The organism is Parabacteroides sp. D25 (assembly GCF_000307475.1).
GTDB classification, from domain to species: domain Bacteria; phylum Bacteroidota; class Bacteroidia; order Bacteroidales; family Tannerellaceae; genus Parabacteroides; species Parabacteroides distasonis.
The window spans coordinates 582,571-640,241 of record NZ_JH976500.1 but is presented as its reverse complement, the minus strand read 5'-3'; the positions used below and the strand labels follow the sequence as shown (position 1 = coordinate 640,241).

Annotated in this window: 44 protein-coding genes (1 of these 44 running past the window's edge); 15 read left to right on the top strand and 29 right to left on the bottom strand. The window is 49.0% G+C overall.

All coding sequences use genetic code 11. The features are described 5' to 3' along the window. Positions 1-184 precede the first annotated feature (184 nt). Positions 185-1,411: a phosphatase PAP2 family protein gene (locus HMPREF0999_RS02495; protein ID WP_010183270.1), complete on the top strand. Its 1,227-nt coding sequence runs from the start codon at positions 185-187 to the stop codon at positions 1,409-1,411. A gap of 9 nt (positions 1,412-1,420) precedes the next feature. Here the strand turns inward: HMPREF0999_RS02495 and panB are convergent, their stop codons facing one another. Beyond that, a complete protein-coding gene (gene panB, locus HMPREF0999_RS02490) occupies positions 1,421-2,242 on the bottom strand; it encodes a 3-methyl-2-oxobutanoate hydroxymethyltransferase (protein ID WP_005857401.1) in 822 nt (273 codons plus the stop codon). Between the two features lie 43 nt (positions 2,243-2,285). Beyond that, entirely contained in the window at positions 2,286-2,732 is a 447-nt protein-coding gene (locus tag HMPREF0999_RS02485) for a cold-shock protein (RefSeq protein WP_005857403.1), read from the bottom strand. Positions 2,733-2,977: 245 nt separating this feature from the next. Here HMPREF0999_RS02485 and HMPREF0999_RS02480 point away from each other — a divergent pair, with 245 nt between their 5' ends. The 5 genes from HMPREF0999_RS02480 (at position 2,978) to HMPREF0999_RS02460 (ending at position 9,428) form a co-directional block, all read left to right on the top strand. Beyond that, positions 2,978-3,556, top strand: coding sequence for a 3'-5' exonuclease (locus tag HMPREF0999_RS02480; RefSeq protein WP_009275095.1), 579 nt, complete (start codon positions 2,978-2,980; stop codon positions 3,554-3,556). A 77-nt stretch (positions 3,557-3,633) separates the two neighbouring features. Next, positions 3,634-4,626 carry an N-acetylmuramoyl-L-alanine amidase gene (locus HMPREF0999_RS02475; protein ID WP_009275094.1) on the top strand — a complete coding sequence of 331 codons (993 nt, stop codon included), beginning with the start codon at positions 3,634-3,636 and terminating at the stop codon, positions 4,624-4,626. 180 nt (positions 4,627-4,806) lie between these two features. Beyond that, positions 4,807-5,493, top strand: a complete 687-nt coding sequence (locus HMPREF0999_RS02470; RefSeq protein ID WP_005857410.1) for a response regulator transcription factor — start codon at positions 4,807-4,809, stop codon at positions 5,491-5,493. 15 nt (positions 5,494-5,508) lie between these two features. Beyond that, positions 5,509-7,278 (top strand): ATP-binding protein, encoded by a 1,770-nt coding sequence (locus tag HMPREF0999_RS02465; RefSeq protein WP_008772333.1) that lies wholly within the window; start codon positions 5,509-5,511, stop codon positions 7,276-7,278. 80 nt (positions 7,279-7,358) lie between these two features. Beyond that, the gene (locus tag HMPREF0999_RS02460; RefSeq protein ID WP_029257194.1) at positions 7,359-9,428 is read left to right on the top strand and encodes a sensor histidine kinase; all 2,070 of its coding nucleotides are present in this window, start codon (positions 7,359-7,361) and stop codon (positions 9,426-9,428) included. Here HMPREF0999_RS02460 and HMPREF0999_RS02455 read toward each other — a convergent pair. From HMPREF0999_RS02455 to HMPREF0999_RS02375, 17 genes are all read right to left on the bottom strand, one after another. Then, positions 9,423-10,187 (bottom strand): LytR/AlgR family response regulator transcription factor, encoded by a 765-nt coding sequence (locus HMPREF0999_RS02455; RefSeq protein WP_005857414.1) that lies wholly within the window; start codon positions 10,185-10,187, stop codon positions 9,423-9,425. The two genes, HMPREF0999_RS02460 and HMPREF0999_RS02455, sit on opposite strands and share 6 nt — an antisense overlap. Continuing rightward, positions 10,184-11,245, bottom strand: coding sequence for a sensor histidine kinase (locus tag HMPREF0999_RS02450; RefSeq protein ID WP_005857415.1), 1,062 nt, complete (start codon positions 11,243-11,245; stop codon positions 10,184-10,186). The genes HMPREF0999_RS02455 and HMPREF0999_RS02450 overlap by 4 nt, the downstream gene beginning before the upstream one ends. Next, on the bottom strand, positions 11,242-12,168 hold the full coding sequence (locus tag HMPREF0999_RS02445; protein WP_008779764.1) for an efflux RND transporter periplasmic adaptor subunit: 927 nt from the start codon (positions 12,166-12,168) through the stop codon (positions 11,242-11,244). The genes HMPREF0999_RS02450 and HMPREF0999_RS02445 overlap by 4 nt, the downstream gene beginning before the upstream one ends. An 18-nt stretch (positions 12,169-12,186) precedes the next feature. Next, positions 12,187-16,497 (bottom strand): CusA/CzcA family heavy metal efflux RND transporter, encoded by a 4,311-nt coding sequence (locus HMPREF0999_RS02440; RefSeq protein ID WP_009275092.1) that lies wholly within the window; start codon positions 16,495-16,497, stop codon positions 12,187-12,189. Between the two features lie 214 nt (positions 16,498-16,711). Further along, positions 16,712-17,605 (bottom strand): 4-hydroxy-tetrahydrodipicolinate synthase, encoded by an 894-nt coding sequence (gene dapA, locus HMPREF0999_RS02435; protein ID WP_005857419.1) that lies wholly within the window; start codon positions 17,603-17,605, stop codon positions 16,712-16,714. Positions 17,606-17,657: 52 nt separating this feature from the next. Continuing rightward, positions 17,658-18,179 (bottom strand): DUF6913 domain-containing protein, encoded by a 522-nt coding sequence (locus HMPREF0999_RS02430; RefSeq protein ID WP_005857421.1) that lies wholly within the window; start codon positions 18,177-18,179, stop codon positions 17,658-17,660. Beyond that, a complete protein-coding gene (gene ligA, locus HMPREF0999_RS02425) occupies positions 18,180-20,174 on the bottom strand; it encodes an NAD-dependent DNA ligase LigA (RefSeq protein ID WP_005862787.1) in 1,995 nt (664 codons plus the stop codon). It abuts the gene before it with no gap. A 1-nt stretch (position 20,175) separates the two neighbouring features. Next, the gene (locus HMPREF0999_RS02420) at positions 20,176-21,159 is read right to left on the bottom strand and encodes a PCMD domain-containing protein (protein WP_008772341.1); all 984 of its coding nucleotides are present in this window, start codon (positions 21,157-21,159) and stop codon (positions 20,176-20,178) included. Positions 21,160-21,194: 35 nt separating this feature from the next. Further along, positions 21,195-22,298 (bottom strand): sulfotransferase family protein, encoded by a 1,104-nt coding sequence (locus tag HMPREF0999_RS02415; RefSeq protein WP_009275091.1) that lies wholly within the window; start codon positions 22,296-22,298, stop codon positions 21,195-21,197. A gap of 3 nt (positions 22,299-22,301) precedes the next feature. After that, positions 22,302-23,744: a sulfate adenylyltransferase subunit CysN gene (cysN, locus tag HMPREF0999_RS02410; protein ID WP_008772343.1), complete on the bottom strand. Its 1,443-nt coding sequence runs from the start codon at positions 23,742-23,744 to the stop codon at positions 22,302-22,304. A gap of 12 nt (positions 23,745-23,756) precedes the next feature. Beyond that, complete coding sequence (gene cysD / locus HMPREF0999_RS02405) at positions 23,757-24,665, bottom strand: sulfate adenylyltransferase subunit CysD (RefSeq protein WP_005857432.1); 909 nt, start codon at positions 24,663-24,665, stop codon at positions 23,757-23,759. An 8-nt stretch (positions 24,666-24,673) separates the two neighbouring features. Continuing rightward, on the bottom strand, positions 24,674-25,285 hold the full coding sequence (gene cysC, locus HMPREF0999_RS02400; protein WP_005857434.1) for an adenylyl-sulfate kinase: 612 nt from the start codon (positions 25,283-25,285) through the stop codon (positions 24,674-24,676). After that, on the bottom strand, positions 25,273-26,826 hold the full coding sequence (locus tag HMPREF0999_RS02395; protein ID WP_008772345.1) for an SLC13 family permease: 1,554 nt from the start codon (positions 26,824-26,826) through the stop codon (positions 25,273-25,275). Before HMPREF0999_RS02395 ends, cysC begins: the two co-directional genes overlap by 13 nt. 246 nt (positions 26,827-27,072) lie before the next feature. Next, complete coding sequence (cysQ, locus tag HMPREF0999_RS02390; RefSeq protein ID WP_005862794.1) at positions 27,073-27,882, bottom strand: 3'(2'),5'-bisphosphate nucleotidase CysQ; 810 nt, start codon at positions 27,880-27,882, stop codon at positions 27,073-27,075. A 53-nt stretch (positions 27,883-27,935) separates the two neighbouring features. Further along, the gene (locus HMPREF0999_RS02385; RefSeq protein ID WP_005857439.1) at positions 27,936-29,231 is read right to left on the bottom strand and encodes a TolC family protein; all 1,296 of its coding nucleotides are present in this window, start codon (positions 29,229-29,231) and stop codon (positions 27,936-27,938) included. A 42-nt stretch (positions 29,232-29,273) separates the two neighbouring features. Then, positions 29,274-32,354 carry an efflux RND transporter permease subunit gene (locus tag HMPREF0999_RS02380; RefSeq protein WP_009275090.1) on the bottom strand — a complete coding sequence of 1,027 codons (3,081 nt, stop codon included), beginning with the start codon at positions 32,352-32,354 and terminating at the stop codon, positions 29,274-29,276. Continuing rightward, positions 32,351-33,382, bottom strand: coding sequence for an efflux RND transporter periplasmic adaptor subunit (locus HMPREF0999_RS02375; protein ID WP_005862797.1), 1,032 nt, complete (start codon positions 33,380-33,382; stop codon positions 32,351-32,353). The genes HMPREF0999_RS02380 and HMPREF0999_RS02375 overlap by 4 nt, the downstream gene beginning before the upstream one ends. Before the next feature lie 145 nt (positions 33,383-33,527). On the opposite strand from HMPREF0999_RS02375, the gene HMPREF0999_RS02370 reads away from it, so the two are divergent. Further along, positions 33,528-34,406: a helix-turn-helix domain-containing protein gene (locus HMPREF0999_RS02370; RefSeq protein WP_005857445.1), complete on the top strand. Its 879-nt coding sequence runs from the start codon at positions 33,528-33,530 to the stop codon at positions 34,404-34,406. A 33-nt stretch (positions 34,407-34,439) separates the two neighbouring features. On the opposite strand, the gene HMPREF0999_RS02365 is transcribed toward HMPREF0999_RS02370, so the two are convergent. Both HMPREF0999_RS02365 and hypD read right to left on the bottom strand, forming a co-directional pair. Beyond that, positions 34,440-35,345 (bottom strand): glycyl-radical enzyme activating protein, encoded by a 906-nt coding sequence (locus tag HMPREF0999_RS02365; protein ID WP_009275089.1) that lies wholly within the window; start codon positions 35,343-35,345, stop codon positions 34,440-34,442. A gap of 3 nt (positions 35,346-35,348) precedes the next feature. Then, a complete protein-coding gene (hypD, locus tag HMPREF0999_RS02360; protein ID WP_009275088.1) occupies positions 35,349-37,781 on the bottom strand; it encodes a trans-4-hydroxy-L-proline dehydratase in 2,433 nt (810 codons plus the stop codon). A 345-nt stretch (positions 37,782-38,126) separates the two neighbouring features. On the opposite strand from hypD, the gene HMPREF0999_RS02355 reads away from it, so the two are divergent. Next, positions 38,127-40,574, top strand: coding sequence for an ABC transporter permease (locus HMPREF0999_RS02355; protein ID WP_009275087.1), 2,448 nt, complete (start codon positions 38,127-38,129; stop codon positions 40,572-40,574). Positions 40,575-40,648: 74 nt separating this feature from the next. Here HMPREF0999_RS02355 and xylE read toward each other — a convergent pair whose 3' ends face one another. From xylE to HMPREF0999_RS02335, 4 genes are all read right to left on the bottom strand, one after another. Then, positions 40,649-42,196, bottom strand: coding sequence for a D-xylose transporter XylE (gene xylE, locus HMPREF0999_RS02350; RefSeq protein WP_009275086.1), 1,548 nt, complete (start codon positions 42,194-42,196; stop codon positions 40,649-40,651). A 96-nt stretch (positions 42,197-42,292) separates the two neighbouring features. Next, positions 42,293-43,621: a xylose isomerase gene (gene xylA / locus HMPREF0999_RS02345; protein WP_009275085.1), complete on the bottom strand. Its 1,329-nt coding sequence runs from the start codon at positions 43,619-43,621 to the stop codon at positions 42,293-42,295. Between the two features lie 35 nt (positions 43,622-43,656). Further along, entirely contained in the window at positions 43,657-45,141 is a 1,485-nt protein-coding gene (locus tag HMPREF0999_RS02340; protein WP_009275084.1) for a xylulokinase, read from the bottom strand. A 12-nt stretch (positions 45,142-45,153) separates the two neighbouring features. After that, positions 45,154-45,894 carry an NUDIX hydrolase gene (locus HMPREF0999_RS02335; RefSeq protein ID WP_005862814.1) on the bottom strand — a complete coding sequence of 247 codons (741 nt, stop codon included), beginning with the start codon at positions 45,892-45,894 and terminating at the stop codon, positions 45,154-45,156. A gap of 240 nt (positions 45,895-46,134) precedes the next feature. Here HMPREF0999_RS02335 and HMPREF0999_RS02330 point away from each other — a divergent pair, with 240 nt between their 5' ends. After that, positions 46,135-47,955, top strand: coding sequence for a TrkH family potassium uptake protein (locus HMPREF0999_RS02330; protein WP_009275083.1), 1,821 nt, complete (start codon positions 46,135-46,137; stop codon positions 47,953-47,955). Between the two features lie 12 nt (positions 47,956-47,967). Next, a complete protein-coding gene (locus tag HMPREF0999_RS02325; RefSeq protein WP_009275082.1) occupies positions 47,968-48,654 on the top strand; it encodes a potassium channel family protein in 687 nt (228 codons plus the stop codon). 69 nt (positions 48,655-48,723) lie between these two features. On the opposite strand, the gene HMPREF0999_RS02320 is transcribed toward HMPREF0999_RS02325, so the two are convergent. After that, a complete protein-coding gene (locus HMPREF0999_RS02320) occupies positions 48,724-49,605 on the bottom strand; it encodes an aldose 1-epimerase family protein (RefSeq protein ID WP_005857465.1) in 882 nt (293 codons plus the stop codon). A 3-nt stretch (positions 49,606-49,608) separates the two neighbouring features. After that, a complete protein-coding gene (locus tag HMPREF0999_RS02315; protein ID WP_009275081.1) occupies positions 49,609-50,388 on the bottom strand; it encodes a hypothetical protein in 780 nt (259 codons plus the stop codon). Between the two features lie 236 nt (positions 50,389-50,624). On the opposite strand from HMPREF0999_RS02315, the gene HMPREF0999_RS02310 reads away from it, so the two are divergent. From HMPREF0999_RS02310 to HMPREF0999_RS02295, 4 genes are read left to right on the top strand one after another with little or no spacing between them, the layout of a single operon-like run. Next, entirely contained in the window at positions 50,625-51,557 is a 933-nt protein-coding gene (locus HMPREF0999_RS02310) for a DUF362 domain-containing protein (RefSeq protein ID WP_005857469.1), read from the top strand. A gap of 6 nt (positions 51,558-51,563) precedes the next feature. Beyond that, positions 51,564-53,162 carry a 4Fe-4S dicluster domain-containing protein gene (locus HMPREF0999_RS02305; protein WP_009275080.1) on the top strand — a complete coding sequence of 533 codons (1,599 nt, stop codon included), beginning with the start codon at positions 51,564-51,566 and terminating at the stop codon, positions 53,160-53,162. Positions 53,163-53,198: 36 nt separating this feature from the next. Next, positions 53,199-54,329, top strand: a complete 1,131-nt coding sequence (tgt, locus tag HMPREF0999_RS02300; protein ID WP_005857473.1) for a tRNA guanosine(34) transglycosylase Tgt — start codon at positions 53,199-53,201, stop codon at positions 54,327-54,329. Positions 54,330-54,341: 12 nt separating this feature from the next. Further along, complete coding sequence (locus HMPREF0999_RS02295; protein ID WP_009275079.1) at positions 54,342-55,427, top strand: LptF/LptG family permease; 1,086 nt, start codon at positions 54,342-54,344, stop codon at positions 55,425-55,427. 91 nt (positions 55,428-55,518) lie between these two features. On the opposite strand, the gene HMPREF0999_RS02290 is transcribed toward HMPREF0999_RS02295, so the two are convergent. Continuing rightward, the gene (locus tag HMPREF0999_RS02290) at positions 55,519-56,523 is read right to left on the bottom strand and encodes a DUF4925 domain-containing protein (protein ID WP_009275078.1); all 1,005 of its coding nucleotides are present in this window, start codon (positions 56,521-56,523) and stop codon (positions 55,519-55,521) included. A gap of 163 nt (positions 56,524-56,686) precedes the next feature. Between HMPREF0999_RS02290 and HMPREF0999_RS02285 the strand changes: the two genes are divergently transcribed. Next, a complete protein-coding gene (locus HMPREF0999_RS02285; RefSeq protein WP_009275077.1) occupies positions 56,687-57,076 on the top strand; it encodes a putative quinol monooxygenase in 390 nt (129 codons plus the stop codon). A 73-nt stretch (positions 57,077-57,149) separates the two neighbouring features. On the opposite strand, the gene HMPREF0999_RS02280 is transcribed toward HMPREF0999_RS02285, so the two are convergent. Continuing rightward, positions 57,150-57,671: the 3' end of a PhoH family protein gene (locus tag HMPREF0999_RS02280; protein ID WP_009275076.1), read on the bottom strand. It continues 804 nt past the right edge of the window; the window shows 522 of its 1,326 coding nt (coding positions 805-1,326); its start codon lies beyond the right edge, outside the window; its stop codon occupies positions 57,150-57,152.

The window sequence follows — 57,671 nt, the reverse complement described above, 5'->3', positions numbered from 1 at the left end:
GTTAGTGAAAACAAGATTAACCATATTATATAGTATTTGTTGCATATCAATGTTTCAGGGCACGACTTTTTCCCAAACAAGCACTTTTACCCACCGGAACGACAGTTCCAATCTAGCGCCTTTATCTACTTGGGGAAGAATCCAAAGACAAACCGACAAGATAATTACCAGCAATGTTTTCCAAATGACCTATATCGGGGTACCGTTGATCGTTAGCGGTTTGATTATCAAGAATGAGGACGATCATTTTCAGAGTTTGCGCAATACATATATTCCAAATTTCCGATACCATTACGACGATTACCTGCAATATCTACCTGCCGTAGCGATGCTTGGCTTAAAAATAGGCGGTGTACAAGGAAGAAGCTCTTGGTCCCGAATGCTCGTATCCGAAGCCATCACCGCCAGTATCATGGGAGCGACCATCAATACGGTGAAACATACGGCAAATGTCACCCGTCCGGATGGTTCGAACAATCATTCTTTCCCTTCCGGGCACACGGCCATGGCATTTATGGCCGCCACCATGTTGCATAAAGAATACGGGACGACCCGTAGTCCTTGGTATAGTATAGGAGGCTATACGGTAGCGACCGCCACGGCCGTATCCCGTATGCTCAATAACAAGCACTGGCTATCGGATGTAATGGTTGGTGCCGGAATCGGGATCTTATCGACCGAGGTCGGATATTTTCTAACGGATCTGATCTTCAAGGACAAAGGTATCACCCATAGCTATCTGGGATTCGAGACATTCAATTACCAGCGAAATCCCTCTTTTTTCGGAATCTATATGGGGTTTAGCTTGATGCCGACAAAGTTTAATCTGGCTCCGGATGTGCGATTAAAAGCATCGCCGGGAAGTACGGCCGGATTTGAAGGCGCTTGGTTCATGAATCGTTATATAGGCTTCGGCGGACGCATCTCGGCGACAAGCATGCCTTTATCCCTTACGAAACCCTTAGCGAATCCGACAGTTCCCGGTACGACCTATCAAGTGAACGCCCTAAAATCCGATCCTCTCGACATGATCGGCGGATACATCGGCTCCTACCTATCGTATCCGGTGACCAATCGATTTCTCTTGGGCACGAAACTGCTAATCGGATGTAATTACAGCCCAGCCTCCCGAATATCAGCATTGGGCGTGGAGGAAGGCAAACCGGAAACGATTGAGAAAGAGATCGTAAACACGAATAAAGCGTTTAATATAGGATATAGCACAAACGCCTCTTTCTCATACATATTGCATCCTAATCTAAATGTGCGGGTATTTCTCGATTATACTTTTATCCCCTCACGATTCGTATCATACATAGCCAACCCCAAAAAAGAAACCGATCGCTTCGAGCATCATAAGACCTTACAGGCCTTGACGCTCGGAGCATCGGTAAATATCATGCTTTGGTAGATTTAAAAATCAATATTGCTCCTTCTCGTTCGGGAAGTCTTGAGATTTCACGTCCTCGATGTACGCTTGTACGGCACGGGTAATCTCCTCCCCTAAATTAGCGTAGCGACGTAAGAAACGGGGAGAAAAGCCTTGATTGATACCGAGCATATCATGCATAACCAACACTTGACCATCTACGCCTCCACCGGCGCCAATGCCGATAACCGGGATCGTAAGCTCCGAAGCGACACGAGCTGCCAACTCCGCCGGGATCTTCTCCAGCACCAAGGCGAAACAACCTATCTCCTCTAGCAAATGGGCATCCTCGATCAGTTTATTAGCCTCGGCCTCTTCACGGGCACGTACCGTATACGTACCGAATTTATTGATCGATTGCGGCGTCAATCCTAAATGTCCCATAATTGGAATACCGGCACACAAGATACGTTCGATAGATTCCCGAACCTCAGCCCCGCCTTCCAACTTGATACAATCGGCATGCGTCTCTTTCATCACCCGGATAGCGGAGGCCAAGGCTTCTTTAGAGTTTCCTTGGTACGTACCGAAAGGCAGGTCTACCACCACCAGCGCACGATTCACCGCTTTCATGACCGATTTACCATGGTAAATCATCTGGTCGAGCGTAATCGGCAAAGTGGTCACGTTTCCAGCCATTACGTTAGAAGCGGAGTCTCCCACCAAGATCACATCCATTCCTGCTTGATCGATCAATTTCGCCATCGAATAATCATAGGCGGTAAGCATGGATATTTTCTCGCCACGCTGCTTCATCTCTATCAAGCGATGTGTGGTCACCTTTCTATTATCATCTACTTTTGCGACAGACATATTATATTTTTATTAATTGTTTCGGCCGCAAAGGTAAGTATTATTATTTATTTTCAAGACAAACATTCACGGCACTTAAGCCTCTGTCGCCACGTTCAAGGTCGAACGTCACGATATCGTTCACGGAGATATCATCCACAACATTGTTCACGTGAAAGAAATACTTTTCCGTCCCCGACAAGTCACGGATAAACCCGAACCCTTTTGCCTCATTAAAATAGTCTACCCTGCCCCTTAAGATAACGGGAGCCACATCCTCTTTCTTAGGAGTCGAGATCAAGATATCTTCCTGATTTATCTCTTCTTTTTGACGAAGTTCGGGAGGGACAGAGGTGATCATCCCATTTTCATCCACATAAGCGATCATATCCTCAAAGCTAGTCGCCTTACCGGATGATTTTCTTTCCTCTTTCCTGTTCTGTTTCTCTACTCGGCGGGCTTGTTTCTTTTTCTCGTTTTCACGTTTACCAAATGATGCGTATTTTGCCATACAGTCGATTTTAATTTATACTAGGGCCTCACGTTCCGTGAAGCGTTGTTTATACTAACTTAGCGTGAGAATTGATGATTAAAGGAGAGATCCGCTTAATAATAATATAAAAAGAAGAACTATGTCGATAATGATTCTAGACTCAAACTTTCGCAAAGATAATAAAATAAACGGAGAAAACCTTATAGATCCTCTCATTTAAGAATAAAAAAACTTACTTTTGCATCCTATACCAAAAAGCATTTATGAAACTACTTTTTTTTGATTTAGAGACTACCGGCATAAAATACTGGAGAAATGGCGTCCACCAAATAAGTGGGGAGATCGTAATTGATGGGGTTACGAAGGAATCTTTTAATTTCAATGTCTGCCCACATTCCCAATGTGAGATAGAGGAAGAAGCGCTTCGCATTTGCAACGTGTCCAAGGAACAGATACAAGCTTATCCTCCCATGCGAGAGGTGTACGTTAAATTCGTGAACATGCTGTCCAAATACGTGGACAAGTTTGATAAAAAAGACAAGTTCTTTCTCGTAGGATACAACAACGCCTCTTTCGATAATCACTTCTTGAAAGCCTTCTTCGTACAGAACGGAGATCATTATTTCTACTCATGGTTCTGGGTGAACTCGATCGACGTAATGGTATTGTCTACCCAGCATTTGATGCGCAAACGGCATGAGATGACAGATTTCAAGCAGGAAACAGTGGCAAGGGCTTTAGGCATACAAATAGATTCCGCTAAATTGCATGACGCATCCTATGATATTCAATTAACCAAAGAAATTTATAATAGGATATCCTCCCTCTCATTTATGGGTTGATTGATTCTTTTTATAAATTATCATTTTTGACTATAGGTTGATTTAATTATCTTTACGGCGTAGAATCAATTTTTAAGATGTCTGTGAAACATAGTATCCGTATTTTCTTCATCTTTATTATCGCTCTCGTATATACAGGTTCCTTGACTGCCCAAGAAAAGGCGTATCCGAAAAACGGAGAGGGCATCACTCTTTTTCTCAAACGCTTCAACCGTACCGGCGGGACGTATCAGAAAGAGTTTATCGAGCTTAATAAAGGGAAGTTGGGTAAAAATAACAGTCTGCGCATGGGCGTAAAATATACCTTGCCTCCGCTCGCCTCCGCCCCTCAGAAGAAGAATTATCAGCCCCTATTCGGCAAGTCGCTAGCCAGTTACAAAATAACCTCTTCCGATTTAAAGGGAGCTTGCTTTTATCTGGTCAGCGGTCATGGCGGTCCGGACCCCGGAGCGATCGGTAAAATGGGCTCCCATGAATTGCATGAGGATGAATACGCTTACGACATCATGCTACGTCTGGCACGCAATCTTTTAACGCGAGGCGCAAAGGTACATATTATCATCCAAGACGCAAAGGACGGAATACGTGACCAGCAATTCCTCAATAACAGCAAACGGGAAACTTGTATGGGTAGTCCGATCCCCCTCAGCCAAGTAAGCCGTCTGGATCAGCGTTGCGCCAAGATAAACAGCTTGAGCCGGAAAGATAAAGAAACTTATAAGAGAGCGATATTCATCCATGTGGACAGCCGGAGCCGGCATCAAAGGACCGATGTCTTTTTCTATCATAAGCCCAAGGATCAAGCGAGCAAGCGCTTGGCTAAAACGATGAAATCCACTTTCTCGCGCAAATACAACCGCCACCAGCCGGGCCGGGGATTCTCGGGCACGGTAGACGATCGTAACTTATATGTATTACGTCACACGACCCCGACCTCCGTATTCGTCGAATTGGGCAACATACAAAACCAATACGACCAACAACGGATCATCCTCAGCAACAATCGGCAAGCCTTGGCCAACTGGCTTTGCGAGGGTTTTGTCACGGATTATAATTATTATAGGAAGTAGCATCCCTAATGATCTATTATACTAACACATATCCTGCGGCAGAAATGTTATATGAGCGATCTTAACAGCAATGTAACATATATTTCATTTCTCCGAAATAAGAATATCCGTTCTTTGCCAAAAATAATTATATTTGTATATGGAGAGCCGTAAGGCACTCTTTTAAAAACAGAACAGCTTATGGCAACAACTCGTATTCTTGTAGTGGATGATGAAGAGGATTTGTGTGAGATCCTTAAATTCAACTTAGAAATAGAAGGTTATGAAGTAGATACCGCCTATAGTGCGGAAGAGGCATTAAAAAAGGATCTGACCGTTTACAATTTATTATTGTTGGATGTCATGATGGGAGAAATCTCCGGTTTCAAGATGGCACGTATCCTGCGACAAGATGAGAAGACGGCCAATACCCCTATCATCTTCCTCACGGCCAAAGATACGGAGAACGATATGCTCACAGGGTTCAATCTCGGGGCGGACGACTATATCTCCAAGCCTTTCTCCATCCGCCAAGTGATAGCGCGTGTTAAGGCCGTACTAAGAAGAACTTCCGAGAAATCAAAAGAAAAAGAGATTGAGAAACTTGAGTATGAGACATTAGCTCTTGATACGAAACGCATCAAGGCTACGGTAGACGGGGTGGAAGTTCCATTGACCAAAAAAGAGTTTGAGATACTAAAACTTCTATTGGAAAATAAAGGGAACGTCTTCTCCAGAGAGGAAATACTGTCTCGCATCTGGAAAGACGAGGTATATGTTCTAGACCGTACCATCGATGTCAACATCACCCGGTTACGTAAGAAAATAGGTCCTTATGGAAAGAACATCGTAACTCGCTTAGGTTTCGGTTATTGTTTTGAATGCTAATATTGTCGCTGAATCATGGTAAAGATAGATGGTGAGAAAAGACACCGGATACCGTTTAGCCAACGGCTTTTCTGGTCGGTCTTTTTTATGTTCTTGGGCTTTACGGTCTGTTTCCTGCTATTCCAATATCAGCGGGAAAGGGAGTTCGCGCAAGAAAAGTTGAACAATGTGTTGAGTAACTATAATTACCAATTATTCCGCAAATGCCAACAAAGTACGGACATCAACCAGACCGTAATAAGTTTCATGGACGACATCCCTCAAAAGGATTTGCGGGTAACCATTATAGATCCGTCCGGCGACGTATTGTTTGATAATAGCGGGACGGATGAGTTCAATAATCATAACGATCGAAGCGAGGTACGCAAAGCCCGATTATATAATGAAGGGTTCGCTATCCGTTCCTCAGAATCTACGGGAAAAAGGTATTTCTATTCGGCATCGAATATAGGAGGTTATATTTACCGCTCAGCCCTGCCCTATGATCCATATGTAAGAGGGATATTGACGGTAAACAAGGACTTCATTTATTTCATGGCATTGATGACCTTGATTTTCTTCTTTGTCCTTTCCCGTTTTACTTTCAGCATAGGTAAAACGATATCCAAACTAAGGGATTTCGCCTTAAACGTAGAGAAAGATCGAATGCCTGCGGTCGATTATGTTTTCCCGAATGATGAGCTAGGTGACATCTCACAGAATATCGTAACCTTATACCATCGGCAGCAGAAAGCGAAAAACGAGTTATCCATGGAGCGGGAAAAGCTTATCAAACATTTCCAATATTCCAAGGAAGGCTTCGCCATGTTTACAAGTGAAGGGCGGGAGATTCTTTCTAACATCCTATTCATTCAATTCATAAATGTCATATCCGACACCCAGATCCACCAAGTGGAAGACGTTACTGATATAGCCGAATTAGAACCAATCCGTACCTTCTTGAATAAGAATATCCGGAATCTGAATCGGAAAAAGAAAGTATTAAGAGAGTCCGTGACTATTGACAAGAACGGTAAAATATTCTTGATCGAATGTATTTTATTCCTCGATAATAGTTATGAGATCTCTATTAATGATATATCCCGTCAAGAAGAAGAAAGCCGGATGAAACGACAGCTTACGCAGAACGTCTCTCACGAGCTGAAAACACCGGTCAGCAGCATTCAAGGGTATTTGGAAACAATCCTATCCAACCCAGATTTGAGTCCGGACAAACGTCAATTTTTCTTGGAACGTTGTTATTCCCAAAGTACCCGCCTTACAGGATTATTACGAGATATTTCCGTATTAAACAGACTTGACGAGGCATCCGAGATGTTCGACCTCACGGAAGTAAATATCACGAAGCTTATCGCCGAGATACAAAAAGAATGCTCCCAAGATATGGAAGAAAAACACATCACGTCGGAAATTATCCTCCCGGGAGATCCGACCGTGTTCGGGAATAACTCCCTACTCTATTCCATATTCCGGAATCTATATGACAACGCGATCGCTTATGCGGGAGAAAACATAAAGATTACCGTCAACTGCTATAAAGAAGATCCTAAATATTATTACTTTAGCTTCTCCGATAATGGAGTGGGTATCCCGGAAGAACATATCAATCGCATATTCGAGCGCTTCTACCGGGTAGACAAGGGACGCAGTCGTAAGATCGGAGGAACCGGATTAGGATTATCTATCGTTAAAAACGGGGTTAATTTTCATAAAGGACAAATATCGGCGAAGAGCAGTCCGGGAAAAGGGGTTACTTTTTTCTTCACTTTGAAAAAGAAACTATAAGGCAGACCTCGAAAATTCCATAACATACGCTTGATATTTAATATTAAAATGTATTTTTGTATTGAACATCATACAATATCATGAGAAATACCTATTTAGTATTATTTATCTATTTAATGATCCCAATGTTTTCTTTAGCGGAAAACACCTATACTACCCAACAAAGGGAAGATAGTCTTTTATCCCTATTAAAGTCCTCGCCAACCGTAGATGAACAGATCGAGTTATATAAAGATTTAGCGACAATGTACAGGCAAACGCCCAAGGAGATTGTTTACCTAAACAAAATGGCGGATGTGGCAAGCTCCACTTTGAAAGGTCATGCTTCTTTATATTACGCATGGGCCAACTTATCCCGCCATTATTACAATATACAAAACAGGGATAGCCTGATTTACTGGTCGCATAAGATAGATTCATTGGCCGCGGCCAAGAATGAGGTTCCAGACGCATTATTCGATGCACGAGGATTCATTTGCCAAATGGATCTATGGGACGGCAATTATGAGTTAGCAATGAACGGGGCGATCAGCCTATACAACTATGCCCGTGATACAAAAAGTGAATATGGATTGATTTGTTGCAATGAGAACCTAGGTTTAATCTATCAAGAGATACATCGGGATAGTGATGCGATAGTAGCTTATCGGGAAGGTCTCGATTTATTACAGAAACGAGGTGACAATCCGAAATTCGAGATGCAATACATGGGAAACCTCATCGAATCTTATCTTCGAACCGATCATTTCACCGAGGCCGAGGAATTATTAACCCGTTACGATGAAATGATCCAAGATAGGGAAAGAGAGAATGAAGAACAAGGCACCGCATTCCCCGTGGATCGTTGCCGTGCGCTAATGTATGTTTTTTATGCGGATATGTATGTCCTTCAAGACAAGCCCAAGGAGACATTGGACGCCTTGTTGAAAGCGACACCGATCGTAGAGAAAACCGGAGATGATTATACGGAATTCTGCTACAACTTCGTTTTCGCCAAGTATTACTATTTAATAGGTATGTATGAAAGGGCGCTGAATATCATAGATAAAAATAAATTAACAGAAGAAGATATACGAACCTCGGAGCTGAAAGTCGAGATACTCGAAGCATTGGGACGTTATAAAGAAGCGCTCGCATTTAGTAGAGAAGTTGTAGAACATACCAAGATGTTGCATGACGAGGCCTTCAACCGGCAGATCAATCAGCTCCGGACATTACATGATCTAAACAATCAAGAGATGCAGGCATATGAACTACAGCTACGTGAACAACAACTGCATACCCAAAGGTTGTTAATGATTATTCTACTCGTAGTATCGATCGTGCTTTTAGTGATGCTATACATCGTATACAAGTCCTATCGCTCCGCACGCCGCTACCAACGAGAACTTATGAAAGACAAGGAAGCCTTAGTAGAGTCCGAGCGTCAACTTCGTACAGCCAAAGAGATAGCGGAACACGCCAACCAGATGAAAAGCACGTTTATCGCCAATATCAGCCATGAGATCCGTACGCCACTTAACGCGATTGTCGGCTTTTCGGAATTAATATCCGATGAATCTATTTCCGCTGGCGAAAAGAAAGAGTTTTTCTCCATTATCAACAATAACTCTTATTTATTACTTAATCTGATAAATGACATTCTTGACCTTTCTCGCCTAGAATCCGGGAATATGAAGTTCATTATAGAGAAGACAAGCTTATCGGATTGTTGCCGGAACGCTTTGGCAAGTGTAGAGCACCGGGTCTTTCCGGGTGTTCAATTGACCTATACACCTTCTGAAGACCCCTTACATATCCAGACAGATTCGATACGTCTCCAACAATTATTGATAAACTTATTGACCAATGCCTGCAAGTTCACGAAAGAAGGAGAGATCAACCTATCTTATCAAATAGATGAGGACAAGCAGCATGTACGTATCACCGTAACCGATACCGGATGTGGAATACCGGAGGATAAGCAGAAAGTCATATTTGAGCGTTTCGAAAAGGTAGATGAATATGCGCAGGGTACAGGCTTAGGGTTATCCATCAGCCAAACAATTATCGAGCATTTAGGTGGCTCCATTCAATTAGACCCGACGTATAAGCATGGAGCCCGGTTCATCGTACTCCATCCCTACAACCCTCTTGATAATCCATCATGACGTAAACCACGTCTTGAAATCCGGCACTCTCGCCTTGCTAACCAATATACGGTCCAAGGTCGGTACGATCAAATTGATCGCAAGGCGTCCGTTAAACCAGAGATCGATATCTTGCACCGCCTTTCTGGATATCAAGTACTGACGATTGATCCGGAAGAACAAGGCGGGATCAAGGCTATCGGCGAGCTCATCCAAGGTCTGCGTGAAAAGGTATTCTTTCCCGTCCGTCATCACCGCCTTTACATTTCCGTCCGCTATATAGAAAAATAAGATCATATCCACGGAAACAGGTAGCAGCTTATCCCCTTTCATAGGGATCAAGAAATGCGTTTTATATCCTTCCACCCGCTTCAAGGCTTGCATGACAGCGGAATAATCGATCGCTTCTTTCTCCACAGCCGTCGATTGTAACCGTGACAACTTATCCAAAGCTTTCCGTATATCATCCGCGTCGATCGGTTTCAACAGATAATCTACGCTATTCACTTTAAACGCTTTCAGCGCATATTCATCATAGGCTGTCGTGAAAATGATCGGGCAAGAGATATCTACATGACCGAAGATCTCGAAAGCCGAACCATCCGCCAAATGGATATCCAGAAAGATAAGTTCCGGCATTGGATGCGATTGAAACCATTCAACACTATCCGTAATACTATCTAGGACATCGATCACCTCGATATCCGGATCAACCTCTCCCAGCAATGCCATCAAATTACGGACAGCCGCTTTCTCGTCTTCTATTATCAAAGCTTTCATACCAAAGGGATTGTTACGCTGAATATACTAGCATCTTCTTTTATGGAAATATCTTTCTTATACAAGAGGTTATAACGTTTACTCAGGTTCACCAAGCCAATACCGGTGCCTCCGCTATGTGTCAATTTCGGTTGGATGGGATTGCTAACCGTCAAGGAATCATGGTCCGAACGAACGGATATGGTCAATGAATGGCGGTTGCTAATCTCGTTATGCTTCACGGCGTTCTCGATCAAAAGCTGCACCGACATAGGAGGCAGTTGCTTAGACTCGTGCTCCTTCCCTAAGTCTATATCGAAAACTAGATTATCCTCATAGCGCATTTTCAAAAGGAAGATATAAGCGTTCACGAAATCCATCTCCTCCCGTAAAGTAACACTACGGCACTCATTCTCTTGCAAGGTATAACGTAAGACACGGGATAACTCCTGCAAATATTCTTGTGCCTTCCCGGGAGTCTCCCGGATCAAGGAACGGAGCGTATTCAAGGAATTAAATAACATATGAGGATTAAGCTGGCTCTTCAAGGCCTCATATTGGTTCAATAAATTCTCCGCCCGCAATTGCTGGTTCTCGACCTGTACTTGCTGGCTTTGACGAATCAGGTAAATCATATAGCAACTACCCGTAACGACGCACGACATGATAAAATCCCTCAACGGATGCAGATAATGATGCACCAAGGCGTCGATCGCCGGGATATCAAACTGATGGTGCAAGAACACGAAACCCTTTCCTAATAAATTATTCACGCACCAAGTCATTACGAACGAGAGCAGAACCTTCTGCCAAGAGATACGCGCTTTCTGCCGATTGAAACCAAAGACATACGTGTTCATCGCAAATAACAGTAAGAGGGACACGAAGGTGAAAAAGACCTCATTCGCTACATCCAATACCGACATATCCGGAAAAAGAGCGTTCTGCCCGGTAACGTCAAACAACGACACCAATTCCGGGAAATGGATCAAGAAGGCCACCATGATCGATATGATGACCAACGAGAACACATATTTATTCTTTATATTCATTTTCTTCATGAAGACAAAGATAGTCATTTCTTCTCTACCCGTGCGGAAACATACATACCGGGACGAAAACGGGGATTCGTCTCTTTCACCCGAGCGTACATTTCCAAGGAACGGCTCGTCTCGTCCACCTCCTGTCCGATCGAGACCAAGACCGCATGGAAGGTCTCCTTCCCCATTCCATTCACCCGGAACTGTACTTGGTTCCCAATGGATAAGTCCGCTAAATCCTTCTCATAAGCGGTCAGGCAAAGGAGAGTCTCGCCTTTATCGATCACATCACAGATCGGTTCGCCCGCGTTCACGTATTTACCGAGATTAATGGACAGCCCGGCGACATAACCGCTTAATGGCGCTTTTACCTCCAAATAAGGTTGGATACCGTCTTCCAGAAGATCGCCGGCGGAGACACCTAGGATAGCGAGTTGCGCGGCGGCGGCATCTTGACGGCTCTTCATGGAAAGATAATCCGCCTTGCTTTGCTGGAAACGTTTTTGCGAGGCCGCTTCTTGCTCGCTCAAACGCTGTTGCCTTTTATACTCAGCCTCTAAGTATTCCGTTTGGGCATGGGCATCCAAATAGGTCTGTTGCAACGTGATAAAATCCGGATTCTCCAAGCTGACGACCACGGAGCCCTTCTTCACATAATCGCCCGGAAGCAGCGTAGTAGCATGAACCGTGCCTCCCATCGTCAATGTAACCGTAGCCTGCCGCTGCGGGGGAACTACCATGATCCCGTTGAAAGAGGAGTGATTCGGAAGGGCCGTAGCCGAGGAAATCCCATCCACCTCTACGCTATCCACGGATGGTTCGGACGGTACGTTTTCTGCTACTTGAGTAATAGCGGGCCGGGCAGTTATGTCTTGCGAATCGCCCTGTCCTTTCTCCGCATTGTTTGTCATACTGCATGCGGCCAATGCCATAAGAGCCGCAGGAATCCATATCTTTTTCATCTTATACTATTTTTCTGGTTATCTACTATACAACTCCAACTCAAGCGCCGATATATTATAGGCATATACGGCCTCGATATATCCCCGCCGGATCTCCCGGGCGGCGTTCAGGCTTTGGACAAACTGCGTGATATCTGTCTCGCTCTCTTTGAACTGTACCGTCGCGCTCTTCAACAAAGCATCCGCTTCCGGTAAAGCGCCGGTCGTATAATAGCGGATATGCTCTCCTTCCTTACGAAGCGCGACGCTCAACTCCTCCACCTTATTGTTCAATTGACGGATGTTACTCTCCGCTTCCGTACGGGCGATATAGGAATCGATCTTCGCTTGCCTTACCCGGCTATGCTGCGGGAAGAACAATACCGGGAACGAGATCCCGACCATCCAAGAGTCCAGACCGCTCAACGGGGCTATTTTCTGACGCACATATCCTACCGATAGTTCCGGGAAGAAACGGCTTCGTTCGATACGAAGCATGGCTTTCTTCTCATCGGCCACGCTCCGGAAGTAATTCAGATGGATATCGGACGGAGCGATCTCGGCTACGCGAGCGGGGAATAAAACCAATGTCGTATCCATAGGCAGCAATGGGGAATCCGAATAACAAGTCCATGAGAAACGACGGGCAGCCAATTGCAACTCCTCCTCCGCCTGCGACAAACGGGTTTGCAGATCGGCGACCAAGGTAGATGACATATTCCGCTCCAATAGCGTGATATCCCCTTGCTCATAACGCAACTGACTTGCCTTTCGCAAACGTCCGGCCCACTCGATCTGCTCTTTATACAAGGCACATAGATGAAAGGCATATTGATAATAAGCCCATGCCCGTTTTACCTCGGCCGTAATCTCCTTCTTCACCAAGTCCCGGTAATATTCTCCCGTGGCGACTTGACGGTTCACCAAGGCGTTCTTATAAAATGGGGTCAATAGAGAGCCTAAGGATTGCGTGATCTCCATCTGATTGTCGTTTCGTGTCTCACCGTTGATCTGTCCCCATGAATAATTAAAGGTGGTCGGTGACACCTCCCAGCTCTCTCCCCGTGAAGCACGACTACGTTCAATGGATGCCGTGGCAGTCTTCAGGCGAGGATGATTCTCCAAGGCGATCGTCACGGCTTCTTCCAACGACACCGTCTGTTGGGCATGCGTGGGGAATAAGATACCTAAAAAAAGAAGAAACGGCAATAGGCGCTTCAACCAGCGTTGGCGCTTCCAAGCGGCCGAGCTATTTACCAACCGATAAAATACCGGGATAATAATCAACGTCAAGATCGTGGAGACAATCAAGCCTCCGATCACGACCGTCGCTAACGGACGTTGCACCTCCGCGCCCGCGGACTTCGCTATCGCCATCGGCACGAATCCTAGAGAAGCTACCAAGCCGGTCAAGAATACGGGGCGAAGTAGATGCGGACATCCTTTCGCGAGGATACGATTCGTTGTCATTTGATATTTAGTTTGTTTCCGTAAGTTATTAAAATGATTAATCATTAATATACCATTCAAGACCGCTACGCCAAACAAGGCGATAAAGCCGACCCCCGCTGATATACTGAAAGGCAACCCTCGTAACCAAAGGGCCAGAATACCCCCTATCAAGGATAACGGGACGGTAGAAAATACCACCAGCGAGTAGGTAACACTCTTAAAGGCAAAGAACAACAGCAATAAGATCAATGACAAGGCGACCGGTATCACGATCGTAAGCGTATCGATCGCATTCCGCAAGTTCTCGAACTGGCCGCCATACTCAAAGTAGTATCCCGGTTCCAGCTTGATATGCTTGTCAAGGGTTTCTTGGATAGTACGCACGACTTTCTGGATATCAGCGTCACGGACATTCACCCCGATCACGATACGGCGTTTCGTGGCATCCCGGTTAATCTGTAGAGGCCCGTTGACCAGCTCGATCGTAGCGACCTCGCTAACCGGGATCTGGATTCCCTCGGCAGTCCGTACAAAGAGCTTATCCAAATTCAGATCCGCCACTTTATCATTATCCAGACGAAGCACCAAGTCGAAACGTCGCTCATTCTCGAAAACGACACCCGCCGCCTCTCCCGCATAAGCCGTACGGATGATCGTGTTCAACTCCTCTATATTCATCCCGTAACGGGCGATCTTGGCACGGTCGTAGTGTACGACCAATTGCGGCAGCCCCATCGCCTGCTCCACGATCACATCGGCGGCTCCCGGTACTTGCTCCACGAAAAGAGAAGCTTCCTTCGCCTTCTTATAAAGCTCCGCCATATCCTCTCCATATAGCTTGATCGCGATATCCGCCTTGGCTCCCGTCATCAATTCATTGAAGCGAAGCTGGATCGGCTGGCTGAAATTAAACTCCGCCCCCGTAATCGGTTCCAAGGAAGCCTTCATCTTCTCCACCATCTCCGCACGGCTGGAGGCCGAGGTCCATTCCTTGAAAGGTTTCATCACGATCATGATATCCGCGTCTTCCACCGCCATCGGGTCGGTCGGAACCTCGGCCGTTCCGATCTTGGCTACCACGTGTTTGATCTCCGGGAAACTCTTCATCAAGGTCTCTTCCGCTTGCTTCGATAGCTCGATACTATGCGTCAGGGAACTACCGGCGGGAAGCGTCATCTGCATGGCGAAATCCCCCTCATCCAGCGTAGGGATAAACTCCGCCCCTAACCTCGTGAATAAGAAAAGGGACACAGCCAGAGCCGCGAAAGAACAAGCGATCGTTCCCCAGATATGACGCAGACAGAAATGAAGCGTACGCCTGTAAACCCCGTTTAATTTCCCGAAGAAACGATCGGCGAATGTAGGCTTCGAAGAGATCGTACGCTTTAGGAACAGGGAGGCCATCATCGGCACGTAGGTGAGCGAAAGGATCAAAGCCCCGATAATACAAAATACCAAGGTCTTCGCCATGGGGGTAAAATACTTGCCCTCTATCCCGGTCAGCGTAAGTAGCGGGAAGAAGACGATCAAAATGATCAATACGGCAAAGGTAGCGCTCCGGGCGACATGACCGGCTCCGGCCTCAACCTCCCGGTCCATCTCCTCGGCAGAGAGCGTACGCCCCATCAACCGCCTCGAATAGATATGCGCCAACATCCCCTCCAATATAACGATCGATCCATCGACCACGATACCGAAATCGATGGCCCCCAAACTCATCAGGTTGGCGGAGACCCCGAAAACACGCATCAAGATAAAAGCGAAAAGCATCGCCAACGGGATCACGGAAGCCACGATCAAACCGGCCCGCACATTCCCCAAGAAGATGATCAATACGATAAAGACGATCAACGCTCCCTCTATCAAGTTACGGATCACGGTGGATATATTTCGGTCTACCAATTCGGAACGATTCAAATAAGGTTCTACACGAACACCTTCCGGCAACATTTTCTGTACCCTTTCGACCCGTGCCTCCAGTTCCTTGGTCACGACATTGGCGTTCGCACCCTTCAACATCATGGCGATACCGCCCACGCACTCTCCCTCGCCATCCTTTGTCATGGCTCCAAAACGCTTGGCGGAACCAAAGCGAACCGAGCCGACATCGCTTATATGAATCGGTATCCCTCCACGGTTCGTGATCACGATGCGCTCGATGTCCTTTATCTTGCCGATCATTCCCTCGCTACGGATGTAGTAAGCCTTATTGATTTTCTCGATATAACTGCCGCCCGTATTCTGGTTATTCCGGTTGAGCGCCTCGAACACCTCGCCGATCGTAATATTCAAGGAATAAAGGGCATCCGGATCTACCGCCACCTCATACTGTTTCAGATAGCCGCCAAAGCTATTGATCTCCACGATACCCGGTATACCGCTCAGTTGCCGTTTCACGATCCAGTCCTGAATGGTACGGAGTTCCATGGCGTCGTATTTCTCCTCATAACCGGGCTCCACGCTCAATACATATTGATAAATCTCGCCCAAGCCGGTCGTGATAGGCATCAGCTCCGGCGTACCCAGTTCCGTGGGGATTTCTCCCGCCACGGTCTGTATCTGCTCGTTTATAAGTTGGCGGGCATCCAAGGTAGGCACGCTTTCCTTAAACACGACCGTTACCAATGACAGGCCAAAGCGGGAAACGGAGCGGATCTCTTCCACGTTCATGATATTACTCATCGCTATCTCGATAGGCATGGTGATCAATTGCTCTACCTCTTGCGGGGCCAAGGTTGGCGATACCGTCACGATTTGCACTTGATTGTTCGTTATATCCGGTACGGCATCTATCGGTAAAGTCATCATGGCATAGATTCCTCCCAGAAGCAGAAACAAGGTTGTCAACCCAACGAATAGTTTCTTCTGAATAGAAAAATGGACAATCGCTTTAAACATCACTTCATTTATTTAATAGAATAGTTACAAAAATAAAAGGTAAGCGTTTGCCTGCCCGACATAAAATAATGAAGTGACCGAAATCAAGGTTGAAGTATCGGTATGAGGAGTTGGAGCATATCAATAGAAAAAGGCTTCACATGCCCTCTATGACACATGAAGCCCCTTTTGTTATCCTATATAAATAATAAGAATCGTTGCCGTTAAAAGCGGATCAGCACTTAATGCTCAACTGTCGCAACACCTCACGGATCTTCTCATACGTGACGATACGTGTAGGAACCAAAGGCAAACGAAGCTTATTCTCGATAAAGCCCATCATATTTAACATACTCTTCGCTCCGGCAGGATTTCCATCCACGAACAACAGGCTGAACAGCTCCGTGAAGCTGTGATGGATCGTACGTGCGCTATCATAATCACCCGCCAAGGCCAGACGTACCATACGGCTAAACTCACGAGGGAAGGCGTTACCGATCACGGAGATCACTCCCACCGCACCTAATGTCATTAAAGGGAAAGTAATACCATCGTCACCGGAGATCACGTTGAAACGGGCCGGCTTGTTCTTGATGATATCATCCATCTGGGTGATATTGCCGGAAGCCTCTTTCACGGCGATCACGTTATCGAACTCACGGGCGATGCGAAGCGTAGTCTCAGCCGTCATGTTCACGCCCGTACGCCCCGGTACGTTATAGAGTACGATCGGTAAATGGGTAGCGTTGGCGATCGCCTTGTAATGCTGGTAAATCCCTTCTTGGGAAGGCTTATTATAATAAGGTACGACCGAGAGGATAGCGTCGATACCCTCAAAATTATCTGTCTTCAACTTCTCGACAACCGACCGTGTACAATTACCTCCCACGCCTAATACGATAGGGATACGGCCCCGTACACGAGTCACTACCAAGCTTATAATGTTTTTCTTTTCTTCTTCCGTAAGTGTAGGGGTTTCCGCTGTAGTACCCAGCACTACCAAATAATCCGTACCGTTCTGCACCTGATAATCCACCAGCTTGCCTAACGCCTCGTAATCTACACTCTCATCTTCCTTGAATGGCGTGATCAACGCCACACCCATTCCTTTTAAATTTATGTCTGCCATGGGGAAAATATTCCTTTTTGTTATTTAGCACTGCAAAAATAAGGAAATTATATCATTTAGCACGGATGGAACGCAAATAAAATAATATCTGTCCGAATAAATACTGAATATCGTCCTTATCTGTTACAGTCAAGCCTAAGTCGTACCATTCTTGGCCCGGATACTTAATCCCGACCTTGAAGGCGGATGGATGCCGGAGAGCGATGTATTGCAAGGCATAACAACCCGGCCGGGTGATATCGATCAAGATATCCGCCTTGAGAGCGCCCACCTTTTCCAAGACACTATCTGAAGGGAATCCCCACGCATTGAGATCGCTCTTTGAATGTACAGGAATATTGGAATCGTCGAAAGGAATATCCGCTCCTCCGGACGGCACATACACACACGTCTTGATATCCTTCTTCGCCTTGCGCAAAGGCTCCAAGGCCCTCATGACGTCCTCGTGATCCTCTATATTATACAAGACCAAAAGCGAACGTGCCTCATCCAAGGAAAGGGAACGATGCGGACGCCCCCCAGCGTCCGACACTAAAGCCTGTATCTTCTTCTTGATAAAATAATTCGTAAACATTTATTCCAGCATATTTAAGAACGCATCCTCGTTGATAATCTTCACACCCAGCTTCGCCGCTTTCTCCAGCTTGGCCGGTCCCATATTCTCGCCGGCAAGGATATAATCGGTCTTCCCCGAGACGGAGCCGCTATTCTTGCCGCCATGTTGCTCAATCATCGCCTTATACTCGTCACGTGAATGCTTGGAAAATGTCCCGCTGATCACGATCGTCAATCCTTTCAACTTCTCGGAACGGTTCGCCAATTGCTCCTCGGAAACCGCCATCCGCAAGCCCTGTTCCTTTAATCGGTTCACCAACGTACGGTTCTTCTCGTCCGAGAAATAACTCAATACACTCTGGGCGATCCGCTCGCCGATCTCGTCCACGGCTACCAAATCCTCTAAGGACGCCTGCTCCAATGCCTCGATCGAATGGAAAGCCGAGACCAAGCGTTTAGCGACCGTCTCTCCCACGAAACGAATCCCCAGACCGAACAAGACCCTCTCAAAAGGAACTTGCTTGGATTCCTCCAGACTCGACATCAGATTCCGGGCGCTCTTCTCCGCCCACCGTTCCAGACGCAATAAATCGGCAACCGTCAACGTATATAAGTCCGCCGAGTCTTTTACATAACCGGCGTTGTACAAATCCTCCACCGTTTCCGGGCCTATATTGATATTCATCGCCTTCCGGGTCACGAAATGCTCTATACGCCCCTTGATCTGAGGAGGACAGCCCGACTCGTTCGGACAGTAATGCGCCGCCTCTCCCTCCGGACGCACCAAAGGAGTCCCGCACTCCGGACACACACGGATAAAGCGGACCTTATCCCCCATCAGCATCGAACGAGCCTCCACGTTCACTCCCACGATCTTCGGGATGATCTCCCCGCCTTTCTCCACATACACTTGGTCGCCGATATGCAAGTCAAGCCCCTCGATAATATCGGCGTTATGCAGGGAAGCCCGCTTCACCACCGTCCCCGCCAACAATACGGGCTCGAGGTTCGCCACCGGAGTGACCGTCCCCGTCCGTCCCACTTGGAAAGAGACCGAGTTCAAGCGAGTCTCGGCACGCTCTGCCTGAAACTTATAAGCGATCGCCCAGCGAGGGCTTTTCGACGTAAAACCTAAGTTCCTCTGCTGACGAAGCGAGTTTACCTTCAACACGATTCCATCCGTCGCCACGGGCAGGTTCTTACGTTCCACATCCCAATAAGCGATATAATCGAATATATCCTGTAGGCTCTGGCATTTACGGATCACGTCCGGAATCTTAAAACCCCATGCGCGAGCCGCCTGCAAATTCTCATAATGCCCTTCGGCCGGCAGGTTCTCACCCAATAAATAATAGAAATAAGCATCCAGCTTACGGGAGGCCACGATAGCCGGATTCTGCTGTTTCAACGTACCGGAAGCGGCATTGCGAGGATTGGCGAACAAGGGTTCCTCCTGCTCCTCCCGTTCCTTATTCAAGCGATCAAACTCCGCCCAAGGCAGCAATACCTCGCCACGGATCTCGAACTCCTCCGGAAAATCAGAACCCCGGAGTCTTAATGGAACCGAACGGATGGTCTTGATATTCGCCGTCACGTCATCACCACGAGTACCGTCGCCACGGGTCACGGCACGCGTCAAGCGTCCTTTCTCATAGGTCAAAGAGATAGAAGTGCCATCATATTTAAGCTCCGCCACAATCTCGAAAGGCTCATTCAAGGAGCGGACCGTACGATCATAAAAATCTCGGATCTCATCCTCGGAGTACGTATTACCCAACGAAAGCATCGGATATTTATGTACTACTTGCTCAAACTCTTTCGAGAGGTCGCTCCCCACTCGCCGAGTCGGGGAATCTGGATCGGCGAACTCGGGATGCGCCGCCTCCAGTTCCTGCAACTCTTTCATCATCTTATCAAACTCAAAGTCTGATATTGTCGGTGCCGAAAGCACATAATAATTATAATTATGCCGCTCCAGCTCATCACGCAGGGCTTTTATCTTTGCTTCGACCATATTAGTATATTAATTCTACGTTGTCTATCCAAAACGTATTTCCCGGAGAGCCGATATAGGCCCCTCCGTGGCTGGAGGTGAACTGCAACACCATATGCGTAGGTGCCTCGCCCGGCTCCGCCCAGCCTACTTCTTGGATAGGAACGCTTTTTCCTTTACTATTTAACGTATAACGTTCCTCTACTTGTATACGCATATACGGTTTATATTCGGGCTTGGATGTTATATTTCCATAAAGGATCGGGTAAGTAGCGTCATTTACCCAATCAGGGGTAGATTCCGTATAGCGTTGCACCATCGTACCGACCCGCTTGGAATAAACATTCCCTTCCGCGTCTTCCCATCGTTTCTGCAACAACAAGATCACCGCCAAGGAATCCTGCCCGGCCACCGTACTCTTACGGCTGAACCCCGTACTACGTACCCGATTCTTCTCGGGAGCGGCTTTCACCTTATAATCAAACCGCAACGCTTTCGGCTTCTTGGAGAAAGGCACTCCTGATTGTAACATCGCTTGGGGGTTCTTTGTTCCCTTGATCGGCTCATGCACCGTACCCAAGAAAACGGAGCCGGCGGCGATCACCTCGATATCCACCAAACCGAAAACCTTCACGCTCTCATAACGGGTCTCCATGCGGGCGCACATCCCATCCCCCCGTTTCTCCGGGAAAACAGACGTATTGGTTTTCACCACTCCCGCCACTTTCGCCATCACGTTGGAAGTAGCCCACGGAGAACCGCCCATATTACGAAACGCCGTATTACCGACAATCGTATCCGAGGGCCCCAGCTCATAAAGCCATTTCGTATTTCCCCCGATAATGCCAGACTCATGAATCTCACGGACAATCCAATTATCCATGTCTCCATAAGCGAAGGGCACCACATTCTCCGATGTCACCCCATCCCCGTCCGCGAGAACCACGGACAAAGGCATACAAGCGATTGCCAAAAATAACGCTTTCTTTCTTAAACTCAAACCCATCCCTCTATCAATTTAATACCTATCTAACCCTTTATTTATAAGCTATAGCCCCATTCCTTCAAGGCCATGCCCCAATTTTCCTCTACGAGCCGGACCGTACGATCCTCGTACTTGTATTGGTTCTTCTTGTAGCCCTTCTTCTTGCCCAGATACTTCTCTATATCCGCCTTAGACTCCTTAAAGCCGGGTAAGTTTAATGACCCGTAAATATTTTCCGTCATGGCGAAAGCGTCTTTCTCGAAATCCTCGAACTTCACTTCCACCAGATTGCCTTCCGGTATCAGGTGCTTCTCTTCCTCGTACTTATAGAAAAGACGGCGATATACCTCGATGAAGTTCGCCTCGATCTGCTCGTTCGTGATATCCTGCAAACGCAATGGCTGGATCGTATTCGTAAAGAAACTGCGGGTACTCTCGAATACCGTATACGGATTTCGCTTCAAGTAGATGAACTTAGCGTTCGGGAACATCTCCAGCAATGTCTTCACACGCCCCGTATGCGGTGGGTTCTTGCTCAAATACTGCGTACCGTTCGTATTCCAGAGGGAAACCTTAACCAGACGCATGAAAGTATCCATGAAGATCCGCCGCTCCTCCTCCGTGATATCGTTAAACAATAAGTAACGATCGCAATACTCCATCCAGCGTTTCGGGAAGAACCAGAAATTATAATACGTATAAGGCATCATGTTCGACAAGGCGAACTCCTCCTCTTGCGGAAGATCCACCTTCAACTCCATATTATCGGTCGGACGCTTATCCGGCATCAAGAAAGCCATGTTCTTCTTGAAGAAAGGCTGCCCCCAGAGCATCAGGTGCGGGAATACCGTCTGGTACGTCGTGGTATAACCGAAATGCTTATCGCAGGCGAAGATGTTATGTACAAAGGTCGTACCACTCCGCCAATGCCCCAAGATAAACAAGGGGTCCATCTCCAGCGGCTTATCGACCAATTTCTTGAACCGGCTATCCTCGATCGGCTTCAAGGCGCTCAACAGGCGGCAAACACCGGTCGTAAGGCGATACTTACCCTTAAAGCCCTTGTCTATCTGCTGCCGGGCCGTCACCTTCCTGAACGTATCCCAATCCGCCCCGACCAACGTATTGATCGGTAGCTTATCAAACTCCAACAATCCCATATCCTATCGTTTTTCCGTTATACATTTCACAGATACGCCCTGCCGGCCCAACTCCTCACAAACCTTACGGATCGCCTCATAATGCTCCTCTCCGATTCCCATCTCCGGGAGGTTCAAGGTAGCCAAAGCGTCTTCCGTCACCATATCTTTAGCGTCCACACGGTCGATGATCATACCCACGGCGGACGTATTATTCGTAATCGGATCGATCAAGATAAACGAGCCGGTCTGCTTATTCCTCCTATACGGATCGAAGAACAACTCCTTGCCGGTAGTAAATACCACACGGCCGATCTCGTTCAGCTCCAGATGATCCACGGAAGACTGCTCCATCGTGTTCACGTTCACCTTATAGCGGATACTATCCACACGGGCACGTGTCGTATGAGTGGTCTGCTTGATGTAGAACTGCTTGTTCACGTCCATGGCTTCCTCATCCATCCACACCAGCATGGCCTCGAAATTACGGTCGCAGATCGGCAAGTTATCCGGGTGCACCAGCATCTCCCCACGGGAGATATCGATCTCGTCCTCCAAGGTGATCGTAATACATTGAGGAGGGAAAGCCTGCTCCAACTCACCCTCGTAGGTGACGATGCTCTTTACCTTCGAGGTCTTCCCGGAAGGCAACGCCATCACCGTATCTCCCTTACGCACGATACCGCTGGCCACCTTGCCGCTAAACCCACGGAAATCCAGATTCGGGCGCAACACGTATTGCACCGGATAACGGAAGTCCTCGTAGTTACGATCCAAGTCGATAGGCACGTTCTCCAGATAATCCAATAAAGACGTACCCTCGTACCAAGGCGTGCGATCACTCTTCTCCACCACGTTATCGCCATCCAAGGCCGACAAGGGGATATACGTGATATCCGGGATATCCAGCGGCTCCACGAAACGTTTATAATCCGCCACGATCCGGTCGAACGTATCCTTGTCGAAGTCCACCAAGTCCATCTTATTCACGGCCAGCACCACATGCTTGATCCCCAGCAAAGATACCAGATAGGTGTGACGGCAGGTTTGCGTGATCACGCCCGTACGGGCATCCACCAAGATGATCGCCAGATTCGCCGTGGAACCACCCGTGATCATATTCCGGGTGTACTGCTCGTGCCCCGGGGTGTCGGCGATGATGAACTTACGGTTGTTCGTGCTGAAATAACGGTAAGCCACATCGATCGTGATACCTTGCTCACGCTCGGCCTTCAAGCCATCCAGCAACAAAGCGTAGTCGATATGCTCGCCGGCGTTGCCCATACGCTTGCTGTCACGCTCCAAGGCATCCAACTGATCCTCGTATATTTTCTTACTATCAAACAGCAATCGGCCTATCAAGGTCGATTTGCCATCATCCACCGAGCCGGCGGTCAAGAATCTCAGCAGGTCCTTCTGCTCGTCCTTATCTAGGAATTCCTTTATATTTAATTTTGTATCTGCCATGTCTCTTCTGTGTTAAAAATACCCTTCCCGTTTCTTCTGCTCCATACTAGCGTCTTGATCGAAGTCGATCACACGGGTCGTACGCTCGCTCTTCGTCGTGGTCATCATCTCCTCCACGATTTTCTCGATCGTATCCGCCTCGCTCTCCACGGCGCCGGTCAGCGGCCAGCAGCCCAACGTACGGAAACGGACCATACGCATACGGATCTGGTCCCGGTATTGCTCCGGCAAGCGGTCGTCGTCCGCCATGATCAAATTACCGTCGATCTCCACGCACGGACGCTCCTTGGCGAAATACAAGGGAACGATCGGGATATTCTCCAGACGGATATATTGCCAGATATCCAGCTCCGTCCAGTTCGATAGCGGAAATACACGGATGCTCTCGCCCTTATGCACACGGGCGTTATAGATATCCCACAACTCCGGGCGCTGGTTCTTCGGGTCCCATTGATGGAACTTATCGCGGAACGAGAAGATACGTTCCTTCGCACGGCTCTTCTCCTCGTCACGGCGAGCGCCGCCGAAAGCGGCGTCGAACTTATATTTATCCAAGGCATGAAGCAAAGCCTGCGTCTTCATCAAGTCCGTATGCACCTTGCTTCCATGCGTGAACGGGCCCACGCCCGCATGGAAAGCCTCCATATTAGACTCCACGATCAAGTTCCAGCCGAATTTCTTCGCGTAAGAATCACGGAACTCTATCATCTCCTTAAACTTCCATTTCGAATCGATGTGCATCAACGGGAAAGGAACCTTACCCGGAGCGAAAGCCTTCTCGGCCAAACGGACCATCACGGAAGAATCCTTCCCGATGGAATAAAGCATAACAGGATTCTCGAACTCGGCGGCTACCTCACGGATGATGTGGATAGACTCGGCCTCCAGCTCCTGTAAATGACTTAACTTGTAATCAGACATATCTTTTTTCAGTGTTTAATTTCTACTTTCGGTACGATCAACTCCAACAACCGGTTCACGGATTGCTCCACGCTCAATACGGAGGTATCCAAGGACAGGTCCGGACGCTCCGGTGCCTCGAACGGGGCGGAAACCCCGGTAAACTCCTTGATCTCGCCTTTCCGGGCCTTGGCATACAGGCCTTTCACGTCACGGCGTTCGCACTCGGCGAGCGGCGTACTTACGTAAACCTCCAAGAAATCCGCTTTACCGATGATAGCGGACGCCATCTCTCTCAACTCGTTGTTCGGGCTGATAAAAGCCGCTATGGTTATAACACCCGTATCGACAAACAGTTTACCCACCTCGGCGATCCGGCGTATATTCTCCACCCGGTCCTCCGGCGAGAACCCGAGATTATTGTTGATACCACTACGGATATTATCCCCGTCGAGGATGCGGCAAAGCAATCCCCGTTTATGCAACTCACGCTCCAAAGCGATAGCGATCGTGCTTTTCCCCGAGCCACTCAAACCCGTGAACCACACCATCACGCCCCTTTGCCCCAAAAGCGCCTCTTTATCCTCACGACCCAGCATACGGTCGAAAATCGGATAGATATTATTTTCTAAAACTTCCATATCATAGGTATTACAAACACGGAGATCAAGAACGTGATCAAGTTCAAGGGTAAGCCCACCTTCACGAAATCCGTGAACTTATAGCCTCCCACGCCTTGTACGATCAGGTTGGTCTGGTAGCCGATCGGCGTACTGAAACTAGCCGACGCCGCCATACAGATCACGACAAAGAATGGGGTCGGATCAACGCCTAATTGCGTAGCTACCGACAAAGCGATCGGGAAGCTCAATGCCGCCGCAGCGTTATTCGTGATCAACTCCGTAAATATATTGGTAATAATAAATAGAATCGCCAGCAACGCATACGGCCCCAAATTGTCGGCCATACCGATTATATGGCGGGCTATCATGGAGGCAAAGCCGGAATTCTCCATGGCCTTGCTGATAGCGAAAGCGCAAGCGATCGTTATCAAGATATCCCAAGAAATGTATTTCGTGTATTTTTTAGGCGGGAAAAGCTTCGTCCACGCCATGATGATTGTCGTAATACAGACAAAGAAGAACATATCCAAGCGCATACTTGGAACGGCCTCTTTCACGACTGGCAACTCTCCTACCGTCGCCCCCATAATCATAAAGATCAACAGTCCTAAAGCCAGCCAACGTTTCTTCTTCGATACCGGCTCCGTTGCCTCATTACCATTCGCCAACATCAAGAAGACACTAGACTCACCCCATGTAGGGATAAAAGAATCGTCCGCCCACAACACCAAGGTATCGCCCTCATGCAATACCACCGTATCCAGATTACGGGTAAAACGCTGTCCGCCGCTTTTCACCTCTTTCACGATCGCCCCGTAATGGCGGGTAAAGTTAAACTCTCCCAAGGTCTTGTTGATACCCGGGAAGCGTGCGCCCAGCACGGCCTCCACCCGGTGGAAATTCCCGGGATTCTCATCCTCCCCGTCTTCGGATACCGTATCCGTCCTCGAGTCCGGAAGCAGTTTATTCGAGAAAGCGAACAAATATAAAATACCGGCGATAGCGATAAAAATACCGACTTTCCCCAGCTCAAACATCGTAAAGCCCTCATATCCCGCCTCCAGAATCATGCCGTGCACCACCAGATTCGTAGAAGTACCGATCAAGGTACATATACCGCCCAATATCGTGACATACGAGAGAGGGATCAAGAATTTCGTGGCCGGAAGCCTCACCGCCTCCGCCCATCGCTTGATGATCGGGGCGAAAATAACCACCACCGGCGTATTATTCAGGAACGCCGACACGAAAGCTACGGGCGGGAGCATCCTCGCCTGCGCCTTGAAGACGGTGGTCTTCCCCTCGGGAAGCAGTTTCTTGATCAATTGGCCTAAAGCCCCGCTCTGCCGCACTCCCTCACTGACAAGGAAGAGCATGGCTACGGTTATCATCCCTTTATTGCTAAAGCCCTCCAGCATCTCCTTGGGAGTAAGAATGCCTACGCAGAGAAAAAACACGACCACTGTCAGAAGAACCATTCCCGGCCGCATCTTATCCCATACCAAGGCGGCGATCATGCCGATCAGGGCCAGCAACACAAACACTATATCAAAATTCATCTATTTACTTTTAAGAGCGCAAAAATAATAAGAATACTCAAGTGCGCACTCCTTTCGCTAACCTATTTTTAGGATTATATGGGATATAGACCAATAATGATTGATTCTGGGCCAACTTATATTCTTACAAGGTAGTCTTCTAAATTTCGTTCATAACCAAATAAACAAGAATGCATTGTACGGCTTGTAGAGACGGAGCATGCTCCGTCTCCCACCGCTGACAGTAACTTAAAATACACATCTCCCTCACTTCACGATAAACCACGGATTATGCAAATCTTCCTTGTTATAGCGAAGCGGGGTCTTACCGTCGATATGATATATGTCGCAACCGGCAGACTTGGCGATGGCGTGGCCGGCGGCGGTATCCCATTCCATCGTCGGGGCGAAACGGGGATAGATATCGGCCGAGCCTTCCGCTACCAGACAAATCTTCAAGCTGCTACCGCTACTGATCAACGTAACAGGCTTTCCCTGCTTGCGGAGATTATCGATGAAAGCGGTGGTCTCCTCCGTTTGGTGAGACCGGGATGCCACTACCACGATTCCCTGATGCGCCAGCGCCATCGGCAAATGTATCGCCCCCTGCTTCATCTCGTCCATCGAGGGCTGGCTACTGCTATCGATTCCCGTAAACTTATAAGCACCCACAGAGGAGGAGGCGAAATACAACTCCTTCCGGACGGGCACATAAATGACGCCCAACACGGGCACACCTTTCTCCACCAAGGCGATATTCACGGTAAACTCGCCGTTTTTCTTGATAAACTCTTTGGTACCGTCCAGCGGGTCCACGATCCACAGCGTCTCCCATTTGGAGCGCTCCTTGAACGGGATCTCCTTTCCTTCCTCGCTTAAGACCGGAAACGGGGTAACGGACAAAGCGTTTGTTATCAATCGATGGGCCGCCTTATCCGCCTTTGTCAACGGCGAGTTGTCTGCTTTTCTCTCTATCCCGAAGTCTGATTCGGGGTCGTTATAAATATCCATGATCGACTTGCCTGCGTCTACCGCGGCACGGATCGCTATGTAAAGATAATTGGCGTAGCTCATCATCACTTCTCGTTTTATTATTTGTTAATAAGCAAATATATGGAAAAAAAAATAAATTAACGCCCTGTCGCCTGTAAATATTCCGTACGTTTGATCAAATAAGCCGTATAATCACCCGTATACTGGTCACGGCTTTGCTGGAGGAGCGATTGGGCGTCCAGAAGATCGCTCAGCGTTACCGTGCCCGCCTTATAATAGTCCGTATTAAGGCGGACATTCTCCTCGGCCGTCGCTATGGACTCCTCCGAGAGCTTGACTTGCTTATAAGACTCCTCCAGCTCGTTCCAAAGCTTCCGCATTTGCACCAACAGAAGCTCATTGGCGTTTTGGCGGGAATACTCGGCCGCCTTCACCTGAAGCTTTTGCTTCCGGATGGCGTGCGAGCCGCCCCACCAATCACTGATCGGAATCGCTACGGTAGCGAAAACCATGCCGAACGGACGGTCCTTATCCAGTAAGTTGTGATACATATACCCGGCTCCGATCCCCACGGTGGGCAAGTATTGCCCAACCTTCAGCTTTTGTTGAAGACGGGCGGCCTCCACGTTCTTCTCCAGCAATTTATAAGAGAGTGTCGTAGGGAGCGCCTCCTCATGGCTCACCCGGTAAAGCTCCGGGGAGGGCACCTCGGCGGGCAGCGTGAAATCGATCTCGAAATCATCTTCCCCGATACCGATATATTGAGCCAGCACCATCTTGGAAAGGCGCAAGCCGTTCTCCACCCGCAGGCGGTCGCTCGCCACGCCGTTCTTTTTCAACTGGACTTGCAGTAGGTCATTACGAGTCGTCACGCCGGCGCCGACCGCTACCTCCACATCCTTATAAAGACTCCCCACCAAGGATTCCACGATCTCGATCGTCCTTAATTTCTCGTGAAGGGAGATCCATTGCCAGTAATACCGCTCCACCGTCAGGGCTACCTCATCCTCGGATTGGCGCATCTGGTAACGGCTCACCTCGAGCGCCAAGTCGGCCAGCTTATTGCCGTTCACGATCTGTCCGCCGGCGAACACGGGCTGGATAGCGGTCACCCCACCCAGCAAGCCGTCATCCATCATCGACAACTCGAGAAGGCCCGGTATCACGCTCATATCCATCATCCCGTGGTTCGCCTTGAATGCCGTTCCCACGGCGCTGACATTCGGGAAGTATTTCGTAAAGGCCTCCTTTTTTCCTTCCCTCGCCCCTTCTACGTCTAAGCGGGCGTTCTTCATCTTCGCGTTATTCTCCAAAGCCATTTCCCGGCATTCTTCCAGCGATAATGTCCGCTGGGCGCTCACGGTCCCCACGCATAAGACGAGGGAACCGACGATGCCATATATCCATCTTTTTATCATCTCTTTTTTCCGCATATATTCATTCCTATATTATATCCTAATCCACATCCGTATCATTCATTTATTCCCGAATATCTTCCAATAGAAAACAGGCAGGATGATGACCGCCAAGATCATCGAGAAGACCGTTCCCGAGCAGATCACCACACCCATCGGCATCCAAAGGGAACTGCCGCTGATGATCATGGGCACCACGCCCACGGCCGTTGTAGCCGAGGTCAGGAAGATCGGGAGCATGCGTCGCCGGCCGGCGTCGAAGGCGGCATCCCTCGGGCTATAATGCTTATGGAGCCGCAGGTCTTGCGCATGCTCGAATATCAAGATAGCGTTTCGCACCACGATACCGATCAAGCTAATAACGCCCAAGACGCACGTCAAGCTGAAATCGATATGGAACGCCCACAAGCCCAGCGCCGCCCCGAACAAGGTGAGCAGCAACGAGGACAGGGCCGCCAACGCCAAGCCGATCTTCTTGAAATTGACCAACAGGAAGAAGAAAACAATGATCACGGCGATCGCCAAGCCCTGCATCAGCGGGTTCATCGTCTCGAAATCCAGCTCCTTGGCTCCACCGTACTCGTACGTCACGCCCTCGGGCAAGGTCGGGATAATACGGCTTTCCATGACTCGCTCGATCCGTTTCTGCATAGCGTTCTGGTTGGTCCCCCGGGTTACCTCGGCGAAGACGCTCAAGGTACGCACGCCGTTGCGACGGACGATCTGCCCATCATTCCAGCCTCCCTCGATCGTGGAGACTTGCCGGAGCGGGACGCTCACGCCGGGGACGATGGTGGGAAGATACTGGTCGCCGACCTTATCGAACGCGTCACCCTCCCCTTTCTTATCGGATCTCAGCTGGATCGGCAAAGCGTAATCGCCTTCCCAGAGGGAGCCAACCGAGAGGCCGTCGTAACGGATCGCCAGATCGGCCGAGGCCATCGCCTTCGTGATCCCGAGGCGGGAGGCTTCCACTGGGTCCAATCGAACCCGTACGTCGGGTAAGGCCTCCTCATAATTGGTGTGTACCCAGACCAAGCCGTCCATCTCACGCAACACGGCCATCAAGGAATCCCCGGCCTGCTTCAACCGGGCGATATCGTCTCCCATGAAACGGACCTCTAAAGGAGAGGATACGTTTTGGTAATCCAGTTGCTTGAACTTCACGTAAGCGTCGGGGAAATAATCGGCGTAGCGGTCCGTATAATCATCCAACACGCTACGGGTGGCCTCTACCGAGGCGGTGTTGACAATGAACTGGGCGTAATTCTTCCCGGCCAAGTTCGGGGCGTAGGTAGCTTGGAAACGGGGCGAGGAAGTTCCGATAAAGGAGGTGACGGACAGGATGCGCTCATCTTCCGACAACAGCTTATAGAGACTATCGCTCACGGCGGCGGTACGGTCCAGCGAGGTTCCCTGCGGGAGATAGATCTCGACGGCGAACTGATCCCGGTCGGCTATCGGCATCATACGCTGGCTCAGTTGAGTGATCATCAGGATCGCCAAGGCAACCGTCAGGATGCCTAGACCGATCGTGGCTTTCGGGAAACGGAAAGTCCACGTCAGCGCCCTCGTATAGACGGCCTGTACGGTATCCAGCAGATTGAACCTCTTCTTGCCTGTATTCTCCCGCCCGGACTTCAATCCCTTCTTGATCAAGACCCGCTCCAGCAGCGGGATAAAGACCATCGCCACCGCCAGCGACACCATGAGGGAGATGGAAAGCGTCCAAGGGAAGAAGGTCACGAAATCCAACATCTGCCCCGTCATCGTGAAAAGCAACGGGAAAAAGATCACGCAAATACACAGCGTAGCCAACAAGATCGAGCTGAAATAGTTCTTGGCGCTATAGACGGCGGCGTACCAACGGGAATAGCCCTTGTCCAGATATTCCAGATAGGCGTCTATCACGATGATGGAGTTATCCACGATCATGCCCAATACCACGATCAAGGCGGCCAGCGTCACCGTATTCAGCGGGATGCCGCAAGCGTACATGACACCGATCGAGATAAAGACACTGATCGGGATGGAAGTAGCCGCCACCAATGCCGAGCGGAACGGGAACAATACCATCATCACCAAGATCACGACCACGATGGACACGAACAAATCCCGCACGAAGGAACTTACCGAGTCTCCCACCACCTTCGGCTGGTCGGCGATCCGGCGGATCGAGACACTCTCGGGAAGATCCCGCTCGAAAGCACGTAGCACCTCGTCTACCTCCTTTCCGTATCGTACGATATTATGGCCCTCACGCATCTCCATGGAAAGGATGATCGCTTTCTTGCCGTTGTTCGTTATATAGCTATCCGGCTCGGGATATTCCCGTACGATACGGGCCACGTCTTTCAAGCGGATCATATGCCCGTCGGCATCGGCCAGCAGGATCTGCTCGCCTACCTCCCGCTCCGAGGGATAGGTCACGGAAAGGTGGATGGGAATGTCCAAGCCGCCATTCTCCAAGGAGCCGGAGGCGGTGGTAAAGCCTTGGGTGAACAAGGTTGTCATCAGCATACGGGTATCTAGGCCGTAAGCGGCTAGCTTGTCTGGATCCAAGTAGACCGAGATCTGCTCGTTTTGTACCCCGTAACGGCGCAGGTTGGATACGGACTCGATCCGGCGCAGGCGGTCTTCCAGCGTCTCCATGTATCGCTGCAATTCCCGGTAGGTCTTGTCTTCCGATTCCAAGGTGATCAATAAGGCGGAAGTATCGCCGAAATCATCATTCGCGATGACGGCGAGTACGCCCGAGGGCAGTTGCGACTTGAAGTTCTGCAAGCCGAGCTTGATCTTCGACCAGACCTCGTCTTTATTGTTCACGTCGTCGTTCAGCTCCACCATTACGTACACCATTCCATCCCTTGACATGGAGTACGTCTTTTTCTTCTTTACCTCCTTGAAGGTAAACAGGTATCTCTCCAAAGGCTTGGCCAACTGCTCCTCCACCTCTCCGGAAGTCGCCCCGGGGTAAACACCCACTACCACGCCTTGGCGGATGGTGAACTCCGGAAACTCCTGTTTCGGCATGTCCACCAAACCCAAAATACCCAACCCGACCAGCACGGTAATCACCAGCAACGTGATCTGGTAATGACGCATGGTCCATTCGATCACTCCGTTTTTACGTTCTCTCATAACGCACGCACTCTCATGCCCTCACTGATTTTCTGGTAACCGCCTATCACGACGATATCCCCCTCGTTCAACCCTTCCAGAATAAACAAGCCTTGCTCCGTCAAGTCGCCCGTCCGTACGGGCGTAGCTTTCGCCTCTCCGTCTACGATCTTCCAGACGAAACGCCCCCCGTCGTTCGCTATCAGCACGGCGTTGTTCGGCAAGGCGATAGCCGGCACGGATTCCTCTCCCGACAGGCGTACATCGCAAACCATGCCGGGCAATAGAGCGCCGGACGGGTTCTCCAGCCGGATCTTCGCCTCGTACGTGTGGGAGATGGGGTTGGCCACGATACCTTTCTCCGTCACTTTCCCCTCAAAACATTGTCCGCCCAGAGCGGCTACCTTTATCATGGCGGCTTGATCGCCTAGCGTGGCGACCTCGTTCTCCGGGACGGCGATCTTCACGTTTACCGTCTCTATCCTTAACAAGGAGAAAACCGGTTGCCCGGGCTGCACGTTCTCTCCCGCCTCAACCATGCGCTTGCCGATAACGCCGCCGAACGGGGCATACAGGTTCCGGTCCTCAAGGTTTTTCCTCGAGATTCGCTCCATGGAACGGGCCTGTTCCAATTTGCTCTCCACCTCTACCCATTTCATATCCGGCAGGCTCTTATTCTCGTGCAAGGTTCTCATGCGGGCATAGGCGTCCTCCGCTTGTCGCAAGGAAGCGGCCGAGGCATTATAGGCGTTTTCCAGCGTCGCCTTGTCTAACACCGCTAGTAGTTGGCCCTCACGGACCTTCTGCCCCTCGCCCACCAATACTCGCTCTACATTACCCATCACCTGAAAACTAATCGAGGAAGATACGACCTCCTCTACCGTTCCCACATAATTCCTTGTATCAGCCGGAACGGTCTTCGCTACCTTCACGATCTCCACCGGGATCTCTTTACTATCCCGTCCCTCTTTTTGACTGCCCGAACATCCGGACAGCACGAATACGACGGATAATAATCCTCCATAAACAATGCCTTTCATCCTTTTCATATCCTATGATTTATTATACCGCGAAGATGATGAGTTTATCCACTCCAAAGAAGTTCCGTTTTGCAACCAAATTGTCCCATTTGACACATTTCAATTGGATTATTCTATTATTTCACTAATTTTATCGCCCAAACAAGAATAAATTATGAACGTAACAGATCTACCTCAAGCTTGTATCTCTCTTATCGAGAACGTACCCGGCATAGACTTCATCGACGAGGATTTCGCCATATTCGATAACATCGACGATATTCCCTCGCTCGACCATCCGATGCGAATAGACGCCGTCGTATTCGCGCTTTGCACGAAAGGCTTCATGCGTATACGGATCAATATGGAGGAATATGTCGTAGGGGAAAACCATCTCGTATTGTCCTTGCCCGATCAGATCATCCAACACGTGGAACGTAGCGAGGACGTGGCCGGGATCTTCATCGTCATCTCCAAGAATTTCATGGAGGAGATCATTCCTCATATACAGAATACCTTGCCGGCGTTCTTCTACATCAAGGAGCATCCGGTCACTGAGTTGAATGCCGAGGAGATAGGTTGTATCAAGGAATATCATTCTTTTCTCTGGAAGAAAGTGAAAGCGAAAGGGCATCCTTACCGGAAAGAGATTGCCCAGAGCTTATTGTTGGCGGTATTCCACGAGGTTTACGGCATGTTTAAGAATCATATGCCGATCGAGGTGAAGAAGAGCCGGCAAGAGGAGTTGTTCGCGGCGTTCATACAAACGCTCGCCTTACATCATAAGCAGGAACGGTCGGTAGCTTTCTACGCCGGGAAATTATGTGTCACTCCCAAATATTTATCCCTTTTGGTAAAGAACGTCAGCAACCGTACAGCCGGGGAATGGATCGATAATTACGTTGTCTTGGAGGCGAAGGCGTTATTATCCTCCTCCACCCTTTCCATCCAAGAGATATCAGACCGGCTAAACTTCACCAACCAATCCTTCTTCGGTAAATACTTCAAGCAACACGTCGGGATATCGCCTACGGAGTATCGGAAGAAATGGTAAAATGAGGGCGAGCAGTTCCCACCCCTATTCTAATTATCCTCCGATCAACGCGGTTATCCCACAGGAGGCGAATTGATCGATACACCTTTGCAGGACTGCTTCGGAAGGGGTGGATAGCGGAAGGTGCCCGGGGTTGTAGAGGGTTCCTCGCTTATCGTGCTTACCTTTTCCGATGTCGTGGTACGGGAGGAGATTAACGACTTTCCGCTCCCACGGCAAGGAGGCCAAGAAGATGGCGGAACGGGATATATTTTCCTCGTCCGCATTGACTCCCTCGATCAACGGGATACGGATGAGGAAGTCTATGCCGGCCTCGGCGATCATCCGAAGATTGGAGAGGATACGCTCGTTCGGGACACCCGTGAAACGACGATGGCTACCGGAATCCATATGCTTTAAATCCACCAGAAAAAGATCCGTGCGCTCCATTACGCTCCGGACGGTATCCGGCGAGGCGAACAAGGTCGTATCCACCGCACGATGGATTCCCAACGCTCCGCAACGATCCAGCAGGGCAACCAAGTCCGATGGATGCGACAACGGCTCTCCCCCGCAGAAGGTAACGCCTCCCTCGGAGCGATCCATAAAGACCGTCTCTTTCTCGATCTCACGCATGACCTCGTCGATAGAATACTCACGGCCGGACATCTCCATCGCCAAGGTGGGACAAACCTCGGCGCATCTACCGCATGTCCGGCACAGAGACCGATCCGTGACGATACCCGCCTCCGTCAAGGTCAACGCCCCGGTGGGGCATACATCCACGCAGGCCCCGCAACCTATGCACTTCTTTCTCGTATACAGCTTCTCCGCCCGGGGCGAGATGCCTTCCGGGTTATGGCACCATACGCAGGCAAGCGGGCATCCTTTCATGAAGATCGTGACACGAATGCCCGGCCCGTCGTTTATGGCGTATCGTTTGATATCGAATAACAGCATGGCTCAGAAAGTCTCTTGCTCCGTACGTGCGATCACGTCCGCTTGCAAATCGGCGTTCATATCGTTGAAATAGTCGCTATAGCCCGCTACACGGACCAGCAGATCCCGGTAGTCCTCCGGACACTTCTGGGCGGCGTAAAGCGTTTCCGTATCCACGATATTGAATTGGATATGATGGCCACCCAAGGCGAAGTAGCTACGGATCAAGGAGGCCAGCTTCGAGATATCCTCCTCCCTCCAGAGCAGGCTGGGCAGGAAGCGTTGGTTCAGCAGTGTGCCGCCGCTCTTCACCTGATCCAGTTTGCCAAGCGACTTGATCACGGCGGACGGCCCGTGGATATCCGCCCCATGCGAGGGCGAGGTACCATCGGAGATGGCACGCCCGGCCAAGCGACCGTTCGGGGTGGCTCCCATCACCTTGCCGAAGTAGACATGGCAAGTGGTGGATAACATATTCAAATGGAAACACTCCCCTTTCGTATTCGGCTTGCCCTCGATCGCGTCATATAAATCGTCGAAGACACGGACGGCGATCTGGTCGGCGTACGGATCATCGTTGCCAAAGAAAGGCGTACGGTTCAGGATCATTTGGCGCATCGGCTCATGTCCCTCGAAATTATCCGCCATCGCATCCAACAAGGCTTCCATTGTGAAGGTCTTATCCTCGAAGACGTGTTTCCGCAAAGAGGAAAGGCTATCGGTTATCGTGCCTAATCCGGTACACTGGATATAAGTGGTGTTGTAACGAGGCCCGCAATTGTAGTAATCCTTACCCTTCGCTATACAATCATCGATAAACAGGGAGAGGAACGTGGCGGGGGCGTACTTGGCGAACATGCGGTCGATATAGTTGCTGACCCGCACCTTCATGTCCACGAAATAATGGATCTGGCGCATGAATGCCGCGTAAAGCTCCTCATACGTCCGGAAACCACGGGGATCGCCGGTCTCCAGACCGACCTTGCGACCGCTTACCGGATCTACGCCGTTATGCAGCGTCACCTCCAATATCTTCGGCACGTTCAGATAACCGGTCAACACGTACGCCTCCTTCCCGAAAGCGCCTACCTCGATGCAACCGCTGCAACCTCCCTCGCGGGCGTCACGCAGCGACTTGCCTTGCCGCATCAACTCCTGCACGTACACATCCGGGTTGAATACCGACGGGTAGCCATGGCCTTGGCGGATCACCTTGCACCCAGCACGAAGGAAACGCTCCGGCGTACGGGCACTGACGTGGATGGCGCTGCCGGGCTGGAGGATATGCAGCTCCTCGATCGTCTCCAACATGATATAGGAGACCTCGCTTACGCCATCGCTACCGTCCGCCCGGATGCCGCCGATGTTCAGGTTCGTGAAATCGTTATAGGTTCCGCTCTCCTTCGCCGTGATACCCACTTTCGGCGGGGCGGTATGATTGTTTACCTTGATGAAGAAGCAAGACATCAACTCTTTCGCCTCGTCACGGGTCAAGGTTCCGGCGGCGATTTCTTTCTCGTAGAAAGGCGCCAGATGCTGGTCGAAATGACCGGGGTTCATGGCATCCCAACCATTCAGCTCCGTGATCGTACCGAGGTGGACAAACCAGTACATCTGGATCGCTTCCCAATAGGTATGGGGAGCGTGGGCGGGAACCCAGCGGCATACCTCGGCGATCTTCCTCAGCTCAGCGGCACGGCGGGGATCTTTCTCGGTGAGAGACATCTCGTCAGCCAAGTCCGCGTGTCGCTCGGCCAGCAGGATAGCGGCGTCGCAGGAGATAGACATGGCCGTCAGCTCCTCCTGCTTGTCCGTGGCCTCGGGGTCGTTCATGAAATCCAAGGCGCTTAGTTCCCCCTCGATACGTTTCTTCAAGTCCAGCAGGCCATATTGGTAGACCTTGCCGTCCAAAGCGGTATGCCCGGGGGCACGTTGCTCCATGAACTCGGTGAACATACCCACCTCGTACGCCTCTTTCCATTCCTTGGGGACGTGGCTGAAGATGCGCTCCCGCTGGGTACGGCCTTTCCAGTACGGGATCACCTCCCGCTCGTAAGTATCGATATCTTCTTGGGAGATTGTGTAACGTTGCAGCTCCCGGGTATTCAATATATGCAGGTCCTCCACGCTATGGCAGGTAAGTTCCGGGAAGGTAGGCACGGCCTTGGGGCGGGGCCCCCGCTCGCCAACGATCAACTCGTCCTCGCCGATATAGATCGTCTTCTGCTTGCAGATCTCAAGGAAGTTCAAGGCACGCAGGATAGGGATCGGATACTTTCCGTAATTCTCCCGATAAAAACGGGTCTCGATCAAGGCCCGCTCGATCGATAGGGAAGGTTGGGCCTCAAAGGTCTGCCGGCGCAAACGTTTGATACGGTCGTTCATCCCGAAATTGTTCGCTCCTACGGAAGAGACGGTATCATGTACGCATGAATGTGTGTGATGGGTCGTATTCATAAAATTATATGTTTTATCGTAGAGGTAGGATCTATCCGCCCTCATCAAGGTTATTTTTTATTGTTACACAGGACGGGCATCCCCGCCCCCATGAGTTTATATAGGGAGAGTATCTGCTAGAGATAAAACATCAGGCAGTTGAAAAGCATCCGATAGCCTTTGTGTAACATAGCGCTTGTTTCTTTTTGAAGTATGATGGCAAAAATAAGGAAATTATTGATAATATCACAATTCATCAACAGAAAGTAACCGTTTGTCAAAAAAATAACACAGGAACGTAAATAAAGGAATAGCTTTGCTTTGTATTTCCAGATCAAAGGGTTTAAAATTAAAAGAACTTATACCATGCAAAGTACATTCAAGAACCTGCTTTATGTCTTGAGACATTATAAATTAGCGACGGTCACTAATCTTTTAGGACTTAGCTTCGCTTTCCTGTTATTCATGCTGATAAGCATACATGTCGGTCATGAATATAGCTTCGACGCTTCCCTCTTGAACAGGGAAAGGATCTTTCAGTTAGAAAACAAGCGGGATGACGGGATATGGGAGGCTAATTTCGCACGTCCACAACTCGAGCGTTTCATCGCCGCCTCCCCTTATATAGAAGCGGCCGCTATCACAAACAACCTTGTTTACTCCTCCGTACGTTTTGGGATATCAGCCAGTGAAGGGCCCGACGCACGGAGCTATATGGAGCAGGTGGAACGGATCACCCCGGGATATACTAAGGTCTTTGGCTTCGAACTGGTGGCCGGCGATACGGATTGCCTGAAACGTCCGGAAGGGACGCTGATCCCAGAGAGCATGGCCCGGAAACTCTTCGGCGAGGAAAATCCTATCGGGAAGCCGGTTTATCTGTCGGAGTTCGCCGGGGCCGAAGGCTCGATTATATATGGGCTTAGTTTTGAGCCGGCATATATCGTGGGAGGCGTCTTTCGCGATTTCCCGGAAAACACCCGGGTGAAGAATGCCTTGTATATCCCGATCATGGAGAAAGAGATGATGGAAAACTGGCATACCGGCCTTTACTATTGTTATCTGCTGATGTCGACGCCGGAATCCGCCTCTGTCACTACCGAGACCTATATGGCCGATAGCCGGGCTTTCCTGAAAAGTTTCACGATCGAGGATATGCGCCTCCGGCCCTTGTCAGATCTCTATTTCGGCCAGCCGGTCCGAGCGGACGCCGCTCCCATCGGTAATAAGCTACGGACGAATATGTTATTCTTTATCGCCATCCTGATCATAGGTATCGCCTTGGTCAATTATATCAACCTGTCGATAGCCTTGGCGCCGATACGCACCAAGTCGATCACCATCCAGAAAGTGCTGGGAAGCTCGGACGCCACGCTACGGAAGTATCTGGTCTTGGAGTCCTTGGGAATCTCGGTTGTCGCCTTCTTCCTCGCCTTGCTTTTCCTGTTATTTTTGAATAACGTGCAATGGGTCACGAATATGGTGGGGCATCCGTTGAACCTGTATGCCAACTGGAAGATTCCGGCGTACACATTCTTCCTTGTCGCAGGCGGCGGTATACTAGCCGGTTTGTATCCTGCTTTCTATATCACCTCGTTTCCTCCTGTCATGGCGCTGAACAAGTCTTTTACCCTTAGCGACCGGGCCAAGAACACTCGCAAGTTACTTATGGGGTTCCAGTTCGTTATCTCGATCACGCTGATTGTCGGAGCGTTGTTCGTCTCCTTGCAAAACAGATATATAGGGAACGTGGACTTGGGGTTTAACAAAGAAAACGTACTGGAGGTAAGACTAAGCATGGGGGCGGCCTTGAAAAAGGGCGAATTGTTCAAGGCACGTCTCTTGGAAAGCCCCGCTATCCGTGATGTTTCCTTTAGTGAGTTCAAATTTGTCTCGGACGAATCACGTTCTTTCATCGGGTATAATTACAAAGGCCAACATTATTATATGAGCTGGCTGGGAGTATCCGCCAATTTCCCGGAGCTAATGGATGTAAAGATGATCGCCGGAAGGAAGTTCCGGCCGACGGATGAGGCGGCGGATAACACACAGGCCGTTTGCCTCCTTAGCGAGACGGCAGCGAGGGAGATCGTCTCGGGCCTTTCCCCCGAGAAACCGGACGACCTATCGGACTTGGTAGGAACAAGCATCACGGATAATGATATACCGGTACGGATTGTCGGTATCTTTGAGGATGTCCATTATGAATCCCTATATAAAGAGTTACGCCCGATGGGACTTTGGACCTCGGCTAAGAATCATTACCGCCGTTCGGTGCCGGAAAGATACGCTTATGTCAAGATCCCCGGCGGAAATCCCCGGACGGCTATCGAGCATATCCGGAAGGTAACGGATGAATTGATCCCGGGTTATCCGGCCGATATCCATTTCTTTGATACGGCACTGGAGGAGCTTTACAGTAAAAGTGGGCGGCAGGGAGCGCTGATTACCGCCCTTTGCCTGATGGCCGTCTTCTTATCCCTCGTGGGAGTATTCGGACTGGTTATCTTTGAGCTACAGGGACGGGAAAAGGAGATAGCCGTGCGGAAAGTACATGGGTCCACGGTCCGGCAGATCCTTTGGATGCTGAACTCGTCTTTCCTCCGGATCACGCTCGTCTGTTTTATTATCTCGATCCCGCTTGCTTACTATGGGGTGCATATTTGGTTACGAAGCTTCGCTTATAAAACGCCGATCTACGTATGGGTATTTTTAGTGGCTTTGGTAATCATAATGACACTGACCGTATCTACGGTTACTTTCCAGAGTTATCGGGCGGCGATGGCAAATCCGGCGTCTAAATTGGGGCATTAAGGTTCATTACGAAAAAAGGACAGGTAGATTGATCCGTCCTTTTTTACTCATATATTATCTTGTCTCAGGTTTGGTTACCGTTTCCAATAACCTTCCATCTCCTCCAGCGTCTTTCCTTTCGTCTCGGGGACAAATTTCCAGATGAACAACGCCGCCAATATACCCATCACGCCATAGATCCAATAGGCCATACCGTGATTGAACGTATCGGTCAAGTATTGATTCTTATCCAGCATCGGGAAAGTCCATGATACCAAGAAGTTGGCGATCCACTGCCCCGCCACGGCGATACTCATTACTGTGGAGCGGATCGAGTTCGGGAAGATCTCGGCCAGTAACACCCAGCAGACCGGTCCCCACGACATAGCGAATCCCGCCGTATAAACCAGCATGCAGACCAATGATCCCATACCCACCGAACGCGTATAGAAAGTAGTTCCCAAGATCAACATAGATACCGCCATGACGAGCGCCCCGATAATCATCAACGGACGGCGTCCGAACTTATCCACCGTGAAAATAGCCAATACGGTAAACGACAGGTTCACCGCCCCTACCACGATCTGTTGCAAAAGGGCGGCGTCCGTGGCCGCTCCCATCGTCTTGAAGATCTCCGGGGCATAGTAAAGCACCACGTTGATCCCCACGAATTGCTGGAAACCGGAGAGCAACACGCCCACCAAGATGATCAGCACGCCAAACGACCGGATCGGGAACAGCAAGGCGATACAGAAACTAGCCAACAAGGCGATCTCCAACGCATTCGTATTACCTGCCCACGACAACAACCCGTAGCCGGCCAAGAACAGCGCCAGCCAAGTCCCCATAAACCGGAAGTAAGGCTTCATCGACGGAGCTTTCTCCTTGAAACTATTCCGTATATCCTCCAGCTCACGGCCAGCGTCCGCCTGATCCATCAAATGGCTCAAGACGCCCAACGCCTTCTCCGTACGCCCACGCATCACGAGATAACGAGGCGTCTCCGGCACGAACATCAAGAACGAGAGGAACAATACCGCCGGAATAATCTCGGAAGCGAACATCCAACGCCAGCCGATCGTATTCAGCCAAGCGGCATCTCCTTGAAGGGCGATCGTATAATTCACGAAATATACCACCAGCATACCAAAGATAATGGCAAACTGGTTCCATGCCACCAGATTCCCCCGGCGATCGGCCGGAGCCACCTCGGCGATATACATCGGCGATACCATGGAGGCCAGCCCCACGCCGATACCTCCCAGAATACGATAAGCCACGAACGCATACATAAACGTATGATCACCACTTCCGGGCATGCCGATAAACAGCTCCGGCCAAGCCGAGCCGATAGCAGAAAGCAAGAAAAGGATAGCGGCCAGTATCAACGTAGGCTTCCTGCCGTAACGCTGGCTGATCCACCCGGCGAACGAGGCGCCGAGGATACATCCGATCAACGCACTACTCACCACGAACCCCTCCAAGGCGTTGGCTTGATCCAACGGAAGCCCTTGCGGCTCGATGAAGAACTTACGCAAAGACTCCACCGTACCGGAGATCACCGCCGTGTCATACCCAAACAGCAGACCTCCCAAGGTAGCGACCAAGGTAAGAGCGAAAATATAAGTGTTGTTATTTTTCATGGAATAGATTTATTAATTAAAAACTGAGAATTGAGAGCTGAAAACTAGGGCTTACGCACGATAATTTTCAATTCCCAATTCTCGATTTTCAATTATTTAAATATGCAGATTTACAATCATCTCGTATAATTCCTGCTTACCGCTGATCTGTTTCGGCTCGCCGTCACGCAAAGCGATCGTACGAAGATCTTCCAGCGTAAGCTTGCCATCCTCGAATGCCTTGCCCTCACCGGCATCGAAACTAGCGTAACGCTCGGCACGCATCTTGCGGTAATCTGAGTGCTCAAGGATATCGGCGGCGATCATCAAGGCACGGGCGAAAGCGTCCATACCACCGATATGAGCGATGAAGATATCCTCCAAGTCCGTAGAATTACGGCGGGTCTTGGCGTCGAAGTTCGTACCTCCGGTAGTCAAGCCACCTCCCTCAAGGATAACCAGCCAAGCCTGTGCCAGCTCATAGATATCCATCGGGAATTGATCCGTATCCCAACCATTCTGGTAATCGCCACGGTTCGCGTCGATACTGCACAACATGCCGGCGTCGGCGGCGGCTTGCAACTCATGCTCGAATGTATGTCCGGCCAAGGTAGCGTGGTTCACCTCGATATTCAAGGCGAAATCCTTGTCCAATCCATAATGGCGAAGGAAGCCGATCACGGTCTCCGAATCCACGTCATATTGATGTTTCGTCGGTTCCATCGGTTTCGGCTCGATCAGGAACGTACCCTTGAAACCGTTCTTGCGGCCATAATCACGGGCCATCGTCAACATCATGGCTAAATGATCCTTCTCACGTTTCATGTTCGTGTTCAATAGGCTCATATACCCCTCACGGCCGCCCCAGAACACGTAGTTCTCGCCCCCTAAGGCGATACAAGCGTCAATAGCGTTCTTGATCTGCGTGCCGGCGCATGCCACGGTCGGGAAATAAGGGTTCGTAGCGGCACCGTTCATATAACGCTTATTGCTGAAGACGTTCGCGGTAGACCATAGAAGCTTCTTTCCGGTAGCGGCTTGATGCTCCTTGGCATGTTCCACCATCGTCTGCAAACGTTTCTCGAACTCACCCAGCGTAGGAGCCTCGTCCACCACGTCCACGTCGTGGAAGCAATAGTAAGGAATATTACATTTGGTCATAAACTCGAAAGCGGCGTCCATCTTGTACTTCGCACGGGTGATAGCGTCCGTGCTGTCATTCCAAGGGAATGATTTTGTTCCACCACCAAACTGATCACCTCCCTCAGCACATAAGGTATGCCAATAAGCCATAGCGAAGCGTAAATGATCCTTTAGTGTCTTACCCATTACTACCTTATCCGCGTCATAATAATGAAATGCCAACGGATTTTTTGACTCACGTCCCTCAAACTGAATCTGTCCGATTCCCGGGAAAAATTCTTTCTCTCCTTTAAAGTAACTCATAATAATATGTATTAAAAATGTAAATAATTCAGCCGTTAAATAGATTGTTCCAATCGTTCCTTCCAAATCTCGAACGCCCCGCAATAAGCATTCGCCTTGAAACCGTCCGGCTCGATCACGTTGATCTTCTTCAAGGAAGCGAACGCTTCTTCCGCGTTCTTGTAGATACCGGCACCCATACCGGCACCCTTGGCCGCCCCTACCGCACCGTTCGTATCATACAGTTCGATCACCGTACCCGTCACGCCCGCCAAAGCATCCCGGAAGATCGGGCTTAAGAACAAGTTCGCGTTCCCCGCACGGATTACCTGAATATCGATCCCCATCTCATTCATAATATCCATACCGTATTTAAAGGCGAACACGATACCTTCTTGCGCCGCCCTAGCCATATGCGCCTTGGTATGTATGTTGAAGTTCAATCCATGAACCGAGCAATCGATCTGCTTATTCTGCAACATACGCTCCGCCCCGTTTCCGAACGGCAAGATCGAAAGACCATCGCAGCCGATGGGAACCGTAGCCGCCAAATCATTCAACTCATTATAGTTGATGCCTTCCAGCGCTATATTCCGTTTGATCCAAGAATTAAGGATACCGACCCCGTTGATGCACAACAAGACACCCAAGCGGGTCTGCTCCATCGTATGATTCACGTGGGCGAACGTATTCACACGGGAAAGCGTATCGTAATTCACCTTGCCGTTCACGCCATACACCACTCCGGATGTCCCGCCGGTAGCCGCTATCTCGCCCGGATTCAATACATTCAATGATAAAGCGTTATTCGGTTGGTCGCCCGCGCGATAAGTAACCGGCGTGCCTTTCTTCAAGCCCAGCTCGGCGGCGACCGAGGCGGTAACCTCGCCCTGCAAACCGAACGTCGGACGGATATCGGCGATCAGATCCTTACTGAATCCATAATAATTCATCAACTCCTCCGATAAGGCATTATTCTTGAAGTCCCAGAAAATCCCCTCCGACAAACCGGAAACCGTAGTCACGATATCCCCCGTCAGGCGCATAGCGATGAAATCTCCCGGCAACATGATCTTATGGATACGGTCGTAGATATCCGGCTCGTACTCCTTGATCCAAGCCAGCTTGGAAGCGGTAAAATTACCCGGCGAGTTCAATAGGTGGGAAAGGCATCGCTTCTCGCCTATATTCTTAAACGCACGCTCGCCATAAGGAACGGCACGGCTATCGCACCAGATAATAGATGGACGAAGCACCTCCATCTTCTTGTCCACCACCACCAAGCCATGCATCTGGTACGAGATACCGATCGCCTTGATATCCTCGCCTTTCACCTTCGCCTTGCTCATGGCACCTTTCATAGCGATCTTCACGTACGACCACCAATCCTCCGGATTTTGCTCCGCCCACCCCGGGCGCAACGCCTTGATCGGGGCCTCTTCTTTGGGATAAAAATCCGCACCTATTGTTAACCCGGTCTCCTCATCGACAATAGAGACCTTGATGGAAGAACTTCCAATGTCACATCCTAACAGACACATAATCGTATGGTTTTATATCTTATTAAACTTCGAACGTTGTTGATTATATTTCACCTTATCAAACCGATAATACCGTGCGGCACGATGGGCGACCCCGTCTTGCATATCCTCCGTGGGCACCACGTAATCCAAGGAATTCATCTTCTTATGAAAATTGCGCACGTCCATCTCACGGTTATAGATCACCTCGTACGTGCGCCTAAGCTGGAACGCCGTGAACTTCATCGGCATATAGTCGAAAATGATAGCGGGCTCCTTCTCCACCCAATTACGGATCTCCTGTATGGCAGCCTCAATAATCTCTTTATGATCGAATGGCAAGCGAGGAAGATCGTCGATAGGACACCAACGGATCGAGTCGGATTTATCGGCCGGACACGTCTTCCTGCTGTTCTTGCACAAGGCGAGATAAGCGACCGTGATCAACCGTCCGATCTTCACCTTGGAAGTCGCCTCCAGCCACATCACGTCCAACCGGTTCGAGGTACGGGCGGGGGAACCGAAACAACGGAATTGTTTCAATTGGACACGCTTCAAGCCGGTCGAATCATTCAGTATCCGATAGGCGGCGTCATCTAAATCCTCGTTCTCATAGATCAGGCTGCCGGGTAATTTATAGCCGATCAACTCGCCTTCCTCACTTTTCCGCTCCGCCAACAGCACGGTGAGCTTGTCATCATTGATGCCGAGAAGAACGCAGTCTACGGAAACATAGGGGGAAAGCATCTCTCTATTCTCGTTTTGTGTATCCATGATATCAGTAATTAGATTTGCGCAAATATAAGTATTTTTCTAAACAAAGCAATTACAAAAGGTCTTTTTTGCATCTCCTAATTGATTATTTTTCTGATATTTCAGTATCGTACATCATACAATATGCTATACAACACATAATGTAAGTAAAACAATTAGTATGAGAACAAATAATGAAGGCGCTTTCACGTACCTCTAACTTTTATTTCCTACATTTGTTATATTTATAAAACATCGGACATGAATCTAAAAAACATATACTTCTCTTGGCTGATTTATTGGGGTAAAATGAAGGGATTATTGAACGGGATAGCGGAAGCGATTATCCTACTCGCCTCCTTAGCCTCTTTCTTCGTATTGATCTACCAATTCGGCTTTGTACAGACACCCGATTCCGTCCATATCCTAGAGCGCTCCCGCCCATTCATCCTGCTAGCTTTTTTCACGGGCATAACACTCCGGTACGTGGTGAGGTTCCAAGAAATCATACAGGAGAAAATGTTGTATCTCGATATCAGCATCTATTTCCTTTTATTCGCCGTATTATCCAGCAAGATATTTTTCAAGGATGCCATAGCGTACTCTTTGCCTTATTTGTCTTTCCTTACGAAACCTCTCTTCGTATATGTCTTATTATTGCTGCTTAGCACGATTCACTTATCCCGGCAGACGTTCACGCTGATGCAGACACGGATCAAGCCCTCGTTGCTTTTCTTGCTCAGTTTCGTGTTCGTGATATTGGTCGGGGCCGGGTTGCTATCGTTGCCGAACGCCACTACGCACCGGATTCCGTTTATCGACGCTTTGTTTATCTCCACGACCTCGGTATGCGTAACCGGACTAACCACCGTCGACGTAGCCACCAGTTTCACGCATATCGGACATATTATCATCCTGATTTTGATACAGATCGGCGGTATCGGGGTCATGACATTTACCTCTTTCTTCGCCCTCTCCTTTATGGGGAAATCCTCTTTTACGAGCAAGATGATGCTGAAAGATATGCTGAACGAGGATCGGACGGGAGGATTGTTCCGGGTCATCTTAAATATTCTTTTCGTGACCTTGTTTATCGAGGGGATCGGTGCCTATTTTATTTATATGGACGTGCGAGGAAGCCTGCCGGGAGGCACGCAGCAGGAATTATTCTACGCAATGTTTCATGCCGTGTCCGCTTTTTGTAACGCAGGGATCTCTACCTTGAGCGGCAATATGTACGATCCGTTAGTGGCGGATAAGTACAACCTCCATTTCTGGATAGCCATGCTGATTATATTCGGAGGCTTGGGCTTCCCGATCGTCTTCAATTACCTGAAACTCTTGCATCACTTGCTGATGAATGGTATCAAGATATTGATCGGTAAGCAAAAGCATTATATCCATACGCCCCGTATTATTAATGTACATACGTACATTGTTGTTATATCTACCTTGATCCTGTTAATTACCGGAACGGCTTTCTACCTCTTTTTCGAGTATGACAATACCTTGGGCGACCTTCCCCTGCGGGGGAAACTGGCAAATGCGTTCCTAGGCGCCGTCACGCCTAGAACGGCAGGATTCAACGTTGCGGATATGGCTACATTGGCCCCTCCGACCTTAATGCTGACGTTGATTCTTATGGTAATCGGAGCCGCCCCTATGTCCACCGGCGGCGGATTGAAAGTGACCACCGTTTTCGTAGCTTTGGTTACGACCCTGAACGCCGCACGCGAGAAAGATAAAGTGGAAGTGAGAAAACGGGAGATCGCCCCATTCGCCATCCGCCGGGCATTCGCTATCATCATGATGTATTTCATGTGGGTGGCGATCGCTACGTGGGTATTATCCTATACGGAAAAAGGGGCGCCGCTGTTCTCCCTATTGTTCGAGGTTGTTTCCGCCTTGAGTACCGTAGGCTTGAGCATCGATTATACCCCTCACCTCACCCCTATCGGGAAAATCATCATTATCAGCACGATGCTGGTCGGGCGTATCGGGGTATTGGCCTTCCTCGTAAGTTTCTGCAAGGAATACACGAAAAAGGACTATACATATCCACAAGAAAATATATTAATGTAAAAATAAGATAGCATGAAATATTTAGTAATCGGATTAGGGAATTTAGGACGTGCGATAGCGAAAGACTTGACACGTGTCGGCAATGAGGTGATCGGCGTAGACATGGATCTGCATCGTGTCGATATGCTGAAGAACGACATAGCGGGGGCGGTCGCCTTGGACTCTACGGACAAAGAGGCATTGAGCACCCTGCCATTGAGTGAAATGGATGCCATTATCGTAACATTCGGTAAGGATTTCGGGACTTCCGTTCAGACCGTCGCTTTATTGAAAAGTCTGGATGCGGGCAAACTGATCGTGCGGGCGATCTCCTCGATCCATGAGACGGTGATCCGTGCGATCGGGGTAAGCGAGATTATTACCCCGGAAAAGGATTTCTCTACGATGTACACCTCCCAAGCGTCTTTAGGCGGCCTGTTCCGGCATTGGTATAAAGTAACCGACACTGAACATCTCTATAAGATCAAGACACCGGCCACTCTTGTCGGGCAAACCATCAAGAACATCGATTTCGAGGAGAATTTCGGCATCCATCTGGTAGCGATCGAACGTCCTTACGAGAAAAAGAACCTGATCGGGCTCACACAGACAGAATACAAGGTTATCAGCCGTATCACCGAGGAATTGATGATCGAGGCGGATGATCTGCTGATCTTATTCGGGAAGATGGAGCTATTGAATAAAATAGCCAACATCTAAAACAAAACATAGGCAGACGATCACGATATAATCAGCGTCGTCTGCCTACGGCAAATATCAACGAAGCGATCAAGCCCCCGCTATCTCTATCGTATAGGAGGCATCGAAGAGCTCTCCCGGTTCCAAATGCCATACCCAATCCCGGTCTTTATACTCACCCGTATAATCCACCCGGTCGCAACGTCCATACCAAGGTTCGATACAGACAAACGGAGCGTTTCTCGTAGGCGGAGACCATAAACCGACCACCGGAGCCGTAAAGGTGAGCGAAAGGTACGGGCGTTTCTCCACATCCAATAAGTCCACCCGCTTAATCTGGCTGTCCTCCAAGATAAACGTATCGATATCGAACGTATGGATATTCAACGGCAGCAAGCCGTCCGCATCCAAAGGTACCGGACGAACCACATCCCCTACGCACCCTTTCTCCACCAGCGCACGGTATACGAGATCTTTTTTCACATCGAAAGCGAAATACCCTCGATCCGGTTGATCCACCTCATAATTCGGGTACAGGAAAGCCGGATGAGCGCCGATCTGGAAATGCATCGTCTTATCTCCCGTATTCTTCACACGCCAAAGCACCTCCACCTTATTGCCCTCCAAACGATACCCGATCTCCAGAAGGAAAGGGAACGGATAGGCTCTCAGCGTGTCCGGGGTACTTTCCAGCGCGAAACGCAACTCGTTCTCCGCCTCATCAATCAACGTAAAATCCATATCCCGCGCAAAGCCGTGCTGCGACAGCGGATACACGGTTCCCTCGTTCCGATACTCGGCCTTCCATACGCTCCCGACGATCGGGAACAATACCGGGGAATGACGTTTCCAGAAAGCGGGGTCCGCTTGCCAGAGATACTCCTTTCCCGTAGCGTTCGCTACGATACTACTCAACTCCGCTCCATGTTCGGAGACACGGATCGTTAGTTCTTGATTTGATACTGTCTTCATTCCTTATGATAAGTTTAGTAATTGTTCGGCGGGAAGTCCCTTGCTTTTCAAGAAACCGTTCAAAGTCCCGAATAATAAGGGCTGTCGCCGGAAATCTTCCAGATAAACCCGTTTCAGGCAGTCTACCGGCATCGATATCGGAACGTATGGGATCAAGTTTCCATGCTCATAACGATAGAGCACCTCATCCGTAGCTTGCAGCGAGGCCAACCGCCATTCCTTATCCCCCACCGAGGAAGGCTGTTTCACCTCCAGACAGGCGTTACACAGCATCGAGAAAAAGCGGGAATCAGGCGTAAAGCCCGTGTGCTCCTCATCAAAAAAGAAGGTATCGTATTCCTTTTCCAATTGTGCCGTAAAATGGTTCAAGATAGGCTCCTTCTCATACTTGCAGGACAACAGGGAATAATTCTCGAACAGGCAAAGCTCGCCCAACGACTGATAGTCCAGCTCAAGGACCAGAGAAGGCTCGGCAGACTGGGCCGGCTCACCGGGTTCCTCATACAAAGGGATCACGTACATGCCTATCTCCGGCCCCACCAGCATCCGGCTGTCCTGTCTGAAAAAGGGCATCGCCTTCTTGCTCTTTTCCACAGGTATCCCTTTGCGTTCCTCATACAAGCCGATAGACTCCCTAAGCAAGGAAAGCCCATACTCGATCTCCTCCTGCGGCACGATATGCATCAACCCCTTCGCCGGAAGCGTGAAAAAGGAATCAGGCCCCGAGGTATTCCGAAAGCTTTCGACAAAAGCGTTCAATGATACTCTACAATATAAAACCATACAATCTGTTTTTTGCCTCGCAAGGTAGAAAAATATTATCAGAACCGATATGCCTTCCGACAAGAATTTATCTTATTACGCAAGATCACTGCAACCCGGGTTGCAGTAAAAAGCAGTTCTACTTTGTAAAAGGAGTTGACTCGCATATCAAAATAATCATTATCTTTGTTCGGAATAACAAGCGAATAAAAAAGACCGTACCGTAAATCAAATATAAACCAATATAGTATACAATTATGAAACGTCGTGATTTTTTAAAGACCAGTGTCATCGCTAGTGCGGCTCTATCCTTAAATTTTGAAGGTCTGCAAGCGGCCCTTTCCACGAACACCGTAGCCGTAGAGAAGGCTCCCGATATGGTAGCAGTTATGGGTGGAGAGCCGGAGGTGATGCTAGATAAAGCCTTGGAAGCCCTTGGCGGTATCGGAAACTTCGTGAAGAAAGGACAAAAGATCGTGATCAAGCCGAATATCGGCTGGGACCGCTCTCCTGAATTGGCAGGTAATACGAACCCCAAATTAGTGAAAGCCTTGGTCAAAAAATGCTTGGAGGCCGGCGCCTCTAAAGTGACCGTATTCGACCACACCTGCGATAACTGGCAGAAATGCTACGAGACAAGCGGGATCGCCGAGGCCGTAAAAGAGGCCGGAGGTATCATCATGCCTGCCAACGATGAGAAATATTTTAAGGAAGTATCCATTCCGGGTGGCGTGAACCTGAAAAGCGCCAAGATCCATGAGGCCCTGATCGAGGCGGACGCATGGATCAACGTCCCCGTATTGAAGAACCATGGTGGGGCGAAGATGACTTGCGCCATGAAGAACTATATGGGAATCGTATGGGATCGCCGTTTCTTCCATCAAAATGATTTGCAACAATGCATCGCCGATATTTGCACTTGGCAAAAGAAACCGGTATTGAACATCGTGGACGCTTATCGTATCATGCACCAAAACGGCCCACAAGGAAAGAGCGCTGCCGATGTGGCTACCTTGAAATCCTTGATCGCTTCCCCGAATATCGTCGCTATCGACACCGCTGCCCTTCGCCTGTTCAACCAAGTGAAGAAGCTGGATATGGCCGCCGTAGGTCATATCGGTAAAGGCGAGGCTTTAAAGCTAGGTACGACGAATCTGGATAATGTCACGATCAAACGTATTAAGATATAATCGAGGATGAAGAAGCCTAATTACTTAAAAGGATTGCGGGTCGTACTCGCGATCCTCATTTTCGTACCCATACTTTTATTCTTCGTTGATTTCGCCGATGTATTGCCGGACAACCTGCACACGTTGTTGCATCTCCAGATCATACCCGCTATTTTAGGGGGGATGGCGGGGTTGGTAGTCTTCCAATTCGTATTGGCTTTATTGTTCGGCCGGATCTATTGCTCGGTTATTTGCCCGGCGGGCGTATTGCAAGATATTATCAACCGGGTTTTCTGTATCGGGAAGAAGAAAAAGAAAGGAGTACGCAGGTTCAGCTATCATAAGCCCATGAATATCTTACGGTACTCAATTCTCGGGCTTACATTCGTATTGGCTGTTTTCGGGATGATCGAATTATGTACGTTGCTAGATCCGTACAGTAACTTCGGCCGTATAGCGAACAACCTGTTCCGTCCGGTCGTCATGTGGGTCAATAACCTGCTGGCCGACGGATTGGCACGGATGGATAACTATACGCTTTATCACGTCACGATTAGCAACGTGACGGTATTCGGCGTGATATCCGCTTTGGTCGCGTTGCTCGTATTCATCCTCATGGTCGTATTCCGGGGAAGGTTGTTCTGCAATACGCTTTGCCCGGTAGGAACGCTGTTGAGCCTGATCTCCCGGTATTCGTTTTTCCGGATCTCCTTTGACAAAGAAGCTTGTACGCATTGTGGTAATTGCGAGCATACTTGTAAGGCGGAGGCGATCGACAGCAAGAACCTCACCGTAGATACCTCCCGTTGCGTAGATTGCTTCAACTGCGTGTCCTCGTGCGCTAAAGGAGGATTGCAATACCGTTTCAAGCCTTCCTTCAAGAAAGAAGCCGAAACAGCTCGCGCACAAACGGACGTGATCCAACAGGCTACCGCTCCGAACAGCCGCCGTACATTTCTCTCGGCAGGGGCTACCGTCGCGGTCTCCCTCCCGATCGTATCCACCATTGCCCAAGGAATGGAAAAAGGGCATGGCAAAGGGCAGCACGGGCAAGGTAAGCACGGCAATAAATGGCCCCCTATCGTACCGCCGGGAGCGATCAGCTTAGAACGTTTCAAGGATGTATGTACCGGATGCCAGATTTGCGTGACTCAATGCCCGAGTCATGTACTACGTCCCACGGGATTGGAGTATGGCATTGATTATATGTTGAAACCCCGTATCGCTTACATCGACAGTTATTGCAATTACGAATGCACGGTCTGCTCGGAGGTTTGCCCCACGCACGCTATAAAGCCGCTTACCAAGGAAGAGAAAGCGACTACACAAGTGGGCATCGCCACCTTCTTCATCAACCGTTGTATCGTAAAGACGGAGGGGACGGATTGCGGGGCTTGTTCGGAGCACTGCCCTACCCAAGCCGTGCATATGGTTCCTTACGAGGGCACGCTGACCATCCCGCAAGTAAACCCCGATCTTTGCATCGGTTGTGGCGGCTGCGAATCGATCTGTCCCGTACGCCCGATGAGAGCGATCATCATCAAGGCGAACGAAGTACACAAGTTCGTGGAGAAGCCTAAAGAGGAAGAGGTGAAAAAGGTAGAAATAGATGACTTCGGATTCTAAGAGAAAAATGCTACCTTTGTCACAAATTTTTGATACATGACATTTGAATTACAGTATAACGATACGAAATCGAACGCTAGGGCGGGCTTGATTACCACCGATCACGGGGTAATCGAGACGCCTATTTTTATGCCCGTGGGTACGCAAGGTACGGTAAAGGGTGTACATATGACCGAGCTAAAGGAAGATACCAAGGCACAAATCATTTTGGGGAATACGTACCATCTGTATCTTCGTCCCGGTATCCAGATCTTGGAGCAGGCCGGAGGCTTGCATAAGTTTAATACATGGGATCGCCCGATATTGACCGATAGCGGGGGGTTTCAGGTATTCTCTCTTTCCGACAATCGTAAGCTGCATGAAGAGGGAGCCGAGTTCCGCTCGCATCTCGACGGCTCCAAGCATATGTTCACGCCGGAGAAGGTGATGGATATCGAACGCTCTATCGGTGCGGATATCATCATGGCCTTCGATGAGTGTTGCCCGGGAGATGCCGACTACAATTACGCCAAGCAATCACTGGGCCTGACCGAGCGTTGGCTGGATCGTTGTTTCGCCCGCTTCAACAGCACGGAGCCGAAATACGGCTACCGGCAAAGTCTCTTCCCGATCGTACAGGGATGCGTCTATACGGACTTGCGGCAGAGGGCGGCGGAGAACGTGGCCCGAAAAGGCGCCGATGGAAACGCTATCGGGGGACTGGCCGTTGGCGAGCCTACCGATAAGATGTATGAGATGATCGAGGTCGTAAACGATATCTTACCGAAAGATAAACCTCGTTACTTGATGGGCGTAGGTACCCCGATCAATTTACTGGAAGGGATCGAACGAGGCATCGATATGTTCGACTGTATCATGCCAACCCGCAACGGGCGCAACGGCCAACTTTTCACGCGTTTCGGTACTATCAATATGCGTAACAAGAAATGGGAGAACGATTTCTCGCCGGTCGATCCGGACGGACATTCCTACGTGGATACCTTATATAGCAAGGCTTATCTGCACCACTTGATCAAGGCGAAAGAAATGCTTGGCTTACAGATCGCTTCTATCCATAACCTCGCCTTCTACCTATGGTTGGTGAAAGAAGCGAGGGCACATATCATCGCTGGCGATTTTACTACATGGAAAAGTGGTATGGTCCGTCAATTAGCGAACCGGTTATAAAAAACGAGACAGATGAAATTTAAACTAAAACGGATCGATTGGTATATCATCAAGCAGTTTCTGGGCACGTACGTGTTCGCTATCGCCTTGATTATCTCTATCTCCGTCGTTTTCGATATAAACGAGAAGATCGATAAGTTCTTGAATCCGGATGTCCCCTTAAAAGCGATCATCGTGGATTATTACTTGAACTTTATCCCCTATTTCGCCAATTTGTTCAGTCCGTTGTTCACATTTATCGCCGTGATCTTTTTCACGTCGAAGCTAGCGGATCGTTCGGAGATCATAGCGATGCTTGCCAGCGGTATGAGTTTCCGTAGGTTAATGCTTCCTTATGCGGTCTCGGCTACGATTATCGCTATCGTGACGTTTATCCTGAACGCTTACATCATTCCCCCGGCGAATGAGACTCGTATCGATTTCCAGAACAAATATATCCGTAACAAGAAGGTGGATTACGTGAAGAACGCCCAATTGGAGATCGAGCCGGGTGTTATCGCTTATTTCGATAGCTATGACGCTCGCTCGAACATGGGATACCGTTTCTCTCTGGAGCATTTCGAGGATAAAAAATTGATCTCCCGTCTGACCGCCAAGTCGATCAAATACGACTCGCTTTATCAATGGACCGTTATCGATTATATGATCCGTGATTTTGATGGCATGCGGGAACATATCACCGAAGGCTCCCGTAAGGATACGACCTTGACCATCGTGCCCTCGGACTTCCTGATTTCCGTAAATGATTGCGAGACGATGACAACGCCCGAGCTGAATACGTATATCAACCGGCAGAAAAAAAGAGGTATCGGGAATATACAGACCTTCCAGATCGAGTATCATAAGCGCTTCGCCACGATCATGGCGGCGTTTATCTTGACTTCTATCGGAGCGTCGTTGTCTTCCCGGAAAATAAAGGGAGGTATGGGTATGAATATTGGTATCGGATTGGCGTTGAGTTTTTCTTACATCCTGTTTATGACGGTCACTTCCACCTTCGCTATTAATGGTTATGTGAGTCCTGCCGTAGCAGCTTGGATACCGAATATAGTTTATACATTTATAGCGATATTCTTATATCAGAAAGCACCAAGGTAATTGATTAACTCCTATATTGGTATAACTCTGCCAAATTTCATCCAGTTGTAGAGACGGGGTGTACTCCGTCTCTACAACCTAGGATTTTCAATTATTTCGTGAAATTAAGTCCAAACTCTAACGTTTTTGCGTTCGGAAGTAGTTGCAATACCATATCTACCATTTGCTGAGAATTCTCCGGAACCATCGGTTTCAAGATAGGAGCTATCATGGTCAAAACCGGTACGATTAAATCCTTATCCGCATAAAAAGTAGCCTCACTTCCATCCACCTTCATGTTAAGAGGTAGACCATAATAACCTCCTAAATCAACCAAAAGCTTCATGATCTCGTCAATAGAGATACCAGCGGCCTCCAATTTGTCACCAGCAGCCTGTTGTAATAAAGTAGTCAAGACTGTCACATAATTTTTATCCACAGTCACCATAAATTTCCCGTCTACCACACAATATTGGATACTTGCCATTTTTGTGATCTCACCGATTCCTTTATCCTCAGAAGCCCCTATAGGTCTCCAAGAAACATCGAAGATTCCATCTTCCGGTAAGTTAACATTTACAGCGCTTACTTTGCCCCAAATCAAGTTACCGATAGCAGGTTTTATCATAGGCACGAGATTATCGATAGTAGAATTCCCGGTAACTATATTCGCATAAATAGCTCCCGCACCCGCTTTCAAGCTCCAATTACCTATGATAGAAGAAGTTAATTTACGAGTATAAACAACAGAAGCTACGCCCCCTTTCACCGTACCATTTACTGATACCACGCAATCGCCAACCGTACTCTCGCCGGTAAACGTATAAGTGCCGTCCGCTTCCTTCAATGCGGCATCGATAACGACCGACTTATTTTCGGGGATGATATTGTTCAAGGTTACGGATACCTTCTCCGCAGAAGAAGCGGCAATCACGACCGATTTACCGTCAACAGGGATTGTCACTTCTCCCATTACCAGATTTACGCTCTTACCCTCGTACGTTTTCGACAGATCTTGCCAGTTACCGGAAGAACTTGAATCGTCATCATCACCACATGCCGTAAAAAAACCCATCGTGCAAATCACGGCAAATACATACAACAAACTCTTTCTCATGACTCTTGTTTTAAATTTAACATAAATAGCTATTAATATTATCACAAATATATCCATTCCAACTTCCACTAACAACAATAATTTAATATCAGATGTTCGATTCCTGTGTTTAGATCAAAAATTCACTACTTTTGTCGTACCAAATACTTAAAAACAATCTATCATGAAGAAAGTGTTTATCTCAATGACCTGCGTATTAATCGCTCTATCCGGTTGCACGAATGGAGGAAGCAATAAAGAATCCATGGAAGTCGTACTGAATATCAAACGGAAAGTAAAACCCGAATGTGTCTCCGCCTTAAAGGAATCATTCTTGAAATGCAAGGAAAGCACGTTGCTAGAACCGGGATGTATCGACTACGGCATGTACCAATCCCTCACCGATAGCACCGAATTCTTTATCGCCGAGACTTGGAAAAACGACGGGGAATTACAAAAGCACGGCGAAACCGCCCATCTTAAACAACATCTGAATGAGATCAAAGATATGGGAGACCCTTCCTATAAAGGTAGTTTCCGGAAGATTTATGTCTGCCCGAGCGTAAACGATTAATCGTTAAGAATTGAAGATTAAAAATCAAGCTTCACATAAGCGTTTATTTTCAATCTTCAATTCCCTATATTAATTACAAAAGATCTGACGCTAACTCAGATAACTCGCTTCGCTCGCCTTTTATCAAGTTGATATGGGCGAACAAGTCCTGTCCTTTCATCTTGTCGATCATATAGGCCAAGCCATTACTTTGGGCGTCTAGATACGGGGAGTCAATCTGTTGGATATCTCCCGTGAAGACCATCTTCGTTCCCTCTCCCGCACGGGTGATAATCGTCTTGATCTCATGCGGCGTGAGGTTCTGGGCCTCATCGATGATACAATAAGTCTCGGACAGGCTACGCCCCCGGATAAAAGCCAACGCCTCGATCACCAACTGGTTGTTCTTCTGCATATCGTCGATCTTACGGACATCGGGATTACCCGGGGCAAACTGAGTCTTGATCACGTTCAGGTTATCGAATAGAGGTTGCATATAAGGAGCGACCTTTTGCTTCTCGTCACCCGGAAGGAAACCGAGATCCTTATTCGCCAAAGCGACGATCGGACGGGCCAAAAGTATCTGTTTATACGTGCCGGCTTGTTTCAAGGCAGA

Excerpts from the sequence above, each read along its gene's own strand:
- HMPREF0999_RS02420 (WP_008772341.1), bottom strand. The coding sequence starts at position 21,159 with ATGGGTTTGAGTTTAAGAAAGAAAGCGTTATTTTTGGCAATCGCTTGT.
- HMPREF0999_RS02310 (WP_005857469.1), top strand. The coding sequence starts at position 50,625 with ATGAAACGTCGTGATTTTTTAAAGACCAGTGTCATCGCTAGTGCGGCT.
- HMPREF0999_RS02445 (WP_008779764.1), bottom strand. The coding sequence starts at position 12,168 with ATGAAAAAGATATGGATTCCTGCGGCTCTTATGGCATTGGCCGCATGC.
- xylA (WP_009275085.1), bottom strand. The coding sequence starts at position 43,621 with ATGAGTTACTTTAAAGGAGAGAAAGAATTTTTCCCGGGAATCGGACAG.
- HMPREF0999_RS02470 (WP_005857410.1), top strand. The coding sequence starts at position 4,807 with ATGGCAACAACTCGTATTCTTGTAGTGGATGATGAAGAGGATTTGTGT.
- HMPREF0999_RS02285 (WP_009275077.1), top strand. The coding sequence starts at position 56,687 with ATGAAGAAAGTGTTTATCTCAATGACCTGCGTATTAATCGCTCTATCC.
- HMPREF0999_RS02430 (WP_005857421.1), bottom strand. The coding sequence starts at position 18,179 with ATGTTTACGAATTATTTTATCAAGAAGAAGATACAGGCTTTAGTGTCG.
- dapA (WP_005857419.1), bottom strand. The coding sequence starts at position 17,605 with ATGGCAGACATAAATTTAAAAGGAATGGGTGTGGCGTTGATCACGCCA.
- cysN (WP_008772343.1), bottom strand. The coding sequence starts at position 23,744 with ATGGCAGATACAAAATTAAATATAAAGGAATTCCTAGATAAGGACGAG.
- HMPREF0999_RS02340 (WP_009275084.1), bottom strand. The coding sequence starts at position 45,141 with ATGTGTCTGTTAGGATGTGACATTGGAAGTTCTTCCATCAAGGTCTCT.
- HMPREF0999_RS02475 (WP_009275094.1), top strand. The coding sequence starts at position 3,634 with ATGTCTGTGAAACATAGTATCCGTATTTTCTTCATCTTTATTATCGCT.
- HMPREF0999_RS02415 (WP_009275091.1), bottom strand. The coding sequence starts at position 22,298 with ATGGGATTGTTGGAGTTTGATAAGCTACCGATCAATACGTTGGTCGGG.
- cysQ (WP_005862794.1), bottom strand. The coding sequence starts at position 27,882 with ATGATGAGCTACGCCAATTATCTTTACATAGCGATCCGTGCCGCGGTA.
- hypD (WP_009275088.1), bottom strand. The coding sequence starts at position 37,781 with ATGAATACGACCCATCACACACATTCATGCGTACATGATACCGTCTCT.
- HMPREF0999_RS02495 (WP_010183270.1), top strand. The coding sequence starts at position 185 with ATGACCTATATCGGGGTACCGTTGATCGTTAGCGGTTTGATTATCAAG.
- HMPREF0999_RS02380 (WP_009275090.1), bottom strand. The coding sequence starts at position 32,354 with ATGAGAGAACGTAAAAACGGAGTGATCGAATGGACCATGCGTCATTAC.
- HMPREF0999_RS02385 (WP_005857439.1), bottom strand. The coding sequence starts at position 29,231 with ATGCGGAAAAAAGAGATGATAAAAAGATGGATATATGGCATCGTCGGT.
- panB (WP_005857401.1), bottom strand. The coding sequence starts at position 2,242 with ATGTCTGTCGCAAAAGTAGATGATAATAGAAAGGTGACCACACATCGC.
- HMPREF0999_RS02485 (WP_005857403.1), bottom strand. The coding sequence starts at position 2,732 with ATGGCAAAATACGCATCATTTGGTAAACGTGAAAACGAGAAAAAGAAA.
- HMPREF0999_RS02370 (WP_005857445.1), top strand. The coding sequence starts at position 33,528 with ATGAACGTAACAGATCTACCTCAAGCTTGTATCTCTCTTATCGAGAAC.
- cysC (WP_005857434.1), bottom strand. The coding sequence starts at position 25,285 with ATGGAAGTTTTAGAAAATAATATCTATCCGATTTTCGACCGTATGCTG.
- HMPREF0999_RS02465 (WP_008772333.1), top strand. The coding sequence starts at position 5,509 with ATGGTAAAGATAGATGGTGAGAAAAGACACCGGATACCGTTTAGCCAA.
- HMPREF0999_RS02440 (WP_009275092.1), bottom strand. The coding sequence starts at position 16,497 with ATGTTTAAAGCGATTGTCCATTTTTCTATTCAGAAGAAACTATTCGTT.
- HMPREF0999_RS02450 (WP_005857415.1), bottom strand. The coding sequence starts at position 11,245 with ATGACTATCTTTGTCTTCATGAAGAAAATGAATATAAAGAATAAATAT.
- HMPREF0999_RS02365 (WP_009275089.1), bottom strand. The coding sequence starts at position 35,345 with ATGCTGTTATTCGATATCAAACGATACGCCATAAACGACGGGCCGGGC.
- HMPREF0999_RS02375 (WP_005862797.1), bottom strand. The coding sequence starts at position 33,382 with ATGAAAAGGATGAAAGGCATTGTTTATGGAGGATTATTATCCGTCGTA.
- HMPREF0999_RS02455 (WP_005857414.1), bottom strand. The coding sequence starts at position 10,187 with ATGAAAGCTTTGATAATAGAAGACGAGAAAGCGGCTGTCCGTAATTTG.
- HMPREF0999_RS02330 (WP_009275083.1), top strand. The coding sequence starts at position 46,135 with ATGAATCTAAAAAACATATACTTCTCTTGGCTGATTTATTGGGGTAAA.
- HMPREF0999_RS02290 (WP_009275078.1), bottom strand. The coding sequence starts at position 56,523 with ATGAGAAAGAGTTTGTTGTATGTATTTGCCGTGATTTGCACGATGGGT.
- HMPREF0999_RS02395 (WP_008772345.1), bottom strand. The coding sequence starts at position 26,826 with ATGAATTTTGATATAGTGTTTGTGTTGCTGGCCCTGATCGGCATGATC.
- HMPREF0999_RS02295 (WP_009275079.1), top strand. The coding sequence starts at position 54,342 with ATGAAATTTAAACTAAAACGGATCGATTGGTATATCATCAAGCAGTTT.
- HMPREF0999_RS02325 (WP_009275082.1), top strand. The coding sequence starts at position 47,968 with ATGAAATATTTAGTAATCGGATTAGGGAATTTAGGACGTGCGATAGCG.
- HMPREF0999_RS02335 (WP_005862814.1), bottom strand. The coding sequence starts at position 45,894 with ATGGATACACAAAACGAGAATAGAGAGATGCTTTCCCCCTATGTTTCC.
- HMPREF0999_RS02480 (WP_009275095.1), top strand. The coding sequence starts at position 2,978 with ATGAAACTACTTTTTTTTGATTTAGAGACTACCGGCATAAAATACTGG.
- HMPREF0999_RS02355 (WP_009275087.1), top strand. The coding sequence starts at position 38,127 with ATGCAAAGTACATTCAAGAACCTGCTTTATGTCTTGAGACATTATAAA.
- HMPREF0999_RS02460 (WP_029257194.1), top strand. The coding sequence starts at position 7,359 with ATGAGAAATACCTATTTAGTATTATTTATCTATTTAATGATCCCAATG.
- cysD (WP_005857432.1), bottom strand. The coding sequence starts at position 24,665 with ATGTCTGATTACAAGTTAAGTCATTTACAGGAGCTGGAGGCCGAGTCT.
- xylE (WP_009275086.1), bottom strand. The coding sequence starts at position 42,196 with ATGAAAAATAACAACACTTATATTTTCGCTCTTACCTTGGTCGCTACC.
- ligA (WP_005862787.1), bottom strand. The coding sequence starts at position 20,174 with ATGGTCGAAGCAAAGATAAAAGCCCTGCGTGATGAGCTGGAGCGGCAT.
- HMPREF0999_RS02320 (WP_005857465.1), bottom strand. The coding sequence starts at position 49,605 with ATGAAGACAGTATCAAATCAAGAACTAACGATCCGTGTCTCCGAACAT.
- tgt (WP_005857473.1), top strand. The coding sequence starts at position 53,199 with ATGACATTTGAATTACAGTATAACGATACGAAATCGAACGCTAGGGCG.
- HMPREF0999_RS02315 (WP_009275081.1), bottom strand. The coding sequence starts at position 50,388 with ATGGTTTTATATTGTAGAGTATCATTGAACGCTTTTGTCGAAAGCTTT.
- HMPREF0999_RS02305 (WP_009275080.1), top strand. The coding sequence starts at position 51,564 with ATGAAGAAGCCTAATTACTTAAAAGGATTGCGGGTCGTACTCGCGATC.